Genomic DNA, 55006 nt, shown 5'->3' on the forward strand with positions numbered 1-55006 from the left:
CCCCCGTCTCCTCGATGCGCACGAGGCCGCGGACCGCGGCGTCCAGGAGCCCGGCGGCGGGCGCCTTCGCCGTCTTCCGGAGCAGTGCGGCGGGGCGGCGTCCAGTCCGGAGGTGGCTGCGGCAGAGCGGCGGGACCCGCTCCGGACGGATGCGCTCGGGCACGGGGACGAGCGCGTGGGTGATCGCGCTCGAGAGGGTGAAGGCGCTGGAGTCGAGGTGCGAGGAGTGCCCGAGGCGGGTCGCCTCGGAGGCGCGCTGCTTCGCTCCGGAGGCGGGCCGGATGTCTCCTGAGAGGCTGATCTCGCCGAACGCGGCGATCCCGGGCCGCAGCGGCGTGTAGGCGTGGGCGGAGGCGATGGCGACCGCGATCGCCAGGTCCGCCGCCGGCTCCATGAGCTTCACGCCACCGACGGTCGACACGTAGACGTCGCAGCGCCGCAGGGGGATGCCCGCCTGGCGCTCGAGGACCGCGAGGATCATCGCGACCCGGGACGCGTCGACTCCGTTCGTGACGCGGCGGGGGTGCTCGCCGTCGTTCGCGATCACGAGCGCCTGGATCTCGACGGGGAGCGCGCGGCGCCCCTCCATCGCGACGGTGACGCAGATGCCCGGGGTGGGGAAGCGCGTGCGGCTGAGGAACAGACCGCTCGGGTCGGGGATCTCGGCGATGCCCTCGGCGGTCATCTCGAAGCAGCCCACCTCGTCCGTCGGGCCGAAGCGGTTCTTGAGGGAGCGGACGAAGCGCAGCGCCGTCTGCCGGTCGCCCTCGAAGTGGCAGACCACGTCGACCAGGTGCTCGAGCAGGCGCGGCCCCGCGATGGAGCCGTCCTTCGTGACGTGTCCGACGAGCACGAGGGGGAGTGCCCGCTCCTTGCAGACGCGGATGAGGGTCGCGGCGACTTCGCGGACCTGGCTGGGACCGCCGGGCAGGCGGTCGACGGTGTCGCTCGCGACCGTCTGCACCGAGTCGACGATGAGCAGGTCCGGTCGGACCTCGTCGATCTGACCGAGGACAGTGGCGAGGTCGGTCTCGGCCGCGAGGAAGAGGCTGTCGTGCATCGCGCCGGTGCGCTCGGCCCGCATGCGGACCTGCGCGGCCGACTCCTCCGCGCTGACGTAGAGGACCCGCTGGCCCTCGGCCGCGGCCCGGCTCGCGACCTCGAGCAGGAGGGTCGACTTGCCCACGCCGGGCTCTCCCGAGAGCAGCACGACCGCGCCGGAGACGATCCCGCCGCCGAGCACGCGGTCGAGCTCGCCGACGCCGGTGGGGCGGTGCGCCGCCGACGTGGTCTCGATCTCGGTGATGGGCCGAGCGATGCGGCCGGCGGCCGGAGCCACCGCGGCGACCGCGCGGACGAGGCCCGTGCGCTCGGTGCTCTCGATCACGGAGCCCCACTGCTGGCACTCGCCGCAGCGGCCGACCCACTTCGCGGTCATCCATCCGCACTCCGAGCAGCGGTAGGGGGCGGTGCGCGTCTTCGAGGAGGCCATGAGGTCCTTTCGGGGCGGAGGAGGGAGACGAGCGCGACGCTACGGGGGACCCCCGACACCGTCGCTCGTTCGAACGTGTCTTCGACAGTACCGCCCACCACCGACGACGGGAGCGGGGCGCGCCAGGCGGGGGAGAGGTCTCGTGGAGGCCGGCTGTGGAGGAGCGTCGACGCGGAGGAGCGCAGGCGGCGGATCGCGCCACGGAAGACGGCTCCGCCCCGAGCGCCGCCCGGTCGGCGTCGGACGTCTGCGGGAGACTGGGGGCATGTCCTCGACAGTGCACGTCCTCAAGTCCGGCCGCTCGATCGGCGTCAGCTGGTCCGGCATCGAGGGCGCCGAGCGGGTCGTCGTCCTGGCGCATCCCGCTCCCGGCTCCTCGGACTTCGACCCCGACCCGGAGGCGACCACGCGCCACGGCGTGCGCCTGCTCTCGTTCGACCGCCCGGGCTACGGCGCCTCCTCCCTCCTGACCGACCTCGACCCCGCCGGAGCGGGCGTCGGAGCCAGCCCCGAGCAGGCCGCCGCCGACATCGCCGAGTACCTCGCGACCGTCGGCATCGCCTCCGTCAGCGCCGCCGGCTGGTCGGCGGGAGGTCGAGTGGCCCTCGCGCTCGCCGCGAACTACCCCGGTCTCGTGGAGCGCGTCGCCGTGATCGGCACGCCCGCTCCCGACGACGCCGTGCCGTGGGTGGGCGACGAGAACCGCACCGAGCTCGCCCGCCTCGCGACCCTCCCGCTCGACGAGGCCGTCCGCTCGCTCACCCGCACCCTCGGGGGCGCCTTCGGTCCGACGCCCGCCCCCGACGCCCTGCTCGGGATGCTCGGCTCCGGCGACGCCGACGCCGCGGTGCTCGAGACCCCCGGCGTCCGCGAGCGCCTCTCGCGCATGTTCGAGCGCGCCGTCGCCCAGGGCACGCTCGGCATGGCCGCCGATCTCATCGGCTACGGCGTGCAGGACTGGGGCTTCGCCGTCGAGTCCGCCGAGCCGCCAGCGCTCCTCCTCTACGGCGCCGAGGACGCGGTGGCCGGCCGCCGCCACGCCGAGTGGTACGCCGCTCGCCTGCCCGACTCCCGACTCGAGGTGGTGGCCGGCCGCGGACACCTGCTCGCGATCCCGGAGTGGGACCGCGTGCTCGGCTTCCTCCTCCCCGCCTGACCGCGGTCCGTCCGCTCGATTGGCGCGACTTCCGGCCGTCGCGTACACTCGACCCCGGTACCGTGTCCGAGCGGCCGAAGGAGCATGTCTCGAAAACATGTGTGGGCTTGCGTCCACCGTGGGTTCAAATCCCACCGGTACCGCCACTGTGAGGCCCTCTACTTCTGCGGAAGTAGGGGGCCTCAGTCGTTCGCGGTCGGCGGGGCTCCGACGTCCGTCGGTCCGCGGGCGCGATCCGACGGACGTCGACTCCCGCCGCTTCCTCGAGCGGGCCTGCTCAGGAACCGCCGACCGCAGGCCAGTCCGTCGTCAAGAACGCCTCGACGGCGCGATGCCGGAAGCGGTATCGGGGGCCGCGCCTGATGATCCCGCGCACGCGGTCCAGCCGCTGCGACGTGGTGCCGGCGTCGGTGGCTTTCGCGAATCCCGCGCCGTTCGCGATCGTGGACAGGGTCCTCTCCTCGACCGGCAGTCCGGCCATCGCTTCGAGGAATTCGCGCTCGCGCTGCGGAAGACGGTCGAGGATGCGCTCCACATGGGCGGTCGCCTCCTGTTCCGCCGCCGTCCACCCGTCGAGGACCTCGCTCCGGGTGATCAGCTCTCCCGTACCCGCGTACCACGCCCGCTGGCCGGCGAGCTGGAAGAGGAAGGGCTCACCCTGGCAGAGATGGATGATCGTCTCGGCCGCATCGGGGGCCATGCGGATCCGGCTGAAGCCGCCCTCGTCGTTCGTCACCTCCCACCCGTCGGTGATGAATGGACGCAGCGCACTTCGCAGGTCGTCGTCGTCGATCGGAGCCAGCACCGTGGTCTCGAAGCGGCGGGTGAAGGTCGCGCCCTTCCGCGCGGTCGAATCCTCGAACTCCGGCAGGCCCGTCAGATACACCGCGATCGGAAGCGACCGGGTGATCAGCAGGCCGCCGGGCGCCTCCACCTCGACCTCGTGGGTGATCACGTCCCCGAGCGCGATCAGCACCTGCGAGAGCTGCTTCTCGTCGGTGATGTTCTGGATCTCGTCGAGATGGATCAGAACGACCCTGTCGATCTCGATCGCCTTGCGGCCGATCTCGACGAGGAGGTCCGACAGAGCTGTGTGAGGCTCTTGGCCCTCCTGCGATTCTCGGAGAGCGAGCGAGTACCCGCTGACGGCTATCGACTGCACCCGAGCGAGCAGAGTCGCGATCCTCTTCTCCGCCCGTGCTGAGATCCCTGCCTTGTCGGCGAGGTTCAGGCACTCGCTCGCGAGTCGCTTGATCACGTCCGTGCCCAGCGCGATGCGGATCTGAGGAGTGACCAGGTCTCCGCGAGCCGCCGCGTCGGCTGCGATGCGTCGCACGAGGGTCGACTTGCCCAGACCCGGTTCGCCGAGGATCGTCCGACCGCGCTCGAAGAGCCCACTGGACAGCCGGGGACGCAGAACGTCGCGCCAGTCGCTGAGTTGCCGGACGCGACCCGCCCAGACGGCGGGCACGACATCGGAGCCGGGCTGGAAGGGATTGCTCAGAGCACCTCGCACGCTGGTAAATTTACCACGCTGCTTGTTCGGGCGGTAAACTTTACCGGCTCGATCGTCCCGCTGCTGGTCGAACGGACCACAGGAGCCGGGCCCTTCCTCCTCGGCGGTCGCGACAAGCGGGTCAGCCCGCGCGGAGCAGCCAGGAGCGGCAGGCGCGCAGGGCCCGGTACAGCCGCCCGACGGCGTGGTCGGCTTCGGCCGAGCCGACGTCCGAGAAGGAGCCCGCGCCGCCCCAGAGGCCGAGCGCCTCGGCGGCCGCTGCCCGGAGGTCCCGGTGGGTCGTCACTCCGGCGAACAGTCCGTCGAGCCAGTCGGCGGCACGGGTACGCGACGTGTCGTCCTGAGCCCGCGCGACGTCGCGCACCTCAGCGACCGCCGCCGTGATCTCGGCGAGCACGGCGGCGGTCGTGCGGTCCATGCTCCTGAGCCTAGGAGCGGGAGCGCTGCGACGCGGCGTGGGTCAGGAGCGTCGCCACGACTCCGACGAGCACGCCCAGCGCGGTCTCGAGCGCCCGGTCGCGCAGCAGCACGAGCTCGTCGACGGGGTGCGCGAGCTCGACCATGAGGATCGCGAGCGGAGTGACGAAGGCGAGGGTCAGGCCGTAGTTGCGGCCGACGACGAGCTCGGCGGTCATCTGGAGGAGCACCACCACCACGATCACCGCGAGCGGGGAGAGCGGCAGTGCCAGGAGCCCGGCCGCGATCAGGACACCGACGATCGTGCCGAGCATCCGGTGGCCGGCGCGCACGAGGCGGGCGCCGGCGTCCGCTCCCGAGACGGCGGCGACGGCGGAGACCATCGCCCAGTAGGGATGACCGAGGCCGGTCGCGGTCGGGATGACGCCCGCTACCAGGACGACGGCGCCGAAGCGGAGCAGGGCCGCTCGGGTCGCAGGGCGGGCGGCGGCAGCGCGGAAGGAGGCGCGCCACGGCGTCGGGGCGAGGCGACGGGCGCGCGGAAGGGCGAGTCCGCTCAGGCCGACGACGAGGGAGAAGGCGGCGGAGCCCGCGGCCAGGGCGAAGGCGAGCGGGATGCGCGAGGGCTCGGAGGGAACGGATGCGCAGGCGGTGACGGCGAACACGGGGAAAAGCGGCCCGGGCGGGTGCCAGTGCAGGGCGTCGCTGAGGTAGACGGCGGCGACGGTCACGGCGACCACCACAGGGATGATCAGCCAGTCGCGGTGAGGGGAGAGGGAGACGACGGTGCCGAGGGTCACGGTCGCGACGAGGAACGCGGCGGCCGACAGCTGCATCAGCAGGCGCGGCCGGTGGGTGTGCTGGCGACCGTAGAGGGCCGTGAAGGCGCCGAAGGTCGCGTAGAGGGCGAGATCGGTGCGGCCGAGCGCCCAGAGGACGAGCAGGGGGACGGCGATCGAGACGCCGGCGCGCAGGGCGACGCGGTGGGCGTCGGCGTGCGGGCCGAAGGCGAGGAGATCGCGGGGGTGGGGCAGAACGGGGGTGGTGGCCATCGGGTCCTCTGATCGGGGTCCGAGCGGCGGCGGCCGGAGAAGTGGTTCACGGGTGAAGCAGATATACTTTACGCGTGAATCACTCTGAAAGCCAGCCGGGCGACGCGGTCGACGAGATCAGGGCGGGCTGGGCGGTGCTGCGACCCGAGCTCGACACCTCCGCCGTCGATGTCCTCGGGCGGGTGATCCGCGCCTCCGCGCTGATCGTGCGGGCGACGGAGGAGCTGCTCGCCGCCCACGGGCTGACCCGCGGCGAGTTCGACGTGCTCTCCACGCTGCGTCGCGCCGGCACTCCGCAGTCGCCGACGACCCTCCGGACGATCGCCCTCGCCTCCGCGCCAGCGATCACCAAGCGCGTGCACTCGCTGGAGCGGCGGGGCCTGGTACGGCGCTCCGCCAACCCGGCGGACGGGCGCGGCTCGCTCGTCACGCTGACTCCCGAGGGGGAGGAGCTGGTCGACCGGGCCTTCCCCGAGGTGCTCGACGCCGAGCGGGCGCTGCTCTCGGGGGTGCCCGCCGATCTGCGGGCGGAGGCGTCGCGCTCGCTCCGCGCGGTGCTCGCGAGCGTCGAGGCGGCCGCGAGCCGGTGACCCGCACGGTGACCGCGAGGCGGTGGGCGCTCGCTACCGTGGTCCCATGCGCCTGACCTCGAGCTTCACCGTGCCGACGCGGCCGCCGGTGCTGCAGCTGGTCAAGACGGCGGCGGCCACGGTCGTCACGTGGCTCCTGGCTGCCGTCGTCTTCCCGGGGACGCTGCCCGTCTTCGGCGCGATCGCGGCACTCCTCGTCGTCGCGCCGAGCATCAACCAGTCGTTCTCCAAGGCCCTCGAGCGCTCGGTCGGCGTCATCATCGGCGTGATCGTCGGATCCGTGATCGGCACGGTGCTCGGCGGCGAGAGCATCATCGTGCTCCTCGCGATCGTTGCCGCGATCGCCGTCGGGTGGGCCGTGCGCCTGACCCCCGCCTCCGCGGTGCAGATCCCGATCAGCGCGATGCTCGTGCTCTCGGTGGGCGCGGTCACGCCGAACTACGCCCTCGACCGGATCCTCGAGACCCTGCTGGGCGCGGCCGTGGGAGTCGTCATCAACGTGCTCATCGTCCCTCCGGTCGTGCTGGCGCCGGCCGAGAGGGCGATCGGAGATCTCACCGCCCAGCTCGCGGCCGCACTCGACGACCTCGGCGACGCCCTCCAGGCCCCCGTCCCGCGACGCCGGCTCGACGAGCTGCTGATCAACGCCCGGCTGCTGCAGACCATGCAGAGCAAGGCGGAGGAGGCGATCGCGACCGGCGAGGAGTCCCTCCGACTCAACCCGCGCCGCTCCGCCCACCGCGACCGGCTGCTGGCCCTCGACTCCGTCGTCCCGCGGCTGGGGCGCATCGTGACCCGGGTCCGCGGCATGACGCGGACCGTGCACGACCTCTACGACGACGAGCTCGTCGGGGAGCCGACGATCGCCGACATCGCGGTCCAGCTGCACCGGGCCGCCCACGATCTACGGCTCCTCGTGCAGTCCTCGGTCGACGTTCCCGAGCCGGAGGCGATCACGGACGAGCTGCCCGCTCTCACCGCGCCGCTCGTGATCGCGACTCCGCACCCGCAGCACTGGATCCTGCTGGGGGCGCTCGCCGAGGACCTGCGGCGCATCCGCGAGGAGATCGTCGGCGCGGAGTCCTGACGGGCGGGCGCCGAGGGGCGTCGGCGAGAGGGCTGTTCTCGCGGGGGCTCGGCGTCTCGCGGCACCGGACGTGCGGGGCGTGCTGGTCCGGGGTGATCAGTCGTCCTGCTCGCCGTCCTTCCTCGATCCGCCGCCCTCGACGAGCTCGCCCTCGCCCGGATCGGGAGCGGCCTGGTGCAGCGCATCGGGGTCGCTCGCCTCGGCGTGGAGGGTCTTGCCCTCGGCGATGAGGGAGTCGTCGTCCACGAGGATCCCGGCCAGCTCGGTGATGCGGCCCCGGAGGGCGCCGATCGGATCCTCGGTGGGCGCGTCCTCCTCGGAGTGGTCGACCTCCGAGTCGGGGTAGCGGCGGAGGGCGGCTTCGTCCCGGTCGGGCTGCGGGGCGCGGGCGTGCTCGACGCAGAGGCGCGCGACCTCCTCCGCGTGCGCGTGCATCACGGAGTGGGAGGCGTCGGGGATCTCCCAGGCCCGCGCGTGCGGCATCGACCGGGCGATCTCCTCCGCCCACTCGCGCGGCACGAGCCGGTCGAACTCGCCGCGGATGACGAGGGCGGACGCGCGGATCCGGGGGACGGTCTCCTCGATCCGGTAGTGCATCATCTCGGGCAGCACGCGGGAGAACCAGCGCGGACCGCAGAGGAGGTAGGCGCCCGCCGCGAGGATCGCGACCTTGAGCGGCTCCCGGACGCTCGACTGGGCGAAGCGGAGCGCGGCGGTCGGGAGGCGGCGCTCGTGCCGGTTCATCACCGGTCCGAGCAGGACGATGGTGGTGAGCTCGGGGCGGCGCGCAGCGAGCTCGGCCACCACCTGGGTCCCCATCGAGTGGCCGAGGACGACGGGATCGTCGAGGTCCAGCTCGTCGATGACGGCGCCGACCAGCTCGGCGTAGTCGCCGATGTCCATGCGCCGCGCGTCGATCGGGTGCGGCACGCCGCCGAAGCCCGGCAGATCGAGAGCGTGCACCGGGCCGAACTCGTTGAGCGCGGGCGCGAGGCGCTCGAAGTAGGTGGCCGCGACTCCGATCCCCGGCACGAGGACGAACGTGCGCTCTCCGTCGCGCCCCACGGTGCTCACCCGCGCCCAGACGTCGCGGTGGTGCACGCGCTGGACCGAGACATCGGTGCTGCGGGTGCGGCGGTGCGGATCCCGCCCTCGGGAGCGCGTGGTCGCGAAGACGTCGCGGACCCCGCGCCTCAGGGTGGTGGCGAGGGTGGGGAGGAGGTCGCTCGGGCGGAGCACAGGGCCTCCTTCGATCGGGGGAGTCGGTCGCTGCGAGCCTAAGCGCTCGCCGCCGGGCTCAGATCAGCATGTCGTCCGCCCTGTGGAGGATCAGACGGGCCGGCCCGGTGTGGAGGACGCCGTTCGTCAGGGGAGCGGTCCGGACGCCGCCGCGCCTCCGCATCGCCCGGAACGCCCCGGGGGCGAGCACGACGTCCATCCAGGCGCAGGGGTTGGCCGGTCGTCCGCCCTGGAACTCGATCCGCTCCCCGCCCTGCTCGATCGCGAAGGTGCGGCCGGCGAGCGCGTCGACGTCGGCGCCGCGGACGATGATGTTGCGGCGGGTGTCGGCGGGGTCGAAGGGCCCTGCGCCGAGCTCGACGGCGATGTGCTCGAGGGTCTCGACCGCGAAGAGCGTGATCGCCGCGGGCCGGTGCGCGCGCTGGGCGAAGAAGCGGTCGCCGACGATGCCGAGGCCGGCGCGGATCTCGATCCGCTCGGGCTGCTCGTTGCCCTCGGACGGGACCGGGCCGTCGGCGGGGCGGCCCTCGTAGCGGTGCAGCGGAGAGACGACGAAGCCCACGAGCTCGATCGCGGCAGCCTCCATGAGCCCACGCTACGCCGTGCGGGGATGCGGCGGCGTCCGCCCGCCGGGAGGCTCCGCGGCGCGTTCCGAGGCTCCGCGGAGGAGGGGACGTCTCGGCGCTGCGGCGGCGTCCCGGGAGGGAGCCCTCGGCACCGCCGCCGCCGATTCGCGGAGGGGGCTCCCGGCATGTATAGTCGTACCTCGTTGCGTGCGCCTCTGGGTCACGCGATGGACTGCGCCCGTAGCTCAACGGATAGAGCATCTGACTACGGATCAGAAGGTTGGGGGTTCGAATCCCTCCGGGCGCACTCTGGTTGAGACAGAGCAGAACGGCCCGCTTCGGCGGGCCGTTCTCGTTTTAACGGTCGCGGAATCCACTGGCTGTCGGCGTCGGCAGGGCGACGGAACGGCCGTCCTCCGCCCCGCAGGACGCGTCCTCGTCGCGCCGTCGGCAGCGCCGACCGTCTACCGCCCGCATCCGCGATCAGTCCGCGCCCGCGTTCGAGGTCACTCCTCGCAGGTTCCACGATCACCCGTCGAGAGCGCGACCGGCTCTTCTCGCGCGCCGTTTCCTCCTCCACAGCGCTCATCTCGCGCCGTTCTCCACGGATGCACCCGTCCCGACCACGGGGACGTCGAACCGAGCAATACTCTCCTTCCGTGGGGCTGAACGGTCGCCGCCGACGCTGTGCGCTCGGTCGGCAGAAGAGAGGACATCGGATGAGTCGAACGGAACAGTCGGGGCGGGACGAGCGCGGACGACCCCGAGCGCGGACGGCGCGAGCGCTGGTCGGCACGACGGCGGGCTGCGTGCTCGTGAGCGGGCTGCTGGGTGGAGGCCTCGCGCCGCCGCCGGCCTTCGCCGCAGACGGTCCGCACACGACGATCGAGAACACCCTCCTGCAGGGGGGTGCGACGAACGCCGGAGTGACGACCGTCTCGGCCTGGGTCCAGAAGGGCGAGACGCTCCGGGTGGACCTGCACCCGCTCAAGGCGGGCTCGGGGACCGGCGAGGGCGAGACCGGTGGCGGTACCGCGCGGGTGACCGCTCCCGGCGGAGCCGTCCTCGACGAGCAGGACTTCGCGCCGGGAGCGGCGCCGTCGGTGTCCGCGGGCGGGGCGTTCACGGCGGACGAGACCGGCGTCTTCCAGATCAGGGTGTCCGACGACGACGTGACGGCTCCGGTGAACCTCGTCTGGAGCATCGGCGTCCAGGATGCGCGAGGCGCGGCGGTGGCCGGCCGGGTCTGGTCGAACTCCTATGCGATCCAGTCCTACTCCTCGCCCGAGGAGCGGCGCTCCTCCTTCACGCTCCACGCCGTCACCGAGACGGGTGCCCGCTACGAGCTCGGGCTGCGCGGTTACGACGGGGTCGCCTCGACGGTCCAGGCCACGAACAAGGGCAACGTGAAGGTCGGGTCGTCCGACCCGTCCTACCTCTCGGTCCCCATGCCGCAGTCGAGCGAGGCGGGCGGCATCGGGGCGCAGTACGTGCAGGCGTCCGGACGCTCCGGAATCGACGGCCTGCAGACCTACAAGCTCTTCCTCGACCCGCCGTCGTCCGACCTGCCGGAGTCGATCGCTCCGGCCTATCGCGCACCGACGATCGAGGGTCTCGCCTTCCGCCGGTCGTCCGCGGGCTCCGACGAGGGCACGCTGACCGGCGTCCTCGGGACCCAGCCGGGCACCGTCGTCATGGACGTCGACGTGGACGGGGACGGCTCCTACGACGGCGATCGCGACGTGCACCTCACCCGGATCGCGGGGACGACCGGTCCCTTCTCGGTCGACTGGGACGGACGGGACGCGAAGGGAGGGGCGGTCGACGTGACCGACCCCGACGTCACCTTCCGTGCCGCCGTCGGCCGCACGAACGAGTTCCACTTCACGCGCGTCGACGCCGAGACGTCCGCCGGCGGCGTGTCCGTGGTGCGGTCGACCGGCGGCGGCGGCGACCCGTCGACGGTGCACTGGGACGACTCGCTCCTCGCCGGATCGAACTCGGAGCGGTACTCCGGAACCTCCGCGGCGACGTCCGGCGACGGCGGTACCGACTCGTCGGGCGGAGTGCACCGCTGGGAGGGCGACGACTCCGGACAGGGCCGCGTCCCCAACGCCAACGACTCGGTGCACGGCTCCTACGGCGACCTGCGGGCGATCGACGACTGGGCGTTCGGCTCGGACGGCGCGGTCGCGGTCGCACGCCTCGACCCGCTCGCGCCGCACGTGACCATCGCGAAGACCTCGTCGGTCGACTCCGCCATTCCGCTGCTCCGCGGCGCCCGCGTGCCCTACCGGATGACGCTGACCTCGGACGGGACCGGGGACTACTCCGACGCCGCCGTCATCGACTACCTCGACAAGGGTGTGCTCGACGACGCCGAGCTCGACGCCGGCTCCCTCCGCGCCTCGCAGGGCACGGCCACGATCGACGCGGAGACGGGGCGCATCTCCTGGGCGGCCGGCAGCCTGCCGGTCGGAGCGACTGCCGAGCTGACCTTCGACGTGATCGTGACGGGCGAGGGGGACCGCGCGCTGACGAACACGGCCTGCCTCGCCGATGCGCCCTTCGCTCCCGCCTCGTCCGGCACGGGGACCGACGCGAACCCCTGCGCCACCGTCCCGCACGACGTCGGCGAGGGGTCGCTCCTGATCCGGAAGACCGCGTCCCAGGCGAGCGCCGAGCACGGCGGCACGGCCGGCTTCGACATCGTCGTGGCCAACACCGGGTCGGTCGACGCGACGGACGTGACGGTGACCGACGTCCCGACGCTCGACCACCTGCTCGAGGCGACCATCGAGAACGGCGCCGGAGGAACGCAGCCGGCCACGGAACCCGTCACGGGTCTCGACATCCCCGCCGGCGGCCGGATGTCGCTGCACGTCAGCGGCCGGGTCGCCGACGGGTACGACGCGGCGACCCTGCCCAACCGCGTCTCGATCACCCACCAGCCCGACGGCTTCGACCCGCCGACGGTCGAGAACGCCTGCGTGGACGATGCGACGTCGTCCTGCGCCGAGATCCCGGTGCCGCCCGTCGAGGGCCGGCTCTCGATCGAGAAGACGGCGATCGAGGACCGGGTCGACCACGGCGGGCGCGCCGGGTTCCGGATCGTGGTCGCGAACGAGGGCGCTCGGCCGGCGGACGGGGTGACCCTCACCGACGTCCCCGAGCTCGCGCACCTGAGCGACGTCACGATCTCCCAGGACGGGGGCCCGGCCTCGTCCGACCTGACTGTCGAGAACCTGTCGCTGGCACCGGGAGCGTCGACGACCTTCACCGTGACCGGCCGGGTCGCCGACGGCGTGGACGCGTGGACCATCCCCAACCGGGCGCTCCTGACCGAGGTCCCGGAGGGCTTCGATCCGACGACCGTCCTGCAGCCGTGCGCGGACGACGGCGGAGCCAGCTGCGCCCACGTGGCGGTGCCCCCGGTCGGACTCGTGCCGACGGTCCTCGCCTCGACGGGAGCGGCGGCCGGGCCTCTCGCGGCCGGAGCCGGCGCTCTGCTCCTGGCCGGCGGCGCCCTGACCGCACTGCGGCGTCGCTCGACCCGCACCTCGTGAACCGGAGCCCGGGCCGCCGCAGCGCGGCCCGGGCTCCCCGATCCCTCTTCTCGAAAGGCACTACTGCATGACCGAGCACGGCCTCCCGTACCGCATCACCGAGCGCTTCCCTCTTCCCGACGGACGCGTCGGCGTCAGCACCTGGTGGTCCGCAGACCCGGAGCAGCTGGAGCAGCAGCTCCGCACGCGCGCCGGGCATCAGCACCCGGAGAGGGAGCCGGCCCGGAGACTGCACCTCTCGACCGCGACGGTCGTGCTGATCGAGGAGCGGATCACGGGAGGCTTCCGCCCGCTCGACCCCCGCCTCCGGGCCCGCACCGATCCGCGGTGGCGCCGCGCTCTGCTCCGGTCGCGCAGGCCGGCCCTGCTCCGACGCGTCATCGGCCCGCGGGATCTCCCGCGGACGGATCCGCCGGTCGAGGTGTCACGGTACGTCGATCCGACACGTCGAGTGTGAAGGGGGCGGGTGGAGAGCTCTGCACCTGAGTCGCGATGAGGCACTCGCAGCGAGGAAGCCGTCGGGTCAGGCGGCTTCCTCGAGGTCGTCCTCGACTGCGACGGGCGCGTCGACGGGGGCGCAGGGGGGTGCTGACTCGGCCGGGGGTGCTGAGGCCGCGATGCGCGAGCGCTCGAGCCCGGCGAGGAGCACGGCGAAGGCCTCCTCGAGCTCGGCGGTGTCGCGGAGCAGGACGCGCTCACCGCTCGTCGCGTCGAGGCGGACCGTCCGGTAGGCCGGGCGGGGGAGATCGGAGACCAGGGTGATGATGCCGAGGACGACACCGCTGCGGCGGGCGCGCGCGGTCCAGCGGTTGGCGTGGGTGCGGAGAAGGATCATGACCGGGGCCGTCCTCGGTGACGTGGTGCAGGAGCGGGGGGAGGGGGTGTCGCTGGCGGTGCGGGGATCCTCTCGAAGCTTGCTGCACGAAGGGCCTCCGCTTCCTGTGCTTGACAGCAGAGCCGAGCAGCGGTCACCGGCGCCGGGCAGCCGCCGCGGCGTGCAGGGCCCGCAGGAACTCGGGGACGACCGGGTTGCCGGTGTCCCGGGCGAGCACACCGATCTCACGGCTCGCGCCCGGATCGTCGATCGGGATCTCGCGGACGTCGTCGTCGACCGAGGACGGGCTCGGCGGGAGGATCGTCAGTCCGAGGCCGGCCGCCGCGAGTCCCCGGGCAGCCCGGTAGTCGCCGACCTCGAACGCGGGAACCGGGTCGCGGCCGTCCACGGCGAGCAGGCGCCGGGCCGACTCGTGGAGGCCGTAGCCGGGCGCCAGCATGATCAGGTCGAGGCCGCGGAGGTCCTCGACCGTGACCGAGCGCCGCGAGGCGAGCGGATGACGGGGGTCCACGACCGCGAGGAGCGGCTCCGAGTAGAGGATCGTCGTGGTGGTGCCGGGAAGATCGGGCGGATCCGCGACGATCGCCAGCTCGGACTCGCCCTCCGCGACGGCCCGCAGGCAGAGGGCGCGGGAGCCGTGACGGAGCCCGAAGCCCACCTGCGGCCAGCGGCGGCGGAACCGGCGGATCACGTCCGGTACGAAGCTCTCCCCGAGGAGCGTCTGGAAGGCGAGGTCGATCCGGCCGTGCTCCACGTCGCCCGCCTGCCGCACCTCCGCGAGCCCGGCGCGGATCACCGACATGCCGTCCTGAGCGACCTCGGCGAGACGGGTCCCCGCCTCCGTCAGCACCACCCCGCGGCCCTCCCGGCGGACCAGGGGAGTGCCGACCAGGGCGGACAGCCGGGCGAGCGACCGGCTCGCGGTCGGCTGCGGGATCCCGAGCTCGGCGGCCGCCGCGGTGACGCTCCCGGTCTGAGCGACAGCGACGAGCAGGGGCAGGAGGCGGAGGGTCGCGGGCCAGTCGTCGGACACGCCACCACCCTAGATCGGGACATGACCAGAACGCATGAACCACAGGCGAAAGGACATTAGTCATGCACCCGGAGGCGGTCTACCGTCGGAACCATGAGCACCGCCGCGCGCACCCGACCGATGCGCAGAGCGGCACCCTTCTCGCAGCGGCGGCTGACCACCGCCCTGCTCGCCGCCGGAGTCGCGACCTTCGCCGAGCTCTACGCCGTGCAGAGCGTCCTCCCGCAGCTCGCGCGGGAATGGGCCCTCGCCCCGTCCGACGCCGCGCTCACCGTCTCGGCCGCGACCCTCGGACTGGCACTCTCGGTGCTGCCGTGGGCCTCGGTGGCCGAGCGCATCGGACGGCTCGAGTCCATGCGGATCGCGGTCCTGACATCCGTGGTCCTGGCGCTGCTCGCCTGCGTCGCCCCGACCTTCGAGCTCCTGCTCGTCCTGCGCTTCCTCGGGGGAGCGGCGCTCGGTGCCGTCCCGGCGCTCGCCGTCGCGGCCATCCACGACCGGGTCGGAGGCGCCGGAGCGACGGCCGCCGCGACCGCCTACGTCTCCGGGACCACGATCGGCGGTGCCGCCGGACGCCTGCTCGCCGGACCGCTCGCGGCGGCGCTCGGATGGCGCGGCGCGCTGCTCGTCGTGACGGCCGTGTGCGCGGCGGCGGCGATCGTCTTCGCCGTGCTCGCGCCCCGGGGCGGCGGCGCACGCGAGGCGGCCCCCGGCGGCTGGCGCGGGAAGACGGCGCAGGTGCTCCGCGATCCGATGCTCGTCGCGATCGCGCTGCAGGCGTTCCTCGCGGTCGGTGTGTTCGTCGCGGTCTACAACTACCTGGCGTTCCGGCTCGAGGCGCCGCCGTTCGCGCTCGCGCCCGCGCTCGTCTCCCTCCTCTTCGCCGCCTACCTCGCGGGCACCGTCTCCTCCCGGCTCGCGGGGAGATGGGGGCCGCGGATCGGTCCCCGCCTCGTCATGCGGATCGGCGTCGCCCTGATGATCGTCGGGCTGCTGGTGATGCTCGCCGAGAACGTCGCCGTGGTGATCGCGGGACTCCTCGTCTTCACGGCCGGCTTCTTCGCCCTGCACGCGACCGGCGCCGCCTGGACGGGAGCGCGCGCGGCTCCGGCACTCCGCGGGCACGCCGGCGCGGTCTACACGATCGCCTTCTACGCGGGCTCGGCCGCCGGCGGCTGGCTCCTCGGCCTGGCGGTCGGAGCGGGCGGCTGGCCGGCGCTGACGGCGGTGACGATCGGCCTGCTGCTGGTCGGCGCGGGGATCGTCAGCCTTCCGTCGCGCACCACCGCGGCCGGACGCTGAACCGCCGCCTCCGCCGATCGCTAGCCGAGCTCCGCCCGGCACCTCCCCGCACCGGGCGAGGTGCGACATGATGGCCCGACTGCACGAAGCGGAGGGACGGCATGGCGCGGAGCACCGGAGCGGACGGCTCCCCACGCGAGAGCGGCGGGACGGACGAGTGCGGCACAGACCCGCGCTACCACGCGGGCTTCCAGCGCGGCTACGACGGACGCGAGGCCGAGCGGCGCGGCAGCGGCGAGGAGCGCCTCCGCTCCCCGTTCCTGACGGGCGGGGCCGCGACCGCTGAGCGATCGGCTGTCCGGAGAGCGGGCGGGTCCGCTCCCGAGCAGGAGGATGTGCGCTCGGTCGGCGGCCCGACCGGCTCCCGAGCCCCCGGCCGACGCACCGCTCCCGAGCGCGCGAGAGCAGCAGTCCGGGCCGTCCCGGCACCGGCGGAGCCGACCGCGCCCCGACCCTCGGAGCCATCCGTCCCACTCCCGACCGAGCCGACAGTCCCGCTCCCCGCCGAACCCGACTCCGCTCCCCGCGACGCGGCACCCGACTCCGGCGACCGTCGCGACGCGACCGACGCCGACCTCGACTCCGGCATCAGCACCGCGTTCCCCACGCGCCGCATCGCCGGAGCCCTGGCGGTCGTCGGCGCCGTCAGCGTCCTCATCGGACTGCTCGCCCTCTGGCACAGCTCCCACAGCTGGTACGACTACTCGCCGTCGCAGGACGAGTTCGGGCCCGAGCAGTACCTCCGCGTGCTCAGCGACAACGCGATCGGACCCTGCCTCACCGTCGGCCTGGTCGCGCTCGGCCTCTCGGTCGTCGTGCCGCTGCTGAGGGCGCCGCGCCGATGATCCGCGTCCGACTTCTCTGGGCCGCCGCCGTCGCGGTCACCGTCGTCCTCTGGGCCGCGGTGCTCGCGCTCCCGGTCGTGGTCCTCCTGCTGCCGAACCAGTACCAGGGCGACTCGGTCACGGTGCCGCCGGAGCTCTACGTGCGGCAGGCGCTCTTCACGGTCGCGTCGCCCCTCCTGACCGCCGCCCTCGTGATGCTGGGAGCGCTGATCGTCGTCGCGGTCGCCCGGCGCCCGCCCGCGCTGGTCCGTCCTCCCGAGGCGGGGAGCGACTGGAACGATGCGGTGCTCCTGGAGTCGGACGGGCAGCGTCGGACGCACCGCGGGAGCCGCTGAGAGGACGGCCGCGCTCCGGCATCGCGGCTCCCTCCGCGGAAGCCGAAGCTCAGGACCCGGTGGGCCCCTCCGGCAGCACCCGGCCCGCCGACCGCACGCAGCAGCCGCCCTACGCAGGCAGCAGCTGGAACCGCTCCCGCGCCGCTCCGCCGGCGACGAGGTCCGCGAGCAGCTCGCCCAGGACCGGTCCGAACTTGAAGCCGTGCCCCGAGAACCCGGTCGCCAGGGTCACGCGGCCCACGCGGTCGAGCACGAAGTCCTCGTCGGGCGTGCTGTCGTAGAGGCAGCTGATCGGAGCGGCGCTCGCCGCGTCCACGCCCGGGATCCACTCCGCGACGTAGCCGACGAGGCGGGCGAGTGCTCCGGGCTCGGGCTCGAAGGTGCGCTCGTCCGGATCGACGACGACTCCGGTGCTGTGCTCGCCCACCTTCACTCCGACCCCGGGAGTCGAGAGTCCGTAGACCACCGGCAGGCCCGCGCGGTGGTGGGCGAAGCTCGGCCACGAGTCGAAGGGCAGGTCCGTCGTGAAGTGCGCCGGCTGCTCCTGCGTGACGCGCAGCGGAGGGAGGCGTCGGCCGGCAGCGCGGACGAGGTCGTCCACGAGCGGGGGCGTCCAGGACCCGCCGGCCACGACGACCGCGTCGGCGTCGAGAGCGCCGTCGGTGGTCAGCACGCGCACGTCGTCGGCGCGCTCCTCGATCCCCAGCACGCGCGTCCGCGTCCGGAGGACGGCGCCGCGTCCGAGGGCGGAGTCGAGCATCGCGTCGATCGCGGCCGCCGCGTCCAGGCGTCCGCCCTCGGGATGCAGCAGGACGTCCGTCTCGAAGCGGAGTCCCGGCCAGCGCCGCTCCGCTTCGCCTGCCTCGATCCGCACCACGGGGATCCCGTCGCGCAGGAGTGCCGCCTCGATCCCGGCGAGGACGGAGGAGTCGCCGTGGTCGAGCGCACCGACCGGGTGCAGCAGGCGGCGCCCGGTCTCCGCCTCGAGCCGTGCCCAGGCGCGCCCCGCCCGTCCGGTGAGGGCGCGGTAGTCGTCCTCGAGGTAGCCGCGTCGGAAGATGCGCGTCTCGCCGTGGGAGGACCCGCGGTCGTGGCCCCGGTCGAACTGCTCGACGAGCACCACGCGATCGCCGCGCTCGGTGAGGGCGCGGGCGGTCGCCGCTCCGACCAGGCCGGCTCCGACGACGACGACCTCACGGGTCACGGGGTCTCCCGGGAGGCGCGGCGCACGCCGAGCAGGACCACCAGGCGGAGGAACCCGACGAGCCCCATCCCGATCAGCGCGGCGATCAGCATCAGCACGGCGACACCGGCTACCCAGGTCGTGTCGCCCGTCACCGACTGCGCTGCGAACTCGGTGCAGAACAGCGCCAGCCCCGCGTAGCTCAGGATCAGGACGGTGATCGTCCCGGGCCGGCGGAGGCGCTGCGCCGGCGTCCGCCAGAGGGCCGGCGGCTCGAGCCAGCGGCGCAGCAGCCGGACCCCGAGGGTGCCGACCAGGCCGAGGAAGCCGGCCGCGATCAGGATGATGCCCGCGCCGCCCAGCCCTGACGCCTCGACGCCGGCGAGCTCGAGCGCGATGCCGATCGCGACCCCGACGGCTCCGGCGCCGCCCGCGATCATGGCCGCCCACACCCCGAAGCCGCCGCGGAGGACGCTCTCGCGCTCGGGACGTGACGGGTCGGCGTCCATCGGACGCTGCTGACGCGGCCGGATCGGCGCCGGGGGAGCGGACGCCGGCGCTGCTGCCGGAGCGGACACGGCCTCGGACACGCCCCAGACCGGAGCGGCGTCCGGCGTCTGCGACTCGATCACGTTCTCGCGCACCGGCACGTAGCGCAGCGGCGCGTCGATCCGCACCTGCGGGCGCCCGCGCACGACGATCGTCGCCCCCAGGTCGGCCCCGCGCTCCAGCGCGACGGGCCCGAGGAGGAGCCCGACCGCCGGATCGATCCGCCACGCGTCCGACCGGGGAGCCGACCCGTACCACTCCGCCGACACGGCCCCGCCGAGGTCGACCGCGATCGGCCGCCCGTCGCTGAAGCTCGTCACCGGCACGAGCGAGCGGCCGGAGTTGCGCACGCGCGCGCCCACCCGCCACCAGTCGTCCCCAGCGTGCGTCAGCCGCACCTCCACGTCGACCAGCGACGCCGGCACCGCCCGCCGCCGCCCGATGACCACCGCGACGACCGCGAGCCCGGCGATGACCAGCCCGCCGAGCAGGCCGACCACTCCGATGAAGATCTCCATGGGAGCAGTCAAGCAGGCGCGGGTCGCCGGCGCGGGCGCGACGAGGCCGCCTCCGGGAGGCTCGATCCCGGCCGGCGACGCCGTCGCTCCGCGCGGCCGTGTCCTCCCCGACGCTCCGCCGAACCACCGGGCCCGGGGCCGGTCGCTCCGCATACTGAGGAGGCGCGTCGCCTCGACCGCATCGCGGGTCTCGTCGCAGGAGGGGTCGATCATGCGCTACAGGTTGGCCGCCCCCGTGCGCCGGCGCCCTCGTCGACGGGCCGGCGCGATCGTCGCTCTGCTGGGGGCCGCGGCGCTCGCCGTCGCAGCCGTCGCGCTGTCGGAGACGGCGGGAGGAGGCGGACCGGAGGCGGTGTCCTCCTCGGCCGGGGCGTCTGCGGGGTCGAGCGGTCCTGTTGCTCCCGCGCCGAGCAGCTCGCCCGCGGCCGTCGAGCCGTCCGCTCCGGTAGTGGCCCCGTCCACTCCGTCCCTCGCGACGTTGGCCGCTCTCCCCGCCGTCGAGGGCCCCGCCGCCGTCCCCTACGACCGCGACCTCTTCGGGCAGGCGTGGTCGGACGTCGACCGCAACGGCTGCGACACCCGCAACGACGTCCTCGGCCGCGACCTGCTCGGCCCCGTGTTCAAGCCCGGCACCCGCGACTGCAAGGTCCTTACCGGCACCCTGATCGACCCCTACGACGGCGCCTCGGTCGCCTTCGTCTCCGGGACCGACACCTCCCGCCTGGTGCAGATCGACCACGTCGTCGCCCTCGGCTGGGCCTGGCACCACGGCGCCTGGTCGTGGACGGACGGCCAGCGCCTCGCCTTCGCGAACGACCCCGCGAACCTCGTCGCCGCCTCCGAGCAGACCAACCGCGCGAAGAGCGACGCCGGTCCGGGGCAGTGGCTGCCGCCGGCCGCGGAGCTGCGCTGCGGATACGTGAAGCAGTTCGTGGCGGTGCTGGGCGAGTACGGGCTCGGGATCGACGCCCGGGACCGGGCGGCGTCGGAGGCGGTGCTGGCGGGGTGCGGGGAGTGAGGGGGAGAACTTTTTCTCTGGTGGAAGGTCGTCCCGGCGCTTTAAAACGGCAGATGTGACCGCATCAGCGTTCCTGTCTCCCTCACAATAGTGAGAAATGGTCTTGTCCGTGACCTCATTACTGGGACCGATACGGTAGAACGTCCGGCAATTACGCAAGCTGAGCAACTCTGTCGCTAACACGAGTGCATCTCGACAGAAGGTACGTCGAGCATTCTTAGTCTCACGAGATGCCTCCCGTTACTCCCGCCACGCTCTCGCTTGAACTGGGCGTTTCCCAGCGTCGGATTCGAAGCCTCCTCCGCTCCTCCTTCGGAACTCTTCCCCCTGAGGAATCCCGGTGGGATCTGACCGAGGAGCAGGCGGAGACTGTCCGTTCCCGTCTGCTTCGACGAGACACCACGGAGCGTCGGTTCACCTTGGAAGTGGGCGACCAAGTCCTTCGGCGTGATATCCACCGCGCCTACGGCGGGCAGCAGCAGCAGGGGATCGTGACGCCGCGAGCGCTCCGCGAAATTTTCATTTTCACCGATCCGGCGAAGGGAGCTCGGTATGGCTACGACCGATTTGAGGGACTTCGCGAGGACGGGTCCTACTCCTACACGGGAGAAGGGCAGGTCGGTGACCAGGTCTTTCTTCGCGGCAACAAGGCCCTTCGGGACGCGGCGCAGGATGGGCGGGTTCTTCGGCTCTTCACGGTGCAGGGAACAAGCGTGACCTACATCGGTGCCTTCACGACAGGGACTCCCACCTACCGGTGGGAGATCATCCCGGACACCGTAGGGACGCAGCGACGCGGCATCATCTTCACTCTCCTGCCGCTCGCGGCGGACATCACTCGGCTGCCGACGTACGGCGGCACGCAGGAGTCCACTGCAACGCTCGGCGACTGGACGCCTCCCGAGCACTCCGACATCGTCATCGCGGGTGCGGATGTCAGCCCTCTCGATGACCGGGTTGTCTCCCGAATCGAGTTCGAGCTGCAGTCAGACTTTGGGCTCTGGCTGACCGAGAACGGTACGCCGCCCAGTCGTCTGACGCTCCCGGTCGGCAGCTCACGGGTCGAGCCAGACCTCTACGTCCGATCAAGCGGCTGGATTGTCGAAGCCAAGAAGTCGACCGCCCGGTCCTTCGTCCGCATGGCCATCGGCCAGGTGCTCGACTATGCCCATCTTGCGCAGCGCCAGGGTTACGCGGCAGTCCCCGTCATCCTGCTTCCCGGTCGGCCGGAAGAGGACATGCTGGATCTCATCCGCAGCCTCTCGATCATCACAGCGTTCAGGTCTGACGAGGGCTTCGACCTCATCGATCCGTAGAGGAAAGAAGCCGAACGGCCGGCAAATCGGGGTGGGCCCACTCAAGTCCGGGAAGTTCGCTCGGAAGCAGCCAGAGGAGTTGGTCGTGGTCGGTGCTCTCCGTGGGATGTGGGCCGCGAACCACGGCTCGGAAGCAGTGCAACCGAATGGTGAGAGCGCCGACCTCCGTTTCGTCTGACGTCAGCTTGGGGCCGACCTCGATCGCCACGCTCAGTTCCTCGCGGATCTCCCGCGCGAGGGCGACCTCAGCCGTTTCTCCAGCTTCAATCTTGCCACCCGGAAATTCCCAGAGCCCACCGGACGCCTTGTCCGCCCGCCGACGGCAGGCAAGAATTCGACCGCGATCGCTGATGACCGCCGCAACGACGTCGAGAGTGTCCACGCGTCCATCATGCCGACACCGGTGCACCATTCGCCTCGTACGCGATGGCCGTCCCACGACCACGCTCTTTGACGCCCCACCCACCCCCGTGTTACGTTCCCTCACGGACATGTGACTGGTCGTGCAGGCAGGATCCGACGAAACGCGCAAGCAGCATCGTCGGGTCCTTTTTTTGTGCCCGGACGCCTCCTGACGCTCCTCCGGGGCACCGATGACGGTGCCGGAGGGAGCGGGGACGGCGACGGACGGCCGGGCAGCAGAGCGCAGGGAAGCGCGCGTCCCCACACACCCGGAGGAGTACCCATGAGTACCCAGGAGAGCGCGAAGGCGATCCTCGAGCACGTCGGCGGCGCCGCCAACGTCGCGAAGCTGCAGCACTGCTCGACCCGTCTGCGGTTCGCGCTGGCGGACGACGCGAAGGCCGACGTCGAGGCGTTGAAGGCGGTGCCCGGCGTGATCGGCGTCGTCACAGGCCCGCAGACGCAGGTCATCGTCGGCAGCGGCGTCAGCGAGATGTACGCGGCGGTCGAGAAGCTGCGCGGCGGCACCACCGCCTCCACGGTGCAGGCGAAGCAGCCGCGGTCCCTCAAGCGCCTCGGCGCCACGATCATGGACTTCGTGGTCAGCGTCTTCACGCCGATCATCCCGGCCATCGCGGGCGCCGGCATCTTCAAGTCGTTCCTCGTCCTCGCCTCGGCGCTGGGCTGGCTCGACCCCGCGAGCGACAACTTCAAGCTGCTGTCCGCCATCCCGGACGCGGTGTTCGGCTTCCTGCCGCTGCTCGTCGCGTACACGAGCGCGAAGAAGCTCGACGTGAACCGGCCCCTGGCGCTCGGGCTCGTCGGCGTCCTGGTCTTCCCGGCGTTCACGACGCTGCTCAACCAGGAGGGCGGAGTCGCGCTCTTCGGTGTCCCGGTGCCGGTCATCGCCTACAACGCGCAGGTGTTCCCGGCGATCCTGGCCGTGCTGCTGCTCTCGGTCGTCGAGCGCTTCTTCACGAAGCACTCGTGGGGCCCGATCCGCACCTTCTACGTCCCGCTGATGTGCCTGGTGATCGTCGCTCCCGCCACGATCTTCCTGCTCGGCCCCCTCGGCTACTGGCTCGGCTCGATGCTCACCGGCGCGATGATCGGCCTCTACGGCGCACTCGGCTGGGTGGCCGTCGCGCTGCTGGCCGGAGTGCTCCCGCTGATCATCTCGGTGGGCATGCACAAGGCGTTCATCCCGCCGACCATCGCGACGATGGCCAGCGCGGGCAAGGACACCTTCTACCTCGCCTCCTCGCTCGCCCACAACGCGGCGGAGGCGGGCTCCAGCCTCGCGATCGCCCTGCGCACCAAGAGCGCGACCCTCCGCGCCACGGCCTTCTCGGGCGGCCTCTCGGCTCTCTTCGGGATCACCGAGCCGGCGCTCTACGGAGTGACGCTGCAGAACAAGCGCGCCCTGGTCTCCGTCATCACGGGCAGCGTCGTCGGAGGCGCCTACATCGGCGCCACGCAGGTCGCCGCGTTCGCGCTGGTCAGCCCGGGCGTCGCGAGCATCTCGATGTTCATCGACGGGCTGAACCCCTGGAACCTGCTCAACGCCGTGATCGGCCTGCTGATCTCGGTCGCCGTCTCGTTCGTCGTCTCCTTCGTCATCTGGCGTGACGACGCCTCCGCCAGCGTCCAGGCGCTCGGCGACGTGGCGGCCGACGCCGGGAGCCCGCTCGCGCTGCAGGCGCCGCTCACCGGCTCCGTCATCCCTCTCTCGGAGGTGCCGGACCCCGTGTTCTCGGCCGGCGTGCTCGGCGAGGGGCTGGCGATCCGCCCCACCGACGGAGCCGTCCGGGCGCCGTTCGCGGGCGAGGTCATCGCGCTGCTCTCCTCGCGCCACGCGGTCGGCCTCCGCCGCACGGACGGCGTCGAGGTGCTCATCCACGTCGGCATCGACACGGTGCAGCTCGACGGCGCGCCGTTCGAGGCGCACGTCGCGGTCGGCGACCGGGTCGAGGCCGGACAGCTGCTCCTCACCGCCGACCTGGCCGCGATCACCACGGCCGGCTACGACACCACGACCCCGGTGCTCGTGACCAACTCCGCCGAGTACACCGTGCTCGTCGAGGCCGCCGAGCGGATCACCGCCGGCGACCGGATCATGACCGTGACGCAGAAAGAGAAGGAGCTCGCCGATGGCGCTTCCTGACGGATTCCGATGGGGCGGCGCCCTCGCCGCCAACCAGGTCGAGGGCGCGTGGCGCGAGGGCGGGCGCGGCCCGGCGGTCAGCGACGTCGCCTCCTACAAGCCGAAGGCGGACCCGAAGGAGTACGCGATCCACCACCAGAACACGGTGGAGAGCATCACGGCGGCGATGGCCGACGACGACACCGAGTACTACCCCAAGCGCCGCGGCATCGACTTCTACCACCGCTACCCCGGCGACCTCGCGCTCTTCGCCGAGATGGGCTTCACCACCCTCCGCGTCTCGATCGCCTGGACCCGCCTCTACCCGACGGGGGAGGAGGCGGAGCCGCTGGAGGAGGGCATCGCCTACTACCTCGCCCTCTTCACCGAGATGCGGCGCCTCGGGATCGAGCCGCTGGTCACGCTCGCGCACTACGACCCGCCCCTCGCGCTCGCGCTGAAGCACAACGGCTGGGTCGACCGCCGCACGATCGGGCTGTTCGAGCGTTTCGCCCGCACCTGCTTCGAGCGCTTCGGCCACCTCGTCGACATGTGGCTGACCTTCAACGAGATCGACGGCATCATCCGCCACCCGTTCACCTCGGGCGGGATCATCGAGGAGACCGTCGAGGGCAGCGTGGAGCAGGCCTGCTACACGGCGCTGCACCACCAGTTCGTCGCCTCCGCCTCGGTCACGAAGATCCTGAAGGAGCTGTGGCCGGAGTCGCGGATGGGCTGCATGCTCACGATGCTGACCACCTACCCCAACACCTGCCACCCCGACGACGTCGCGGCCACGCAGGCGAAGGAGCGGATGCTCTACCTCTGCACCGACGTGCAGGCCGGCGGCGCCTACCCGCGCCTGGCGCTGCGGGCGCTCGAGAGCCGCGGGGTCGCGATCCCGTTCGAGGCGGGCGACGTCGAGCTGCTGCGTGAGCACCCGGTCGACTTCATCTCGTTCAGCTACTACATGTCGATGACGGAGTCGGTCCGCCCCGACGCCGAGCGCACCCCCGGCAACACGGTCCTCGGCGTCAAGAACCCGTTCCTGGAGTCGAGCGAGTGGGGCTGGCAGATCGACCCCGTCGGCCTGCGGATCTCGCTGATCGACCTCTACGACCGCTACGGCAAGCCGCTGTTCATCGTCGAGAACGGGCTCGGGATGCGCGACGAGCTCACCGAGGACGGCCGCATCCACGACCCGTACCGGATCGACTACTTCCGCGCGCACTTCGAGCAGATGATCCAGGCGGTGGACGAGGGCGTGGAGCTGCTCGGCTACGTCAGCTGGGCGCCGATCGACCTGATCAGCGCCTCCAGCTCGCAGATCTCGAAGCGCTACGGGTTCGTCTACGTCGACATGGACGACCTCGGCCACGGCAGCACCGAGCGCTACCGGAAGGACTCCTTCTTCTGGTACCAGAAGGTCATCGCCTCGAACGGCGCGGATCTAGGATGATCCTCCTCTGCCCGGAGGCCCCGTCCGGCTCTCCGGGCAGAGGCCCCGCCACCCCCACCCCAGCCCTGACGCGGCCGTCGACGGAGACACGCATGCAGACCATCAAGAAGGTGCTCAACTCGAGCGTCGTCCTCGTCGTCGACGAGCGCGGCGTCGAGCGCGTGCTCCTGGGGCGGGGGATCGGCTTCGGAGCGAAGGCCGGCGAGGCGATCGAGGCCTCGAGCGTCGACCAGGTGTTCGTGGCCCTGGACGACTCCGATCAGCGCAACCTCGTCGAGCTCCTGGCGCAGATCCCGCCGGAGTTCGTCGAGCTCACCCGCGCGGTCGTCGCCGACGCGGAGGAGCAGGGGCTGCGGCTGGACCCGCACGTCTACCTCGCGCTGACCGACCACCTGCACTTCGCGGTGGAGCGGCAGCGGCGCGGGCTCTCGGTCGCCAACCGGCTGGCCTGGGAGATGCGGACGGTCTACCCCGTGCAGTACGCGGTGGGGGAGCGGGCGGTCGACCGGATGCGCGAGCGCCTCGGCGTGGAGCTGCCCGCCGACGAGGCCGCGAACGTCGCGTTCCACCTCGCCAACGCGGAGCTCGGCAAGGTCGGGATCGACTCGCTCCGGATCGTGCAGCTCATCCGCTCGGTGACCGCGATCATCCAGCACTCCAGCGGAGCCGCGCTCGACCGCGACGACCTCCGCTCCGCCCGCTTCGTGGCGCACCTGCAGTACTTCGCCGAGCGCTTCTTCTCGGGCGGCCTGCTCGAGAGCGAGGACGACTTCCTCTTCACCAGCCTCAGCGCCCGCTACCCGCGCGCGGTCGCGTCCGCCGAGCGGGTCCGCTCCTTCGTGGCGGCCGAGTACCAGGCCGCCCTGCCCAACGAGGAGGTCGCCTTCCTGGCCCTCCACATCGCGCGCGCCGCTCCGGAGTAGCGCGCTGACCCCGGAGAACCGCATGCACCGCACGACCCCTGCCCGTCCGACGACGCCCGCGAGCGCGCGCCCGTGAGCGGCACGATCCACCTCGTCCGCCACGCCGAGACCCTCTTCAACGTCGCCGGCCAGCTGCAGGGCTGGTGCGACTCGCCGCTGACCGAGCGCGGCGAGCGCCAGGCGGCGGCCCTCGGCGAGCGGATGTGCGGCGTGCCGCTCGTCGCGGCGTTCACGAGCGACCTCACCCGCACCCGCACCACGGCGGCGGCGGCGCTCGCCGGGCACCCGTCGCTGGAGGCCGAGCCGATGGTCGAGCTCCGCGAGTGGCACTTCGGCGCCTTCGAGGGGCAGCCCAACGCCTCGCTCTGGGAGCCGGTGTTCGCCGACCACGGCTACTCCTACGTGCCCTCCTCCGCCGACTGGCCGCGGATGACCGACGCCGGGCTCGACTCGGTGCTCGACGCCATCCACCGGCACGACCCCTCGGGCCGGGCCGACAGCGGTCCCACCGTACGCGCCCGGGTGGAGGCCGCGATCGCGCGGTTCGTGCCGGCGGCGGAGCACGGCGACGTGCTGGTCGTGACGCACGGGGCGGTGCTGGGGAGCATCCTCCGCACGCTCGACCCCGCGCACCGGCCGCAGCGGGGCTACCCGAACTGCGCGATCGTGACGGTGACGGACGGCGTCATCGGCGAGGTCGACGGGAGCGCCGCGACGGCCTGACGCGGCCGGACAGTCACGTCGGCGGATCCGTCACTTCAGCGGGTCGTTGCCCCAGTTCATCAGGGAGTAGCGCCACTTCGTCTCGGTGACGTCGCCCGAGGGACGCTGCTTCGCGTGCCGGTGCACGTAGCCGACGACCTTCGTCATGTGGGCGTAGTCGTCGTCGCTCAGGTCGGCCTGCTTCGTGCCGAGCAGCTCGACGATCCGCCGGCCGCTCTCGTGGCCGACGGACTCGCCGCCGCCCTCCGGCTTCTGGCCGACCTCCTTCGACTCGTCGGTGCCGAGCCAGTCCTCGAGCTCCTTCGCCGTCATGTTCACGGCGTCGTGGAACTCGTCGCGGGTCGTCCGCTTCTCGTCATCGGTGGGCATCGCGGGGCTCCTCGGGTCGGTCGGTGACCTCCAGCGGAGCGTGTCGGAGGGGGAGAGGTCAAGCCCCGTGCGCGGTTCCGGGGCGCGCGTAGCGTCGGAGGGGTCCGCACCAGCCGACCGCCGCCGGCGTCCGCCGCCGGCAGAGAAGAGGCCCACATGCCCTCCCGCAACACTCTCGTCCGCAGTCTCCACGACCTCGGAGCCGCCGCCTGGTTCGGCGGCTCGCTCATGGGCGCCGTCGGCCTGAACGGCGCCGCGTCCACCTCGTCCGACCCGGCGGAGCGCCTCCGCCTCTCCTCCAACGGCTGGGCCCGCTGGACCCCCGTGCAGCTCGCCGCGATCGCCGCCCACGGCGTCGGCGGCATCGGCCTCGTCCTCGCCAACAAGACCCGCCTGGCCAACCAGCAGGAGAGCCGCACGAACACGGTCGTCAAGACCGTCGTGACCGGCCTCGCCGGCGCCGCTTCGGTGATCGCCGCGGTCGCCGGAGCGACGCAGGCCAAGCACGCCGACGAGGGCGCCCCCGGCGTGACCGAGGCGTCGGAGCAGAACTCGCAGGAGCTGACCACGGCCCTCCGCGTGCAGAAGGTCACCCAGTGGGCGATCCCCGTGCTGACCGCGGTCATCATCGTCCTCGGCGCCCAGCAGGGCGAGCAGCAGCGCCCCGTGAAGGGCCTCTTCGAGACCACGGCGCGGATGTTCCGCAAGTAGTCCCCGCGCTCGCGCGCAGAACGTCGGCTGAGAGTGCCCGCCGTCCCCCGAGGGCGGAGGGCGGCTGCTCTCAGCCGACGTTCTGCGTGCGGGCTCCGGCTAGCGGCGCGAGGGCCGGCGCCGCACGGTCAGCGCGAGGGCTCCCGCTTGCGAACACGTCGCCTGGTCGCCGTCGGAGCCTTCGGTCCCCTTTTCGACCGTCCCCGGGAACACGGGCCCACCGATCGCCGCCTCTCGATCAGGCGCTACGCTCCGGCATCCCGCTGCTTATTCTCGGACGTCAGAGCGTCGATCCCGTTCCCGTGCCCGACACAGCTGGCGACCGTGTCCGGATCGATGCCCAGCGCAGAGCGGACCTCTTGTCCGGCGCTCTGCTGTTCAGTCGTGGCCTCAGGGAACGTCGAGTAATAGGCGTGACTGAAATCGGCCGAGTCGGCCATCGTGTTGAGAGTGGACATCTCGGCGAGGTAGGAGCCGCGGATCGTCGCGATCTGCTCGGAGACATCGATCGGCCAGTGGTAGGACGAGTCGTCCCGGAGCGTGAGTGTCCGTCTTGTCAGATCGAGCCGAGCGGATGCCGCGGCGTCCACGCCGGAAGGGTCCGGGTCGCCACCGTTCAGAAGCTCGTCCTCGCCGGAGGAGAGGGCGTCGCTCAGGTTCTTGATCGCGATGTCGTTGGGGCAGACGAGATCGAGACAACGGGACGCCGCTTGTGCGGTGTCGAGCTCGACGAACGCAGGTGTCGCGGGCGCCGCAGGTTCAGGGGTCGTCGACTCGGCCGGAGCTCCTGCGGGCGCGGAAGCCGTGCAGGCAGTCAGGAGGAGCGTTGCCGCACTAGGAGTGCAGGAAAAAGGGCTTCACGCACGGCGGCTACTCCGGGGTCGCCGAGCAGAGCGCCGACGCGAAGGCCCCGGTGCTGGTCTGCTCGGCGATGACTTCGCCGTCGAGGGTGATCCGGCAGCTGATCTCGCCTTCGTCGTCGATGCCGTTCGAGGCGGTCAGTGTGAAGCTCTGGAAGGTGAAGTCGCCTCCGGTCTGGACCTGCAGCTCCTTCGTGAAGGGGAGCGCCTGGCCAGTGGCCTGCTCGGAGCCGGAGGTTCCTCCGTCGTAGGTCGACCAAGTGATGGAGGCCGCGGTAGCCGCGCCGGTGACCTCATAGACGAGAGTGCGCGGCACGGCGGCGGCCTCGGAGCTCTCGGCCTGCGCGGTGGCGATCGCGTTCGAGACGCCGCTCGCGAATCCGGCCGTGTAGACGACGGCGAGGATGATCGAGAGGACCAGCGCGATCACGTTGAGGACGGTGCCGGCGATGGCTGTGCCGCGAGAGCGGCCCTTGAGGAAGAGGCCGATGATGCCGAGGACGAGTCCGATGAAGGCGAGGAAGCCCGAGGCGTAGTTGACGATCGGGATGAGGGCGCCGATGAGCGCGAGGATTCCGATGATGAGGGAGGCGAGGCCCAGCCCGTTGCCGGTCTTCTTCGGAGCGGAGGGGGCGGAGCCGGAGAATACGGCGGGGTTGAACTCGGTCATCTGCGGAGTATGTCAGAGGCTGACAGGCAGCTGAGAATCCAGAGAGCGCTATTACCTAGAGATGTCGTCCCGCCTGTGTTGACCCCGCTATCTCTATATAGGTAGCGTCGCTCCCGTGCAGCCACTCCCTCGCCTCACCCCGGCCACCGCCGACGTCCTCCGGACCCTCCTCGACTCCGACGGCCCCACCTGGGGCATGGTCGTGATCAAGGCCACCGGGCGACCGGCGGGCAGCGTCTACCCGATCCTGGAGCGGCTCGAGGGAGCGGGCTGGGTGGTCTCGGAGTGGGAGGCGGCGAGTGAGCGGAGCGGCCCGCGTCGCCGGCTCTACGAGCTGACCGCGGAGGGCGCCCCGGCAGCCCGGGCCGCGGTCGAGCGGATCCGATCGACCGCGCGGACGGCGCCGCGAGCGGCGGGGGCGACCGCATGAGCGCCCTCCTGCGGCTCCTGTCGCTGCTCCTGCCCCCGCTCGCCCGGGAGCGCTATCTCGAGGAGTGGCGTGCCGACCTGGCCGGGGCCGCCGAGCTGGGCCTGCCCCGTCGCGGCGTCGTCCTCGGAGCGCTCGCCCTGCTCGTGAGCGTCGACCGCGACCTGCCCGCGCACACCGGCGAAGCACGGGGCACCCTCCCGCGCCGCCTCGCCCGCCGCGGACTCGCGCTCTTCGCCGCGGCCGCCCTGATGCTCAGCGGCATCGCGCTGACCGGCGGCGGGATCGTCCCCGAGCCGGGTGCCGCCTCCGCCTCCGCCCTGGCCGCCGTCGGAGCCGTGCAGATCGCGGTGCTCGTCGCCGCCGTCGCGGTCGCGGTCCTCGGCGCGCTCCTCCTTCTGGGCGCCGCCGCCTCTGCTCGCACGCTGCTCGCGCGGATCTCCCTGGTCGCCGCCGTCGTCGGCCCGGTGCTCACCGCGGCCGGCCTCCTCCTCCCCGGACCCCTCGCCCTCGTCGGCCTGCCCGTCTCGCTCGCCGGCCTCGTCTGCGGTGTGATCGTCCTCGGCGGCTCGCGGACCATCGCCCTCGCGCCGCGGACCGCGACCCGCGCCCAGCGCCTCCCCGTCGCCCTCGCCGGCCTCGCGCTCGTGGCGGGCATCACGGTGGTGGGCGCCGTCGACCTGCTGGTCTGGAATCCGCAGGCGAAGGTCCCGGGCGTGGCACTGACGGAGATCTACGCGACCATGGCCGAGCGCGACGGCTTCGAACTCGGCTCCCACGCGATCTGGGTCACCGGGTGGGCCGCGTTCTGGACGGCCGCCGCGATCGTCGTGACGGTCGGCGCCCTGGTCGGCCGGAGGTCGCCGCTCACGCCGCGGCGGATCGCGGTGCTCATGCTCGCCCTGGTCGCCGGTGCCGTCGTCTTCCGCTTCTTCGCCGGGTTCGGCTTCGGGATGTCGGTCGCCGACACCTTCGTCACCTCCGGCGGCGACGGATCCCTGGTCTCGGCGGTCCTGCCGCCGCTCGGACAGCTCGCGCTCGCCGGCGCCGCGATCGCAGTGGGCTGGGCGCCCCGGTCCGCACGGCCGACGGCGGCCTCCGCGGCCTGACCGTGCTCGTGCCGGAGGAGGGGATCCGTCCGGCCGGCTCGGGATCCGCGAGTACGGGGCGGCCCGCCGACGGTCGTCCCTTCGGCGACGTACCGGGTCCGGTTCTGTCCACAATGTAGGAAGGATTCGTCCGACCGGCTCCGGATCCGCGAGAACAGGCTGCTCGGACGACATCCTTCCTCCGTTATGAACCGCATCGACCGAGGCGCCCCTCGGAACAGCCCCTCGCCTGCGGTCCGAGCGGGCGCCCGCGGCAGGATCGTGTCCACAACTCAGGAAGGATTCGTCCGGGTGGCTCCGGATCCGCGAGAACGGGTCGCCGGATCGACGTTCCTCCTGAGTTGTGAACAGGGTCGGTCGCGGAAGGCTCCCCGAAGCGGCCGACTATCGGAGGGCCTCGGCGAAGCCCGGCGCAGCACCAGGTCCGGTTCTGTCCACAACGTAGGAAGGATTCGTCCGGGCGGCTCCGGATCCGCGAGAACAGGCTGCTCCGCCGACATCCTTCCTCCGTTGTGAACCGGATCGGCCGAGAGGCCCCTTGAAACTGCCCCCTGCCCACTATCCGAGCGGCTTCCGCGGCGTGACCGTGTTCACGACGGAGGACGGATCCGTCCGGGCGGCTCCGGATGCGCGGGAACAGGCCGCAGCATCGACGTTCTCACTCCGCTGTGGCCAGGACCGGCTCATTCCCCAGCGACGGAGCGCCGGTCTACTCCAGCCGCCGCAGGAAGCGGGCAGGCTGGTCGAGGAAGCCGCGCCAGGTCCGCACCAGGTCGAGGTCGTCGTAGCGGCAGGGGCGCAGGCCCGTCTCGTCGAGCTCGTAGAGGTCGGCTCCGGGGAGGGCGGCGAGGATCGGCGAGTGGGTGGAGAGGACGACCTGGGAGCCGTCGGCGACCAGGTCGCGCAGCTGCCCGATCAGGGCGAGGCAGCCCGACACCGAGAGGGCGGACTCCGGCTCGTCGAGGAGCCACAGCCCGCTGATCCGGGAGCGGTTCGCCACGATGTCGAGGAACGACTCGCCGTGGCTCCGCTCGTGGTACCCGCCGTCGATCCCCACCTCCTCCAGGTAGCTGAAGAAGCCGTGCATCGTCTCGGCTCGGAGGAAGAAGCCGCGCTTGGACGCGCCGGCCCCGCGGACCAGCTGGAGGTGCTCGGCCAGGTCCGACTCCGAGACGCGGGAGGAGTGCATCGCACCCGTGGATCCGCCCTCCGCGTTCAGCCCATAGGCGAGGGCGACCGCCTCGAGCAGTGTCGACTTGCCCGAGCCGTTCTCGCCGGTGATCACTGTCACCGGGCCGAGGTCCCAGCCCTCGGCCAGCACCTGCCGCACCGGCGCGAGCGTCGCGGGCCAGCGTGCGAGGTCGGCGGGATGCTCGGGGCGGGCCTGCACGCGTCGCACCGGCAGGGTCGAGAACACCCGGTCAGTCAAGCAGGTCGACGCTCCAGCCGGCTTCGGCCAGCGCGCGGGCCGTGTCGGCGCGGGGGGAGTAGGGGAGGTCGTCGGCGCCGACCACGCGGTAGTCGGTGTCGCCGGGGCCGACCCAGAGGACGGAGTCGGACGGGCCGGCCCGGCGCAGAGCGGCGCGGACGGCGTCGGCCGGCTCCGCGATCTCGAGCACCTCGCAGCGCTCGACGCGGCGGGCGCCGTCGACCAGGGCGCGGCGGATGCGCGCCGGGTCCTCGAAGCGCGCGTGGTGGTCGGTGACGATCACCAGGTCGGCGCGCTCGGCAGCGGCCCGGCCCATCGGCGCGCGCTTGCTCGGGTCGCGGTCGCCGTCGGCGCCGAGGAGGACGAGCACGCGGCCGGGCGTCACCTCGCGGAGAGCGTCGACGGTGCGCGCGACCGAGTCGGGGGTGTGCGAGAAGTCGAGGAACACCCGCGGCCCGTCGGCCCCGGACACGAGCAGCGTCCGCCCGGGCACGGTGACGTCGATCCCGGAGCCGACCGCCGCGGCGACGAGGTCGCGCGAGTGCCCCGCCTCGATCAGCATCACCAGCGCGAGGGCGGCGTTCGAGGCCATGTGGCGTCCGAGGAGCGGGACGGAGGTGGTCGTCGACCAGCCGTCGCGGGCGGTGAGCCGGAAGCGGGTGCGGTCCACCGCGGTCTCGAGCACGTCGATCCGCCAGTCGGCTCCGTCCCCGGCTGAGAGCGTGACGACCGGGACCGAGGCCTCGCGGGCGACCCGGCGCCCCGCCTCGGTGTCGACGACCACCACGCCGCGGCGGCTCCGCTCGGGCGTGAAGAGGCGCTGCTTGGCGCGGAGGTACTCGTCCAGGTCGCCGAAGTCGTGGAGGTGGTCGTGGCTGAGGTTGGTGAAGCCGGCGACGTCGAGCACGATCCCCTCCACCCGCGAGCGCACGAGCGCCTGAGCGCTGACCTCGATCGCCGCCGCCTCGACGCCGTCCTCCGCCATCCGGGCGAGGAGCGCGTGCAGCTCGGAGGCCTCGGGCGTGGTGAGGCGGCTGGCGACCACGTGGTCGGCGCTGCGGCGCTCGGCGGTGGAGCTCAGCCCCGAGACGACGCCCAGCTGCCGGAGCACCGCGTCGAGGAGGTGCACGGTGCTGGTCTTGCCGTTGGTGCCCGTCACGCCGAGGAGCACCGGTCCGCTCCTCGTGCCGTACACCTGCGCGGCCACCGGGCCGAGGGCGGTGCGGGGGTCGTCGCTGAGCAGGACAGGCAGTCCGGAGGCGCGGGCCTCGTCGAGCCCGCCCGCGTCGGTGAGCACGGCGACCGCGCCCGCTGCCGCCGCGGCGGCAGCGAATCGGGCCCCGTGGCTCCTCCTGCCGGGGAGCGCGGCGAAGAGGGCGCCGGGGCAGGCCTCGGTGTGCGCGACGGTCACGGCGGTGATGCGGACGTCGGAGCCGTCGCCGTGGAGGCGGAGCCGATCGCTCGCGAGGTCGGCGAGCGCGACACCGGCGGCGTGGAGCGGTTCGAGGAGCCGGAACACCGGCATGCGGGCCTCCTGCGGGGCGGGCGGGGCGGCGTCGCCGGGAGCCCGCGGGCGCCGCCGGGCGACCGGAGGGGGGAGGGCCGAGCGGCCCTGCCTCAGCCTGCGCGACGCTCCCCCCGATCGGGGAGGCCCTTGCCACCGCCCGCCCGGGGCGCTAGCCGCCTCCGCCTACTGGCGCGAGAACGCCTCCTGGTACAGCGCCGCGAGCTCGGGGGAGCTCTCGCCGCTGAGCCCGCAGGTCAGGATCGTGTCGCCGTCGGCCGCGACCAGGTAGTCGACCCCGGTCTCGAAGACGATCGGCGCCCCGTCCACCGCGGTCTCCCTGCCCTGCGTGACCGTGACGCCGTCGCCGACCTCGCCCGCGTAGCGCTCGAGCACGTGCAGGGTCACGGTGCTCCCGTCGATCGAGCGGACCTCCGCCCGGAACGCGAGCTGAGCGGGGGCCAGCGCGGCGGCCGTCACCGGCGAGCACGCCGCCATCGGCCCGCCCGTGCTCGGCAGGATCAGCGTCGAGGTGCTGCCCCCGCCCACCCCGAGCGCGAAGGGCAGCAGGAGGGAGGCGGCGGCCCCGGCGCTCAGCGCGCCGACTCCCACGATCAGCCAGGGGGACCGGCGGCGGGAGTGCACCGTCCGCGCGCCCTCGCCGGTGGCGGCGGCGATCTGCTCGGCGAGCTCGTCGCGGTCGAGCGCGGGGAGGCTCCGCGCGGGGTCGACCGTGCGGAGGAGGCGGCGGACGTCCTCGTCGTCGGTTCCGGTCATCGGAGTCCCCCTTCGGGCGCGTGCGGGTCGATGGAGTCGTAGAGCTCGGCGAAGCGGCGCCGCGCGCGGTGCAGGCGGATCGAGACGGCGTTCGCCGTGACTCCGAGGACCGCGGCGATCCCGCGGACGTCGAGCTCCTCCCACGCCCAGAGGCGCAGCAGCTCGGCGTCCTGCTCGCGCATCCGGGCGAGCACGAGGCGCACGGTCTCCTCGGCGCCCGAGGCCTCGCCCTCGTCGATCTGCACCTGGGGCGGATCGACGACCGCGATCCGCTGGGCGAGCATCACCTGGCGGCGCTGCATCCGCCGGGCGTTCTGCAGCTGGAGCCGGGCGACGCCGATCGCCCACGGCACAGGATCGTCCTCGGGGACGTCGGCGCTGCGGCGCCAGAGCACCGAGAGCGTCGCGGCGAGCACGTCGTCGGCGGTGGCGGAGTCGGTGCGCCGCCAGAGGTAGCGGCGGACGGGATCGGCGACCGCGGCGGCGACCGCGGCGAACCGGTCGGGACCCGCGAGGGGAGCTGGCATGTGCCTCATGCTCCCTCCTGTCCAGGATCGGCGCACATCTTTCACCGGCGCGCCGGGCGGGACTCCGCGCTCTCCCAGCAGCGCGGGCGCGCGGGTCGGCACTCAGGGCCTCGCGGCGCTCACGAACTCCAGCCACCCGGCCACGAACGGCTCGATGTCGTCCACCTCATCCAGCGCGAGAGCGTCCAGATCGACTCCGCGGCACTCCAGCGTGAGGACGTGCCCCCGCACCCACGCGGCGGCGCGCACGGCCCCGGCTCCCTCCCAGACCTCGAAGGGCTCCGGAGCCCCGTCGACCGGGATCTCCGTGATCCGCGTGGGCGCGGGCAGCGCCTCCGGCTGCACGAACGAGACGGGCGCCTCCTCCCGGCAGCAGAGCAGCGCGACGTCGTGCCGCGGATCGCCGAGGGTCGTGCGGATCTCGACGGAGGGGCCCGCCCCGCCCGGCACCGCGTCGTCGGCGAGGAACGAGAGCCCCCGCGGGCCGCCGGTCAGCGCCCATTCCGCCAGCAGTCGCGGACCCCTCCAGCCCGAGACCGCCCAGAGCGGGAGATCGCCGAACGACCCGCGGATCCGCGCGACCCGCTCGGCGAGGTGCGCGGAGAACTCGTCCTCGCCGAGACGCCGCGCACCGTCCATGGCCCGATCGTAGGTCGGGTGCCGCGGCACGGCCAGACCCCTCGCTACTGTGAACCTCGACCCCCGCCTCCCTTCCCCGCCGAGGAGCCCCATGCCCATCTGGACCCTGCACGGAGACGGCCGCACCGTCGAGCCCGGCGCCGTCGTCGCCCCGGGCGAGCGGCTCGCCTGGCCGGCCACGATCGCCATCGGCATCCAGCACGTCGTCGCCATGTTCGGGGCGACGTTCCTCGTGCCCGTGCTCACCGGGTTCCCGGTCGCCACGACCCTGCTCTTCTCCGGAGTCGGGACGCTGCTGTTCCTCCTGATCACGCGCAACCGGCTCCCCAGCTACCTCGGCTCGAGCTTCGCGTTCATCGCGCCCGTCACGGCCGCGACCGCTGTCGGAGGGACGGGGTCGGCGCTCGCCGGAGTCGTCGCCGTGGGCCTGCTCCTGGCCGCCGTCGGCGTCCTCGTGCAGGTCGTCGGCCTCGGCTGGATCGACAGGCTGATGCCCCCGGTCGTCGCCGGCGCGATCGTGGCCCTGATCGGGTTCAACCTGGCTCCGACCGCGTACCTCAGCTTCAAGCAGGCGCCGATCACCGGGACGATCACGCTCGCCGCGATCATCCTGTCGAGCGTGTTCCTCCGCGGCTTCCTCGGCCGCGTCTCGATCTTCCTCGGCGTGGTCATCGGCTACGTCGTCGCCCTGCTGCGGAACGAGATCGACTACTCCGCGGTCGGTGCGGCCGACTGGTTCGGCCTGCCGCCGTTCACCTTCCCCGACTTCGCCTCCGGATCCACGTGGTCGGGCATCGCGATGTTCCTGCCGGTCGTGCTCGTCCTCATCGCCGAGAACGTCGGACACGTCCGCGGCGTCGCGACGATGACCGACGCCTCCGCCAACGCCAGCACTGGCCGGGCGCTGATCGCGGACGGCGTGGCGACCACCCTCTCCGGCGCCTTCGGCGGCTCCGGCACCACGACCTACGGCGAGAACATCGGAGTGATGGCCGCCACCCGCGTGTACTCGACGGCCGCCTACTGGGTCGCCGGCGTCACCGCGATCCTGCTCAGCCTCTCGCCCAAGGTCGGCGCCGTCTTCAACTCGATCCCGGCCGGAGTCCTCGGCGGCGCGACCACGGCGCTCTACGGCCTCATCGGCGTGATCGGCATCAAGATCTGGATCGACAACCGCGTCGACTTCTCGCGCCCGGTCAACCAGTACACGGCCGCGGTCTCCCTCGTGATCGCGATCGCCGGCTTCTCGTTCTCCTCCGGCGGCTTCGAGCTCGGCGGCATCGTCCTCGGCGCCGGCGCCGCCCTCGTGATCTACCACCTCGGCAACGCCATCGCCCGCTGGCGCCGCACCGGCGCCGACGACGGCGGCCCCCTCCCCGCCATCGGCCAGCTCGGCGGCGACCCGCAGGACCGCTGACCGCGACCTGCACGCTCCCCGCGGCGTCCCGGCGTCCGCCGGAGCGGTCCCGGCACGCGCATCGGAGCGGTCTCGACGTCCGCACCGGAGTGGTCCGGCACGCACAACGGAGCGGTCGCGGCACGCACACGTTTACCACGTTCGGGGCAGTCCGCAACCCGGTGCGCTCCCAGGCGGCTCCCGCCTAACGTCGAGCGTGACGACCGCAGCAGCGGAACGCCGCACACCGAGTGAGACAGCAAGGAGCACCACCGTGCCGCAGATCATCGAGACCGTCGACGTCAACGTCCCCGTGTCCGTCGCCTACAACCAGTGGACCCAGTTCGAGGAGTTCCCGCGCTTCCTCGACGAGGTCGAGTCGATCCAGCAGGTCACCGACACCCTCACCGTCTGGAAGGTGAAGGTCGGCCCCGTCGAGCGCGAGTTCGAGGCGAACATCACCGAGCAGCACCCCGACGAGCGCGTCGCGTGGAACAGCACCGGCGGCGAGACCGACCACGCGGGCGTCGTCACCTTCCACAAGCTCTCCGACACCGAGACCCGCGTCACCGTGCAGCTCGACTGGGAGCCCAAGGGCTTCCTCGAGACGCTCGGCTCGCTCGTCGGCGCCGGCAGCCACGCCGTGAAGAAGGACCTGAACAACTTCAAGGAGTACATCGAGAAGCAGGGCACCCCCGACGGTGCCTGGCGCGGCGACGTCGAGGCCTGAGCCGTGACCGACGCAGCCGCCTCGTCCGAGGGCGAGAAGAAGGCGAACGGTCTCGGCGACGACGAGACCATCCCGCACTCCGAGGACGGGCTGGCGGTGGGGGTCTCCGGAGACTCGCACTTCAACCCCGAGGAGGACGCTCCTGCGGAGGAGCCCTCCGAGAGCTGACGCTCTCCTCCCGGGAGCCCGACCGCTCCCCTCCGCGAGATGCCACTTGTGCACGCGACACGCCGCGAGGCGTGCGCACAAGTGGCATCTCGCCGTTGGGCCCCTAGCGCCAGGCGCGCGTGTACTGCGGCGGCACCGGCAGGTCCGCGCCGAGCTCGTGCGCCATCCGCACCGGGGCGTTCGGGTCGCGCAGCAGCTCGCGGGCGAGCAGCACGACGTCGGCGTCGCCGTTCGCGACCACGCCCTCCGCCTGCTCGGCCGTGGTGATGAGTCCCACGGCGCCGACCAGCGCACCGGTCGCCTTCCGCAGGTCGCGCGCGAACGGCACCTGGTAGAGCGGCGCCACCGGGATGCTCGCGTGCACGAGTCCGCCGGTCGACACGTCGAAGAGGTCCACACCCTCGGCGCGCGCCCACTCCGAGACGGTGATCGTCTCCTCCAGCGTCCACCCGCCCTCGGCCCAGTCGGTCGCGGAGAAGCGGACGAGCAGCACGAGCTGCCCGATCTCGGCGCGGACCGCGCGGACCACCTCGAGCAGCAGGCGCGCCCGGTTCTCGAGCGAGCCGCCGTAGGAGTCCTCTCGGGTGTTCGAGAGCGGTGACAGGAACTGGTGCAGCAGGTACCCGTGGGCCGCGTGGAGCTCGATCACGTCGAAGCCGGCGTCCGCGGCGCGACGGGCGGAGTCGCGGAACGCCTCCACGAGGCCGGGCAGCTCCTCCGCGGCGAGCTCGCGCGGCTCCGCGTAGCCCTCGAACGCGACGGCCGAGGGAGCGACGGTCGGCCAGCCGCCGTCCCCCAGCGGCACGGATCCGCGTCCGCTCCACTCGCGGTAGGTCGACGCCTTCCGGCCGGCGTGGGCGAGCTGCACGCCCGCGAGCGCGCCCTGCCCGTGCACGAAGTCGACGATCGGGGCCCAGGCGTCGCGCTGCTCGTCGGTCCACAGCCCGGTGTCCCACGGGCTGATCCGCCCCTCGGGGACGACGGCGGTGGCCTCCGCGATGACGACGCCCGATCCTCCGCGCGCGAGCCCGCCGAGGTGCACGAGGTGCCAGGGGGTGGGCACGCCGTCCTGCGCCTCCACCGAGTACTGGCACATCGGCGCCGCCCAGAGGCGGTTGCGGGCCGTCCTCGAGCGGAGGGTCAGCGGCTGGAACAAGGCGGTGTCGGTCATGTCTCTCCTGTCGTGCTTCCCCGCGAGATGCCACTTCGGTACGCGACACGCCGCGGAAGGCGTACGCAAGTGGCATCTCGCGGAGGGGGTCACGACGTCCAACCGGGAGGAGAGCCCGGCTATGCCCGGATCAGCGCGGCCAGGTCGACCCGGGCGCGTCCTGCCAGACGGTGCTCGGCGGAGCCAGCGACTCCAGCTCCTCGAACAGCGCGTCGGGGATCTCGAGCGCGTCGTCGGCCACGAAGGAGTCGTAGTGCTCGGCGGAGGTGGCGCCGACGACCGTCGTCGTCACGCGGGGGTCGCGGGTCGAGAACTGCAGCGCGGCGGCGGCGAGCGGCACGCCCGCCCGGTCGCAGGCCGCTCCCATCGCCGCGACGGCGTCGACGATCTCCCGCGGCGCCGGCTGGTACGCGTAGGAGGCGACGGGCTCCGGCCAGCGCGCGAGCGCGCCTCCGCCGTAGACCGCCGCGTTGACCACGATCACGCCGCGGTCGACGGAGGCGTCGATCAGCTCCTCGGAGGAGCGGTCGACCAGCGTGAAGCGGTTGTGGGTGATCACCGCATCGAACAGGCCGGTGTCGACGTAGTGGCGCAGCATCGGTGCGGGTCCGCCCGAGATCCCGATCGAGAGGGCGACGCCCGCCTCCTTCATCGCGATGAGCGCACGGACCGGGCCGTCCTCGGCGAAGGCCTCGTCGTACGAGATGCGCTCCGGATCGTGCAGGTAGAGCAGCGGGAGGACGTCCATCCCGAGGCGCTCGCGGCTCTCGTCGAGGCTGCGGCGCATCCGCTCGGCCGAGTAGCTGCCGGTGCTCGGGTCGCGGTCGAGCTTGGTGACCACGGTGATCCCCTCGGGGACGCCGCCGCGGGCCTGCAGGGCCTCGCCGATCAGGCGCTCGCTGTGGCCGCCGGCGTACTCGTTGGAGGTGTCGACAACGGACACGGCGCGGGAGGAGGCGTCGGAGTCGAGGACGCGCTCGAGGGCCGGCACCCGGTCGAGGTCGGCGACGCGCTCGGGGCGCCAGGAGGTGCCGAGGGTCAGCCGGGTGACGGTGGCGCCGGACGGGCCGAAGGGCCGGAGGCGGGAGGACTGCGGAGTCATCCGCTCAGCCTGGCAGCGCAGGTGCCCTCTCCGCATCCGGCGGAGGATGAACGATCAGTGGACGAGAGTGCTCAGCCGGACCACGCCGAAGCCCAGGAGCGTCGGGGCGAGCGTCCCGGAGCAGCGGTGGGCGATCCAGAAGACGGTGACCGAGCGGAGCGGCGCGGCCGCCTCCGAGGTCGACGACGTGACCTGCTCGACGGGATCCGTCCGCGGGGCCTTCCGCTGGGCTCGACGACCGGCGGCGGACCGGCCCGAGGCCACCCTGACGGCCGGGGCGCGGGCCGGTGGTGCCGCCTAGGCTCGGCGCGTGACCGTCGAAACCGCCGCCGCCGACTCCTCCGCCCGCTCCGCCGTCCTCGACGCTCTCGCCACTCCGGCGCTGGTGCTCGACGAGGCGGTGCTCGACCGCGACATCGCCGCCGTCGCCGCGGCGGCCCGTGAGCGGGGCCTGGCGCTCCGCCCTCACGCCAAGACGCACAAGTCGCTCGAGATCGCCCGGCGCCAGCTCGCCGCGGGGGCCGTCGGGCTCACCGTCGCGACCGTGTCGGAGGCGGAGGTGTTCGCGGCGGGAGGCGTGCGCGACCTCTTCATCGCCTACCCACTCTGGCTCGACGCCGAGCGCGCCGGCCGCCTCCGTCGCGTCCTCGCGAGCGCCCGCGTGCGGGTCGGCGTCGACTCGGCGGAGTCGGCCGAGCGCCTGGCCGCGGCCCTGCCCGAGCGCGAGGGGCTCGAGGTCGTCGTCGAGATCGACTCCGGCCACCACCGCAGCGGCGTGCTCCCCGCCGAGGCCGGCCTGATCGCCGCGGCCGCCGTCTCGGCCGGACTCGACGTCGCCGGCGTCTTCACCTTCCCCGGCCACAGCTACGCGGCGGGCAACGGAGCGGCGGCCGCCCGCGACGAAGCCCGCGCGCTCGCCGAGGCGGTCGCGTCGCTCGCGGCGTCCGGAGTCGACGCCCGCGTCGTCAGCGGAGGGTCGACCCCCTCGGCCGCGTTCGCCGACTCCTCGGTGCTCACGGAGCTGCGCCCCGGAGTCTCGGCCCTCGGCGACGCCCAGCAGTGGGAGATCGGCACGATGGCGGCCGAGGACATCGCCGTCACCGTCCTCGCCACGATCGTGTCCCGCCGCGGCGACCACCTGATCGCCGACGCCGGCAGCAAGGTGCTCTCCTCCGATCGCGGCGCGGCCTCGAGCGGTTTCGGCCGCCTGCCGGAGCACCCGGAGGCGCGCATCCCGGTGCTCTCGGAGCACCACGCGACGATCACCGGGGTCGACCTTCCGCTCGGGACGCGCGTCCGGATCGCGCCGAATCACGTCTGCGTCGCGGTGAACCTGGCCGACGAGTACCACGTCCTCCTGCGCGACGGCGGCGGCGCCGTCTGGCCCGTCGACGCCCGCGGTCGGAACAGCTAGGCGATCCGCGAGCGCGGGATCCGCAGGCCGAGCAGCGCGCTCGCCGCGAGCAGCACGAAGGCGGAGGCGAAGGCGGCGGTCGGCGACGCGGCGTCGGCGAGAGCGCCCGCGAGCAGCGGCCCGATCACGCCGCCCAGGTCGGACGCGGCCTGGAACACCGAGACCGGCTTGCCGCCTCGCTCGCCCGCCGCGTCGCCGACCAGCGCGCCCGGGGCCGTGCCCATGAAGGCGGCCGCCGCTCCGTAGACGCAGAGCAGCACGACGAGCAGCCACAGCTCCGAGACGAACGGCATCGCCAGCATCGCCACCGCCGCGACGGAGAAACCGCCGATCAGCGCCGGGCGCCGGCCGACCGTGTCGACGAAGCGGCCGGCCGGCGCGAGCGCGATCGTCTGCACCACCGCGGCGATCGCGAAGGCGATGCCCGTCCAGGCGGGCTGCCCGCCCAGGCCCTCCACGACCAGCACGGGGACGAGCGTCGCGCGGACGCCCATCGCCGACCAGCCGAGGGCGAAGTTCGCCAGCACCGCGCTCTGGTAGCGGCGATCGCGGGCCACGTCGCGCAGCGGCTTCGTCCTCACCGCGGCGGACGGCGCCGCGTCGCGCTCCGGCCGCTGCAGCAGGATCAGCCCGACGAGCCCCGCGATCGCGAGCGTGCCGGCGTAGAAGAAGAAGGGGGCCGTGAGCGAGATCGCCGTGAGCACGCCGCCCACCGCGGGCCCCGCCATGCCGCCGAGCAGGAAGCCGCCCTGGTAGAAGCCGATCGAGCGCCCGCGCCGCTCCGGGCTCGCGGTGCGCAGGAGGAGCGTCATCGCGGCGACGGAGAACATCGCGGAGCCGATACCGCCGACTCCGCGCAGCAGCAGGAGGTGCGGGTAGTCGGAGGCGAAGCCGACGAGCGCCGAGGAGAGCGCGACGATCCCGATGCCGACGGCGAGCACGACCCGCTCGCCGAACCTGTCGACCAGCGGCCCCACGAACGGATTCGCGACCAGCCGCATCAGCGCGAACGCCGAGACGACCGCGCCGACGGCGGTGTAGTCGACGCCGAAGCTGCGCACGTAGGTCGGCAGCACCGGCACGACCACGCCGAACCCGAGCATCACGAAGAAGGCGACGACCCCCAGTACGAGCACGTCCCGCGGCAGCCGCTCGCTGTCTCGGGAACGCCAGGGGAATCGCACCTGTCGACGCTACCCCCTGCCGCAGGCCCCATCCGACCCCGGACGGGAACCCGCCGGGCAGCACGCCGGACGCGCCTGTCGGAGCCGTACCGCGCCGCGGCGCCGGTCGGCGAGCTCGGACCGGATACGGTCCTTCGATCCGTTCCGGAGGAACCGGTGCACCGGGAGCGGACCGGGACGGGCCCTCGACCGACAGGAGACCCGGGAGACGCACCACAGCCGTGCCGGCCCTGCTGGCGGCCACGCTCCTCCTGACCGGGTGCGGGGAGCCGGGAGGCGTGCAGGAGGCCGCTCCCTGCGTCCCGCTCGAGCGCACGTGGAACGACGACGCGCCGGAACTCGATCCCGTTCTGCGTCCACCGTTCCGCGAAGCCCTCGAGGGCTTCGACGAGAGCTCCTCGAACTCGATCGCGTCCGACGCTGCTCGTCTCGCCACCACGAATCTGTTCTCCGCGATCTCCGGGGATCGACGAGCGAGCGAGTACTTCTGGAACGCCATGGACCTGATCGGCCGCGAGTGCGCCGAGGCGGGAGTCCCGCTGTCGTTCGACCACCACGGCGAGCAGCTGACCACGGGGAGCGGCGCCGACCACGGGCGCCCGCCCTGGGTGGTCGATGCGCCGTCTCAGCCGGCGAGCGGCACGATCGAGCCGATGATCCCGGAGTAGCTCGCGTAGTAGAGGACGCCGTCGCGGTGGAGGACGCCGCGGCCGGGGTAGCTCTCGTCCGGCCCGTCGGGTCCGTCGAGATAGCCGGGAACCGCGGCGTCGTCGGCGGTGAACCCGTCGGCGAGGAGCGCGTCGCTCCGCTCCGGCCACTCCGCGTCGGGGACCGCCAGCTGCCCGACCACGACCGAGACGTCGCCCTGGCCGGTCCACCGGCAGAGCACCCCGTCCTCGGCGATCTCCTGCACGACGGGGTAGTCGACGTCGTACGCCGTCGCCTCGGGCGCGAGGGCGAGACCGTCCTCGGCGAGCGACGACTCCTCCTCAGCGGTGAGCAGGTCCTCGCAGGGGAGCAGGGCGGTGGCCGGGGTCGCGGTGGGCAGCGGAGTCGCGCTGCCGGCGCTCGCGGTCGGCACGGCACTGCTCGTCGTCGGCGCGCTCGAGACCAGCGGTGGAGCGGTCGTCGGGGCCGTCCCCTCGCCGCCGCTCCCCGTGCAGCCGCTCAGCGCGAGCAGGCCCGCCGTGCAGGCGAGGAGCGCGCCCGCGCCTCTCGTGGTCGTCGTCCGGATCATCGCGAGCCCCCTCGTCCCGGCGGCCGCGTCGCCGCCCCTCGATCCTCTCCTCCGCTCTCGCCGGCTGTCCACCGCCCCCGGGCCGGCGCCGAGGACTACCGCTTCGGCCCCGCGCCGATCGCCCAGACCCGCGGCGGCACAGTGCCGTTGACCGCGTGGTCGCCGACGATCCGCGCCTTGAACACCCACGGGTTGTGGCTCGCAGCGGTACGGGCGTTGCGCCAGTGCCGGTCGAGGTTCTTGCGGGTGCTCACCCCGGAGGCGCCGAGCGCGTCGAAGAGGTCGGAGGTCGCCCGGGTGGCCAGCTGCGTCAGCACGATCTGGGCCTGCGCCGTCTCGAGCTCGGCGAGGTCGTTCTGCCTCTCGTCCTCGAGCGGGTCGCCGTCGAGGGCCGCGTCGTGAGCCCGCTGCAGCGCGACCGCCGCGCGCTCCACGATCGCCGCTCCCGCGTAGGCGGCGGCCGAGACCTGCCCCACCACCTGCAGGATCTGCGGATCCGCCGCGAACGACTCGGCGTTCCCGTGTGAGAAGATCCGGGTCCGCGCCCGCACCTCGGCCGCGATCTCGCGCTCGGCCCCCGCGATCGAGCCCGCCAGCACGGCCAGCAGCACCGCCTGGTAGAACGCGGTCTGATAGCGGAACCGGGTCTCGAAGTCGATCACGTCCTCGGCTGCGACCACCGCCTCCGTGAAGGTGCTCGTCCCCGAGCCGGTGGTGCGCTGGCCGAAGCCGTCCCAGTCGTCGGCGTGCTCGACGCCCGCCTGGCGCGCGTCGACGATCGCGATCACCTTCTGGCCGGTGTCGGTGCGCTGGGCGAAGGTGTCGATCCAGTCGGCGAACACGCTGCCGGTGGAGTAGTACTTCGTGCCGGTCACGGTGAACCGCGTCGGGTCGCCCTCGACCGGAGCGACCTTCGTCAGCACGTCGCCGATCGCGACCGTGCCGATCTCGGTCCAGGCGTTGCCGCCGAGCTCGCCGTCGGCGAAGCGGCGGAGCCAGCGCTCGCGGGTCCCGTCTGTCGCGAGCAGCCGGTCCTCGACCAGGGCGAAGTGGCCGCGGAGCGCCTGCGGGAGGTTGGAGTCGGCGGCGGCCAGCTCCGTCAGCAGGCGGAACAGCTGGGGGAGGCTCGCGCCGGCCCCGCCGGACTCCAGCGGCACGCGCACCGCACCGAACCCTGCCTCCGCCAGCGCTCGGATCTGCGCGACCGGCAGCTCGCGCGCGCTCTCCCGCGCCGCCGCTCCCGCCGCGATCTCGGCGAACAGCGGCCGGAACCGCCCCGCCAGCTCCTCGTAGTCCACCTCGGGCACGGCCCGCACGTCGGTCGCGGTCATCATCGGCTCCTGTTCCGCTGCGCCCACCCCGGGCGGCTCGTGCTCGACGCTAGGGGAGGAGCCCGGTCCGCGGTCCGTCGGTGACCGGCCGTGACGCCCGGTGTCCCTCCGTGACCTCCGGTGTCCCTCCGTGACCTCCGGTGTCCCTCCGTGACGCCCGGATCGGGGAATGCCCCGCGCCCTGATCTGTTGGACCAGGGGATGTCCTCCACCACTCCCGTCCCCCCGTCCGCCTCCCGCAGCGCCCTCGTCGTCGGCGCGACCGGCATCGGCGGCTCCGCCCTCGTCGACCTGCTCACCGAGCAGGGGTGGCCGGTGACCGCCCTCTCGCGCCGCCCGATCGACGCGCGCCCCGGCGTCACTCCGCTCGCCGCCGACCTGCGCTCCTCCGAGGACCTGGCCCGCGTGCTCGCCGACCAGCGCCCCACGCACGTCTTCTTCACCGCCTGGTCGCGCCAGGCGACGGAGGAGGACAACATCGCGGTCAACGGCGGCATGGTCCGCGACCTCCTCGCCGCGCTCGCGCACGCTCCCGTCGAGCACGTCGCGCTGGTCACCGGCCTCAAGCACTACCTCGGCCCGTTCGAGGCGTACGGACAGGGCGCGATGCCCGACACCCCGTTCCACGAGGAGGAGGAGCGCCTGGACGCCCCGAACTTCTACTACGCGCAGGAGGACGAGCTCTTCGCCGCAGCCGAGCGCGCCGGGTTCACCTGGTCGGTGCACCGCTCGCACACGGTCATCGGGCACGCCGTCGGCAACGCGATGAACATGGGTCTGACCCTCGCGGTCGCGGCGTCGATCCACCGTGCCGAGGGCACCCCGTTCGTCTTCCCCGGCTCGCTCACGCAGTGGAACGGACTCACCGACATGACCGACGCGACGATCCTCGCCGAGCAGATGCTCTGGGCGTCGACGTCGGAGGCGGGCCGCGACCAGGCCTTCAACGTGGTCAACGGCGACGTCTTCCGCTGGCGCTGGATGTGGACCCGGATCGCGGAGCACTTCGGCGTCGAGCCGGTCGGCCCGGGGGAGGAGCCGCAGCCGCTCGAGCAGCAGATGGCCGGTGCCGAGCCCGTCTGGCGGCGCCTCGTCGACGAGCACGGGCTGATCGAGCCGGACCTCTCCCGGGTCGCCTCCTGGTGGCACACCGACGCCGACCTCGGCCGGAACCTCGAGGTCGTCACCGACATCGGCAAGTCGCGCCTGGCCGGCTTCACGGCGTTCCACCGCACCGTCGACTCGTTCACGGCGCTCTTCGACCGCTACCGCGCAGAGCGCCTGATCCCCTAGCCCGTCGGCGCTCATCCGTCGCCGCTCCGTCGTCCGCCGGACACCCGGCCGACACCCCTCGTCTCCCCGCCGTGCCTAGCGTCACGGCATGGCGGCGAGCGGATGATCGAGCGGGTGGACCCGTTCCTGGGGACGGAGGCGACCGCGCTCCCGGAGCCGACCGGGCTCGCGGCGACGTGGTGGTCGCCGAAGCCGCAGATCGGCAATACGCACCCCGGTGCCACGTACCCCCTCGGCATGGTGTCCGCGTGCTCGTACTCGGGCGCCTACCCGACCGGGTACGGCCGCTACGACCTGGCGCTCGAGGGCGTCCCGCCGACGCTCCACGACGGTCTCGAGGCGAGCGGCTTCACCCACTTCCAGCAGTCCGGCACCGGCGCGATCCGCAAGTACTACAACTACCTGCGGGTCACGCCGATGCTCGAGCCGCTCGACGAGCTCGGCCGCAGCTGGGCTCTCGAGGACGAGGTGGCGGAGCCCGGCTACTACGCCGCGACCCTCTCCTCCGGCGTGCGGGCCGAGCTCACCGTCGGGCCCGCCTCCGTCGTGCACCGCTACACCTTCCCGGAGCATCGCAGCGCCCGCGTGGTGGTCGACCTCTCTCTCGGGGGTCTGGCGATCCCGAGCGGAGCGACGGTGCCGCTGCGCGCGCAGCTGCACTCGATCTCGCCCGGAGTCGCGGCCGGCGAGGTCGTGATGGAGGGGGCGCCGCTCGCGGTGCACCTGGAGTGCGACGCCCTGCAGTGGCGGCAGATGCTCTGGTACGACCGCCGGCTGATGCCGGGCGGGACCAGGCTCGACTTCGACCACATCCGTCCCACCACGCTGCGCCCCTTCGGGCTGATGTGGGCGGGACCCAGCACGGCAGGGCAGACCGTCGAGCTCCGGATGGGCTTCTCGCTGCGCGGCACCGATCGCGCCCGCGAGAACCTGCACCGCGACGTGCCTCCCGCGGGCTCCGGATTCGACCAGCGCCGCGATCGCACCCGCAAGACGTGGCGGAAGCGCCTGCGGACGATCGCGGTCGACACGCCGTCCGCGGAGCGCGAGACGGTCTTCTCGACCGCGCTCTACCACTCGCTCATCAAGCCGTGCCTCGCGCCCTCCGAGAGCCCCTTCTGGCCGACGGACGGGCCCTTCGTCTTCGACATCAGCACGATGTGGGACATCTACCGCACCCAGCTCCCTCTGCTCACGCTGCTCCTTCCCGACCGCGCGATCGAGATCGCGGCGGCGCTCCTGACCATCTGCGAGGAGGAGGGCAACTTCCCGATCGGCTACCGGATGGCCAAGGGCAGCGACCGCTTCTCGCGCCAGGGCAGCGCCCTCGCGCACACCTTCCTCGCCGACCTCTGCCGGCTGGGGCTGCCCGGGATCGACTGGGACGCCGCTCTCGTGCACATGAGCGAGGACCTCAAGCGGATGTACGGGGAGGAGTTCCTCGCCGCGGGGGAGGCGCATCCGATCAGCCACACGCTCGACCTGGCTCACGGCTACTGGTGCACCGCCGTCGTGGCCCGCCATGTCGGCGACCTGGAGCTCGCGGAGCAGCTGGAGGAGCGCGCCGCGCAGTGGGTGAACGCGTTCGACCTGCGCTCCGGCCTGCTCAAGGACTCGACGTACTACGAGGGAACCCGGCACAACTACTCCTTCCGCCTGCTGCACGACATGGCCGGGCGCATCGCCCTGAGCGGAGGAGACGAGGGCTTCGTCGCCCAGCTGGACGAGTTCTTCGGCTTCGGCGCCGAGCCGGTCGTCCAGCCCGGGCTGCGCCCCGGGCGGAGCGAGATGCTCGCGGGAGCCGAGCTCGGACGCTTCGAGGGGCTCAACAACGAGCCCGACATGGACTCGCCGTGGGCGTACCACTACGCGGGCCGGCCCGACCGGACCGCCGAGATCGTGCACGGCGTGCTGCACCAGCGGTTCGGACCGGGCCGGGGCGGCCTGCCCGGGAACGACGACTCCGGGGGCCTCAGCTCCTGGTACGTGTGGGCGAGCCTCGGGCTGTTCCCCGTCGCCGGGCAGGGCCTGGTGCTGATCAATGCGCCGAGCTTCGCGCGCGCCTCGGTGGCGATCGGAGGGGCGGACCTCGAGATCCGGACCACCGGCTTCGTCGAACCCGGGCCGGGCGGGCCGGTCCAGTACGTGCAGTCGGCCGAGTTCGACGGGGCGCCCCTGACGGCGAGCGTCCTGACCGCGGCCGCCCTCCACCGCGGCGGCGAGCTGCTCCTGCACCTCGGCCCGGAGCCTTCCGACTGGGGGACCCTGCCCGAGCACCGCCCGCCCTCGTGGCCGGCCCGCCGGCCCTGACGGCCCGCGACCACCTCCTCCGCGACCACCTCCGCGTCCGGCCTCCGCCGCCGCACCCGACCGACGACCCCTGAAGGAGACCCATGGACCAGAGCACGCACGCGAGCACCGTGCAGAACAGACTCGTCATCGTCGTCCGCGCCGATCCGGTGATCTGCGGGCACTCCGTCGAGGCGCGCAACCTCGCCGAGACCGCCCGGGAGCGCGGGTTCGACGAGGTCCGCATCGTCACCTGGCCCATCGACCGGCTCGAGGCCGCCGGCCTCCCGCTCAAGCCGCTCGACGCCGTGCTGCCCTACAGCGACGGCATCGTGGTGGAGCGTCCGGAGCCCGTGGGCGACTACAAGGTCCCGGACGGCCGCTGGCTGGCCGGGATGACCGGGCGCCTGATCGAGCTCTTCACGGACGGCGTCCCGACCGTGTGCCTCTCGCTCTACCTGAGCCCGCACACGCTCGTCGTGGCCGACGCCCTCCGTGCCGCGTGGAGCACAGGCCTCCCGGTTGACGTCACGACGATCGCGGAGGCCGTCGGCTCCGACGTCACCAACGTGGTCCGTCGAGCGGTGGAGGAGGGCCGCCTGGGCGCCGCCGCGCACATCCTCTCCTCCTACCTCTCGCAGGACCACTGCGTCGCCGTCTCGGAGTACACGCGCGACCTGATCATCGAGGAGGCGGAGCGCGTCGACGCGGCCCACGGAACCCGCTTCGCCCCGCAGTGCCGGGAGCGCATCGCCGTCTCCTACCCGGCGATCGACGCGGACGCCTACCTCGATCTCGATCCCGGCGTCGTCGAGGAGGTCGTGCGGGCGCGCGGACTCCGGACCGACGGGTACGTCCTCTTCCTCTCCCGGCTGACCGAGGCGAAGGGCGTGGAGGACCTCATCACCGGCTACGAGCGCAGTGCCGTCCACGAGCGCCACGAGCTCGTCATCGCGGGTCGTGGTCCGCAGGAGGCGGAGCTGCGCCGCATCGCGGCCGCCTCGCCGCTGGCGCACCGCATCCGCTTCCTCGACGACGTCGGCGACGCGGAGAAGCCCTACCTGATGGCGGGGTGCGCGGCGTTCGTGCTGCCCAGCAAGCCGCGGCCCGAGTTCGTCGAGACCTTCGGCATCGCGCTGGCCGAGAAGATGCTCGCCGGTGGCGGGCCGATCATCACCACGCTGACCGGCGGCATCGGCGAGGCGATCGGCGAGCACGCCTTCGTGACCCCGGTCGACAGCCCGGACACGATCGCCGCGCTCCTCGACCACGCCGTCCTCGAGCTCAGCGCCGACGACCGCGCACGCCGCGCGGCGGCCGCTCGGGAGTACGCCCTGCAGTTCGATCGACGGGTCGTGTTCGACCGCCTCTTCGCCCGGCTGGTGCGGCCCGCTGTGGCGACGGCGGCGCTCTAGCGGCGGGAGTCCGGAGAGGCCGTCGCTGCGGCGCCCCTCGCGATGAGCACGTCCGGCGACAGCTGATGGCGCACGAAGTGGAGGGTGAAGCTGCGGCGGTCTCCTCCGGAGACCCGCTCGGCGAGGACGCGGATGCCGAGGACGGCGACGACGCGCCACTGCTCGGTCTCGTGGGAGACGACGGCGCAGAAGAGGTCGCCCGGGCGCACCTCGTCGACGGTGGTGGTGAGGCTGTTCGTGCCGTGGGTCATCTGGCCGCTCCTGGTTCCGGCGGACCTCGCGGACGGCGCTTCGGGTGCGCCGCGCAGCCGTCCGCCGGTCGCTCGAGAGGGGGGCCCGAGCGGCCGGCGGACGGTCATGCGTGCGACAGCAGGGACGAGCCCGCCGGAACGACCCCGTGCCGCACGAGCAGTGTAGGACTGCGACCCTGACCGTGGCGCGGAATGTCAACCACTTGCACGCGCGCTCCCGGAGTTTTCAGGCCCGGAGACGACGGAACCCGCCCCCCAGCGGGGAGGCGGGTCGTGTCGGCGGTGCAGCGGCGGAGCCTGATCGGGGGCGGCTCCGGCGCGGCGGATCAGGCGGCGGGCTCGGCGCGGCGCAGCGGAACGGCGGCGTTGCTCGTCGGCTCGGGCACGATGCGGAGGCCGGCGCCGCTGTTGGCGCGCTCCATGAGGGCCTCGACCCACTCCGGGTTGATCGTGGGCTGGCGGCTGCCCTTGAACTCGAACTGGATCGGGATGGTCGGGTGCATCCACACGCCGCGGCGGCCGGTGCCGGCCTGGGGGCTCGCGTCGAGGGTGAGCAGGAAGCGCTCGTCGCGACGGAACTTGTTGATGATGACGATCTGGAGGTGGGCGAGGGCGCGGTCCTCGACCTCGATGGCTGCGGGGGGAGTGCCGTACAGGATGTTGCCCATGGTGTGCTCCGATCTGACGTGCGAGTGGCTGACGTCCGTCACTCTATATCGCTAGAAAGACTTCCTACTAGTTGAGCTAGCTACTTACGTCGCGGACTGCGTTTTCTGTCCATCGACGCTGGACGCCTCGATTCTCCGTCGGATCCGGGGCGCGGCAGAAGACCCTCGGAGTGAACTCCCGGGGACGCACGGCCGACGCCGGTCAGGCGCGGCGCTGCTCCAGCACGCCGTCGGCGTACTCGCCGATCGGCTCGCCCGCGAGCTCCTGAGCGGCGTCGGCCGTCTCGGAGTCGGCCGGGCGCTCGACGATGTCGCGCATCGTCTGCAGGAAGCGGACGACGGTCCCGGCCTCGGAGGGGCTGAGCGTCTCGGCGGCCTCGAGCATGCGGCGGTGCATCTCGTCGAGCGTCTCGCGCACCTCGCGGTGGGAGGTGGGGGTGGCGACGATGCGGATGGCGCGGCGGTCGCTCGGGTGCGGCTCGCGGAGGACGTGCCCGCTCTTGACCAGGCGGTCGATGAGCACGGTCGTCGAGGCGGAGGAGATGCCGAGGTAGGAGGCCAGGTCCTTCGGGCTGACGTGCACGCCCTTCTGCTGCCGGCGCATGAGGAACTGCACGGCCAGCAGGTCGTTCTCGCCCATGCCCATGGATCCGCGGGTCCGGCGGCGCATCGCGGCCTCCGCCGTGCGGAAGGCGCGCATCGCGGCGAGGACCTCCACCGCTCCGGGCTCGGTCGCCTCACCCGAGAACCAGAAGGCCCCGGGTCGCTTCAGCGTGACCTCGTCCATGCCGAACAGTCTAGACAGTCTCGTAGCAAGAACATCTAGTCAAGCCAACCTCCCCCGGGGTGCTTGCTCGGAAGGGCGCCCGACCACTACGAAGGGACTACTAGTTAGACGAGCTAGAGACTCATTCGCGAAGGGAGCTGAACGTGCTGGACGAACTCGACCGCCTGCAGCCGCTCCCCGCCGACGCCGTGGACCCGCTGGTCGGCTCCACTCTGGCCGCTCGCTACCTCGTGCTCGAGCGCGTGGGGGAGGGCGGCAGCGCCGTGGTCTACCGCGCCCGCGACCTCCGCCTCGCCCGCCAGGTCGCCGTCAAGGTCCACCGCGACGTGCCGGACACCCCCAACGAGCGGGCGCGCCGCGAGCGCGAGGTCCGCTTCCTGATCGACTCGCGCCACGCCTCAGTGGTGGACGTCCTCGACCAGGGCGAGATCCCCGGCGAGGAAGGCGACCTCGCGTTCCTCGTCCTCGAGTACTTCGACCGCAGCGACCCGGCGGCCGACTGGTTCGGCTCCGGCGACCAGCAGCTCATCGCGGAGGTCGGCGCCCAGGTGGCTGATGCTCTCGCGCACCTGCACGCGCAGGGCGTCCTGCACCGCGACGTGAAGCCCGAGAACGTCCTCGTCCGCTCGCGCGCCACCGCATCCGGCTTCTCCGCGCACGAGGCCAAGCTCAGCGACTTCGGGATCGCCCGCTCGGTCGACGACGCCCGGCTGACCCGCTCCGACGTGCTGGTCGGCACTGCCGCGTACCTCAGTCCCGAGAGCCTCGGCTCCGGCCCGGTCGGACCGGCCTCCGACGTCTACTCGCTCGGGCTGGTCCTGCTCGAGGCCGTCTCGGGCCGCAGGGCCTACACCGGCACGACGCTCGAGATCTCGATCCAGCGCCTCCACCACGCGCCCGTCGTCCCCGAGTCGGTCCCGGCGGAGTGGCGCGAGCTCCTCACCGCGATGACCGCTCTCGACCCCGCCGACCGCCCCTCCGCCGAGGACGTGGCGCGCCGTCTCTGGGTGCGCCTGGCCGTCGGACCCGCGGCGTCCGCCCCCCGCAGCGGAGTGACCGGCACGCTCGCGCTCGTCGTCGCAGGCCTGGTCGGAGCGGTGTCGGCCCTCTCGCTCATCGGCGCGCTGGGCTGAGGCCCGCCGGCTCACGCGCCGCTCAGCTTCTTCGCGACCGCGCTCCCGTAGGCTCCCGGCGACCCTCGACCGACCCCGAGCCGCGTCGCCGCGGACCGAACGGAGCCGTTCCATGAGCCCGCGCCGCCTCTTCCGCCTGTTGTCGATCGTCGAGGCGGTGACCTGGACGCTCCTGATCGTCGGGATGCTGCTGAAGTACGCGGCTGGAGCCGGCGACTGGCCGGTGAGCGTCGCCGGGCCGATCCACGGGTTCGCGTTCCTCGCCTACGGAGCCGCGGCCCTGGTGCTCGCGGTCAACCAGCGGTGGTCGGCGGGCGCGACGGCGCTCGCCGTCGTCAGTGCGGTCGTGCCCTACGCGACGGTCCCGCTGGAGCGCGGCTTCGAGCGCCGCGGTCTGCTGGAGGGGCCCTGGCGGACGCACGCCACCGACGACCCGCGCGACCGGCGCGTGACGAGCCGGCTCCTCCGCTGGGCGCTCGCGCGGCCCGTGCTCGCCGGAGCGCTGGTGCTGGCCCTGGTCGCCGTGGTCTTCGCGGCGCTGCTGGTGATCGGCCCGCCCGGGGGCGGCGAGGCCTAGCCCCCTTCGCGAGGCGCCTCAGACGGGGCGCGTCTCCGCGTCGATGAGGATCTCGGCGGCGCGGCGCGCGTGCAGGGCGGCTTCGGGGGTTCCGGCGATGGCCGCGGTGGTCTGAGCGCCCTCGGCGAGGATCGCGAGCTGCGCGGCGAGCTCGGCGCCGCCTCCCGCCTCCTCCGCGAGGGTCGCGAGGAAGCGCTGGAACGACTCCTTGTGGTCGCGCGCCATCTCGGCGACCATCGGGTTCGACGAGCCGAGCTCTCCGAAGGCGTTGATGAAGCCGCAGCCGCGGAACGAGTCCTCGGAGAACCAGTCGAACAGGAAGTCGTAGATCGCGAGCAGCTTGCCGCGGGGTCCGTCCGCCGCGGCGACCCGGGTGGTCACGCCGAGGGTCCACTGCTCGTGCCGGCCGTGCAGCACGGCGACGACCACCGACTCCTTGCTCGGGAACTCCGAGTAGAGGCGCTTCAGCGAGACGCCCGCGGCCGTGCGGAGCTCGTCCATCCCGACGGACTGGATGCCGCGCTCGTAGTAGAGCCGGTCGGCGGCCGCGAGGATCGCCTCGCGGGGAGGGCG

General features: G+C 72.9%; 56 protein-coding genes and 2 tRNA genes (1 of these 58 cut by a window edge). 29 read left to right on the plus strand and 29 right to left on the minus strand.

Features of this window, described 5'->3' with window-relative positions; genetic code table 11:
* Positions 1-1492: DNA repair protein RadA (gene radA / locus C5D44_RS04130; RefSeq protein ID WP_104280923.1), on the minus strand; the 1492-nt coding region annotated here is incomplete at its 3' end.
* A 265-nt stretch (positions 1493-1757) separates the two neighbouring features.
* Here radA and C5D44_RS04135 point away from each other — a divergent pair.
* Entirely contained in the window at positions 1758-2648 is an 891-nt protein-coding gene (locus C5D44_RS04135) for an alpha/beta fold hydrolase (RefSeq protein WP_181118442.1), read from the plus strand.
* Between the two features lie 56 nt (positions 2649-2704).
* A tRNA-Ser gene (locus tag C5D44_RS04140) sits at positions 2705-2794 on the plus strand.
* 131 nt (positions 2795-2925) lie between these two features.
* Here C5D44_RS04140 and C5D44_RS04145 read toward each other — a convergent pair.
* The 3 genes from C5D44_RS04145 to C5D44_RS04155 form a co-directional block, all read right to left on the minus strand.
* Positions 2926-4164, minus strand: a complete 1239-nt coding sequence (locus C5D44_RS04145) for an AAA family ATPase (RefSeq protein ID WP_104280925.1) — start codon at positions 4162-4164, stop codon at positions 2926-2928.
* A 121-nt stretch (positions 4165-4285) separates the two neighbouring features.
* The gene (locus C5D44_RS04150; RefSeq protein ID WP_104280926.1) at positions 4286-4582 is read right to left on the minus strand and encodes a hypothetical protein; all 297 of its coding nucleotides are present in this window, start codon (positions 4580-4582) and stop codon (positions 4286-4288) included.
* Between the two features lie 10 nt (positions 4583-4592).
* Positions 4593-5633: an FUSC family protein gene (locus C5D44_RS04155; protein WP_104280927.1), complete on the minus strand. Its 1041-nt coding sequence runs from the start codon at positions 5631-5633 to the stop codon at positions 4593-4595.
* Between the two features lie 74 nt (positions 5634-5707).
* On the opposite strand from C5D44_RS04155, the gene C5D44_RS04160 reads away from it, so the two are divergent.
* Both C5D44_RS04160 and C5D44_RS04165 read left to right on the plus strand, forming a co-directional pair.
* Positions 5708-6223 carry a MarR family winged helix-turn-helix transcriptional regulator gene (locus tag C5D44_RS04160; RefSeq protein WP_104280928.1) on the plus strand — a complete coding sequence of 172 codons (516 nt, stop codon included), beginning with the start codon at positions 5708-5710 and terminating at the stop codon, positions 6221-6223.
* Between the two features lie 46 nt (positions 6224-6269).
* Positions 6270-7310 (plus strand): aromatic acid exporter family protein, encoded by a 1041-nt coding sequence (locus C5D44_RS04165; RefSeq protein WP_104280929.1) that lies wholly within the window; start codon positions 6270-6272, stop codon positions 7308-7310.
* 96 nt (positions 7311-7406) lie between these two features.
* Here C5D44_RS04165 and C5D44_RS04170 read toward each other — a convergent pair whose 3' ends face one another.
* Both C5D44_RS04170 and C5D44_RS04175 read right to left on the minus strand, forming a co-directional pair.
* Complete coding sequence (locus C5D44_RS04170; RefSeq protein ID WP_104280930.1) at positions 7407-8549, minus strand: alpha/beta fold hydrolase; 1143 nt, start codon at positions 8547-8549, stop codon at positions 7407-7409.
* A 58-nt stretch (positions 8550-8607) separates the two neighbouring features.
* The gene (locus C5D44_RS04175) at positions 8608-9135 is read right to left on the minus strand and encodes an MOSC domain-containing protein (protein WP_104277276.1); all 528 of its coding nucleotides are present in this window, start codon (positions 9133-9135) and stop codon (positions 8608-8610) included.
* 214 nt (positions 9136-9349) lie between these two features.
* Here C5D44_RS04175 and C5D44_RS04180 point away from each other — a divergent pair.
* The 3 genes from C5D44_RS04180 to C5D44_RS04190 all read left to right on the plus strand — a co-directional run bounded on the left by C5D44_RS04180 (position 9350) and on the right by C5D44_RS04190 (position 13138).
* A tRNA-Arg gene (locus C5D44_RS04180) sits at positions 9350-9422 on the plus strand.
* A gap of 412 nt (positions 9423-9834) precedes the next feature.
* Positions 9835-12681 carry a DUF11 domain-containing protein gene (locus C5D44_RS04185; RefSeq protein WP_146087971.1) on the plus strand — a complete coding sequence of 949 codons (2847 nt, stop codon included), beginning with the start codon at positions 9835-9837 and terminating at the stop codon, positions 12679-12681.
* Positions 12682-12748: 67 nt separating this feature from the next.
* A complete protein-coding gene (locus C5D44_RS04190) occupies positions 12749-13138 on the plus strand; it encodes a hypothetical protein (RefSeq protein WP_104280932.1) in 390 nt (129 codons plus the stop codon).
* A gap of 66 nt (positions 13139-13204) precedes the next feature.
* Here C5D44_RS04190 and C5D44_RS04195 read toward each other — a convergent pair whose 3' ends face one another.
* Positions 13205-13516 (minus strand): hypothetical protein, encoded by a 312-nt coding sequence (locus tag C5D44_RS04195; protein WP_104280933.1) that lies wholly within the window; start codon positions 13514-13516, stop codon positions 13205-13207.
* A 133-nt stretch (positions 13517-13649) separates the two neighbouring features.
* Positions 13650-14549, minus strand: coding sequence for a LysR family transcriptional regulator (locus C5D44_RS04200; protein WP_104280934.1), 900 nt, complete (start codon positions 14547-14549; stop codon positions 13650-13652).
* A gap of 93 nt (positions 14550-14642) precedes the next feature.
* Here C5D44_RS04200 and C5D44_RS04205 point away from each other — a divergent pair, with 93 nt between their 5' ends.
* The 3 genes from C5D44_RS04205 (at position 14643) to C5D44_RS04215 (ending at position 17031) form a co-directional block, all read left to right on the plus strand.
* Positions 14643-15851, plus strand: coding sequence for an MFS transporter (locus C5D44_RS04205; protein ID WP_104280935.1), 1209 nt, complete (start codon positions 14643-14645; stop codon positions 15849-15851).
* A gap of 101 nt (positions 15852-15952) precedes the next feature.
* Positions 15953-16696, plus strand: a complete 744-nt coding sequence (locus C5D44_RS04210; protein ID WP_104280936.1) for a hypothetical protein — start codon at positions 15953-15955, stop codon at positions 16694-16696.
* A complete protein-coding gene (locus C5D44_RS04215; protein WP_104280937.1) occupies positions 16693-17031 on the plus strand; it encodes a hypothetical protein in 339 nt (112 codons plus the stop codon). Before C5D44_RS04210 ends, C5D44_RS04215 begins: the two co-directional genes overlap by 4 nt.
* 109 nt (positions 17032-17140) lie before the next feature.
* Here the strand turns inward: C5D44_RS04215 and C5D44_RS04220 are convergent, their stop codons facing one another.
* Positions 17141-18235, minus strand: a complete 1095-nt coding sequence (locus tag C5D44_RS04220; RefSeq protein ID WP_104280938.1) for an FAD-dependent oxidoreductase — start codon at positions 18233-18235, stop codon at positions 17141-17143.
* Positions 18232-19281 (minus strand): hypothetical protein, encoded by a 1050-nt coding sequence (locus C5D44_RS04225; RefSeq protein ID WP_146087972.1) that lies wholly within the window; start codon positions 19279-19281, stop codon positions 18232-18234. Before C5D44_RS04225 ends, C5D44_RS04220 begins: the two co-directional genes overlap by 4 nt.
* A 448-nt stretch (positions 19282-19729) precedes the next feature.
* Here C5D44_RS04225 and C5D44_RS04230 point away from each other — a divergent pair, with 448 nt between their 5' ends.
* Together C5D44_RS04230 and C5D44_RS04235 are read left to right on the plus strand one after the other, a co-directional pair.
* Positions 19730-20299: an HNH endonuclease family protein gene (locus tag C5D44_RS04230; RefSeq protein WP_104280940.1), complete on the plus strand. Its 570-nt coding sequence runs from the start codon at positions 19730-19732 to the stop codon at positions 20297-20299.
* 425 nt (positions 20300-20724) lie between these two features.
* Positions 20725-21615, plus strand: coding sequence for a hypothetical protein (locus C5D44_RS04235; protein WP_258065268.1), 891 nt, complete (start codon positions 20725-20727; stop codon positions 21613-21615).
* Here C5D44_RS04235 and C5D44_RS04240 read toward each other — a convergent pair.
* Positions 21602-21997 (minus strand): (deoxy)nucleoside triphosphate pyrophosphohydrolase, encoded by a 396-nt coding sequence (locus C5D44_RS04240; RefSeq protein WP_258065269.1) that lies wholly within the window; start codon positions 21995-21997, stop codon positions 21602-21604. The genes C5D44_RS04235 and C5D44_RS04240 overlap by 14 nt on opposite strands.
* A 303-nt stretch (positions 21998-22300) precedes the next feature.
* Here C5D44_RS04240 and C5D44_RS04245 point away from each other — a divergent pair, with 303 nt between their 5' ends.
* The 4 genes from C5D44_RS04245 to C5D44_RS04260 all read left to right on the plus strand — a co-directional run bounded on the left by C5D44_RS04245 (position 22301) and on the right by C5D44_RS04260 (position 27265).
* Positions 22301-24181 carry a beta-glucoside-specific PTS transporter subunit IIABC gene (locus C5D44_RS04245; RefSeq protein WP_104280943.1) on the plus strand — a complete coding sequence of 627 codons (1881 nt, stop codon included), beginning with the start codon at positions 22301-22303 and terminating at the stop codon, positions 24179-24181.
* On the plus strand, positions 24168-25619 hold the full coding sequence (locus tag C5D44_RS04250; RefSeq protein ID WP_104280944.1) for a glycoside hydrolase family 1 protein: 1452 nt from the start codon (positions 24168-24170) through the stop codon (positions 25617-25619). The genes C5D44_RS04245 and C5D44_RS04250 overlap by 14 nt, the downstream gene beginning before the upstream one ends.
* A 92-nt stretch (positions 25620-25711) precedes the next feature.
* Complete coding sequence (locus C5D44_RS04255; RefSeq protein WP_104280945.1) at positions 25712-26542, plus strand: PRD domain-containing protein; 831 nt, start codon at positions 25712-25714, stop codon at positions 26540-26542.
* A 72-nt stretch (positions 26543-26614) separates the two neighbouring features.
* The gene (locus C5D44_RS04260) at positions 26615-27265 is read left to right on the plus strand and encodes a histidine phosphatase family protein (RefSeq protein ID WP_104280946.1); all 651 of its coding nucleotides are present in this window, start codon (positions 26615-26617) and stop codon (positions 27263-27265) included.
* 30 nt (positions 27266-27295) lie between these two features.
* Here the strand turns inward: C5D44_RS04260 and C5D44_RS04265 are convergent, their stop codons facing one another.
* On the minus strand, positions 27296-27634 hold the full coding sequence (locus tag C5D44_RS04265; protein WP_104277293.1) for a DUF3140 domain-containing protein: 339 nt from the start codon (positions 27632-27634) through the stop codon (positions 27296-27298).
* A gap of 156 nt (positions 27635-27790) precedes the next feature.
* Between C5D44_RS04265 and C5D44_RS04270 the strand changes: the two genes are divergently transcribed.
* The gene (locus C5D44_RS04270; RefSeq protein ID WP_104225093.1) at positions 27791-28345 is read left to right on the plus strand and encodes a hypothetical protein; all 555 of its coding nucleotides are present in this window, start codon (positions 27791-27793) and stop codon (positions 28343-28345) included.
* Positions 28346-28590: 245 nt separating this feature from the next.
* Here the strand turns inward: C5D44_RS04270 and C5D44_RS04275 are convergent, their stop codons facing one another.
* Both C5D44_RS04275 and C5D44_RS04280 read right to left on the minus strand, forming a co-directional pair.
* Positions 28591-28935, minus strand: a complete 345-nt coding sequence (locus C5D44_RS04275) for a hypothetical protein (protein ID WP_104280947.1) — start codon at positions 28933-28935, stop codon at positions 28591-28593.
* A 280-nt stretch (positions 28936-29215) separates the two neighbouring features.
* On the minus strand, positions 29216-29875 hold the full coding sequence (locus C5D44_RS04280; RefSeq protein WP_104280948.1) for an MmpS family transport accessory protein: 660 nt from the start codon (positions 29873-29875) through the stop codon (positions 29216-29218).
* A 115-nt stretch (positions 29876-29990) separates the two neighbouring features.
* Between C5D44_RS04280 and C5D44_RS04285 the strand changes: the two genes are divergently transcribed.
* Positions 29991-30305, plus strand: coding sequence for a PadR family transcriptional regulator (locus C5D44_RS04285; protein ID WP_104277296.1), 315 nt, complete (start codon positions 29991-29993; stop codon positions 30303-30305).
* On the plus strand, positions 30302-31411 hold the full coding sequence (locus C5D44_RS04290) for a hypothetical protein (RefSeq protein WP_104280949.1): 1110 nt from the start codon (positions 30302-30304) through the stop codon (positions 31409-31411). Before C5D44_RS04285 ends, C5D44_RS04290 begins: the two co-directional genes overlap by 4 nt.
* Positions 31412-32120: 709 nt before the next feature.
* Here the strand turns inward: C5D44_RS04290 and C5D44_RS04295 are convergent.
* The 5 genes from C5D44_RS04295 to C5D44_RS17880 all read right to left on the minus strand — a co-directional run bounded on the left by C5D44_RS04295 (position 32121) and on the right by C5D44_RS17880 (position 36287).
* Entirely contained in the window at positions 32121-32828 is a 708-nt protein-coding gene (locus C5D44_RS04295) for an AAA family ATPase (RefSeq protein WP_258065247.1), read from the minus strand.
* A 4-nt stretch (positions 32829-32832) separates the two neighbouring features.
* Positions 32833-34365, minus strand: coding sequence for a Mur ligase family protein (locus C5D44_RS04300; RefSeq protein ID WP_104280950.1), 1533 nt, complete (start codon positions 34363-34365; stop codon positions 32833-32835).
* Between the two features lie 165 nt (positions 34366-34530).
* Positions 34531-35121 (minus strand): hypothetical protein, encoded by a 591-nt coding sequence (locus C5D44_RS04305; protein ID WP_104280951.1) that lies wholly within the window; start codon positions 35119-35121, stop codon positions 34531-34533.
* Complete coding sequence (locus tag C5D44_RS04310) at positions 35118-35648, minus strand: RNA polymerase sigma factor (protein WP_104280952.1); 531 nt, start codon at positions 35646-35648, stop codon at positions 35118-35120. Before C5D44_RS04310 ends, C5D44_RS04305 begins: the two co-directional genes overlap by 4 nt.
* 102 nt (positions 35649-35750) lie before the next feature.
* Complete coding sequence (locus C5D44_RS17880) at positions 35751-36287, minus strand: hypothetical protein (RefSeq protein ID WP_181118443.1); 537 nt, start codon at positions 36285-36287, stop codon at positions 35751-35753.
* 91 nt (positions 36288-36378) lie between these two features.
* On the opposite strand from C5D44_RS17880, the gene C5D44_RS04320 reads away from it, so the two are divergent.
* From C5D44_RS04320 to C5D44_RS17885, 3 genes are all read left to right on the plus strand, one after another.
* Positions 36379-37704 (plus strand): uracil-xanthine permease family protein, encoded by a 1326-nt coding sequence (locus C5D44_RS04320; RefSeq protein WP_104225956.1) that lies wholly within the window; start codon positions 36379-36381, stop codon positions 37702-37704.
* A 253-nt stretch (positions 37705-37957) separates the two neighbouring features.
* Positions 37958-38413, plus strand: coding sequence for an SRPBCC family protein (locus C5D44_RS04325; protein ID WP_104224157.1), 456 nt, complete (start codon positions 37958-37960; stop codon positions 38411-38413).
* 3 nt (positions 38414-38416) lie between these two features.
* Positions 38417-38581, plus strand: coding sequence for a hypothetical protein (locus tag C5D44_RS17885; protein WP_181110014.1), 165 nt, complete (start codon positions 38417-38419; stop codon positions 38579-38581).
* 103 nt (positions 38582-38684) lie between these two features.
* Here C5D44_RS17885 and C5D44_RS04330 read toward each other — a convergent pair whose 3' ends face one another.
* The 3 genes from C5D44_RS04330 to C5D44_RS04340 all read right to left on the minus strand — a co-directional run bounded on the left by C5D44_RS04330 (position 38685) and on the right by C5D44_RS04340 (position 41118).
* Positions 38685-39752, minus strand: coding sequence for an NADH:flavin oxidoreductase/NADH oxidase (locus C5D44_RS04330; RefSeq protein WP_104280953.1), 1068 nt, complete (start codon positions 39750-39752; stop codon positions 38685-38687).
* A 130-nt stretch (positions 39753-39882) separates the two neighbouring features.
* A complete protein-coding gene (locus C5D44_RS04335; protein ID WP_181110016.1) occupies positions 39883-40854 on the minus strand; it encodes an aldo/keto reductase in 972 nt (323 codons plus the stop codon).
* Between the two features lie 54 nt (positions 40855-40908).
* Complete coding sequence (locus tag C5D44_RS04340; RefSeq protein WP_104280954.1) at positions 40909-41118, minus strand: hypothetical protein; 210 nt, start codon at positions 41116-41118, stop codon at positions 40909-40911.
* 46 nt (positions 41119-41164) lie between these two features.
* Between C5D44_RS04340 and C5D44_RS04345 the strand changes: the two genes are divergently transcribed.
* The gene (locus C5D44_RS04345; RefSeq protein ID WP_104280955.1) at positions 41165-42268 is read left to right on the plus strand and encodes an alanine racemase; all 1104 of its coding nucleotides are present in this window, start codon (positions 41165-41167) and stop codon (positions 42266-42268) included.
* Here C5D44_RS04345 and C5D44_RS04350 read toward each other — a convergent pair.
* A complete protein-coding gene (locus C5D44_RS04350; protein WP_258067357.1) occupies positions 42265-43452 on the minus strand; it encodes an MFS transporter in 1188 nt (395 codons plus the stop codon). The two genes, C5D44_RS04345 and C5D44_RS04350, sit on opposite strands and share 4 nt — an antisense overlap.
* A gap of 221 nt (positions 43453-43673) precedes the next feature.
* Here C5D44_RS04350 and C5D44_RS04355 point away from each other — a divergent pair, with 221 nt between their 5' ends.
* Positions 43674-44120 (plus strand): hypothetical protein, encoded by a 447-nt coding sequence (locus C5D44_RS04355; RefSeq protein WP_104280956.1) that lies wholly within the window; start codon positions 43674-43676, stop codon positions 44118-44120.
* Here C5D44_RS04355 and C5D44_RS04360 read toward each other — a convergent pair.
* Both C5D44_RS04360 and C5D44_RS04365 read right to left on the minus strand, forming a co-directional pair.
* The gene (locus C5D44_RS04360; protein ID WP_104280957.1) at positions 44078-44689 is read right to left on the minus strand and encodes a hypothetical protein; all 612 of its coding nucleotides are present in this window, start codon (positions 44687-44689) and stop codon (positions 44078-44080) included. The two genes, C5D44_RS04355 and C5D44_RS04360, sit on opposite strands and share 43 nt — an antisense overlap.
* 95 nt (positions 44690-44784) lie before the next feature.
* Positions 44785-46020 carry an acyl-CoA dehydrogenase family protein gene (locus C5D44_RS04365; RefSeq protein ID WP_104280958.1) on the minus strand — a complete coding sequence of 412 codons (1236 nt, stop codon included), beginning with the start codon at positions 46018-46020 and terminating at the stop codon, positions 44785-44787.
* Positions 46021-46221: 201 nt separating this feature from the next.
* On the opposite strand from C5D44_RS04365, the gene C5D44_RS04370 reads away from it, so the two are divergent.
* The 3 genes from C5D44_RS04370 to C5D44_RS04380 all read left to right on the plus strand — a co-directional run bounded on the left by C5D44_RS04370 (position 46222) and on the right by C5D44_RS04380 (position 51017).
* Positions 46222-47313 (plus strand): SDR family oxidoreductase, encoded by a 1092-nt coding sequence (locus C5D44_RS04370; RefSeq protein ID WP_104280959.1) that lies wholly within the window; start codon positions 46222-46224, stop codon positions 47311-47313.
* Positions 47314-47427: 114 nt separating this feature from the next.
* A complete protein-coding gene (locus C5D44_RS04375) occupies positions 47428-49623 on the plus strand; it encodes a glycoside hydrolase domain-containing protein (protein WP_258067874.1) in 2196 nt (731 codons plus the stop codon).
* An 83-nt stretch (positions 49624-49706) separates the two neighbouring features.
* Positions 49707-51017, plus strand: a complete 1311-nt coding sequence (locus tag C5D44_RS04380) for a glycosyltransferase (RefSeq protein WP_104280961.1) — start codon at positions 49707-49709, stop codon at positions 51015-51017.
* Here the strand turns inward: C5D44_RS04380 and C5D44_RS04385 are convergent.
* The 3 genes from C5D44_RS04385 to C5D44_RS04395 all read right to left on the minus strand — a co-directional run bounded on the left by C5D44_RS04385 (position 51014) and on the right by C5D44_RS04395 (position 52723).
* Positions 51014-51268: a hypothetical protein gene (locus C5D44_RS04385; RefSeq protein ID WP_104276602.1), complete on the minus strand. Its 255-nt coding sequence runs from the start codon at positions 51266-51268 to the stop codon at positions 51014-51016. The two genes, C5D44_RS04380 and C5D44_RS04385, sit on opposite strands and share 4 nt — an antisense overlap.
* 326 nt (positions 51269-51594) lie before the next feature.
* The gene (locus tag C5D44_RS04390) at positions 51595-51936 is read right to left on the minus strand and encodes an ATP-dependent DNA ligase (RefSeq protein ID WP_104224199.1); all 342 of its coding nucleotides are present in this window, start codon (positions 51934-51936) and stop codon (positions 51595-51597) included.
* A 202-nt stretch (positions 51937-52138) separates the two neighbouring features.
* Positions 52139-52723: a MarR family winged helix-turn-helix transcriptional regulator gene (locus C5D44_RS04395; protein ID WP_104276603.1), complete on the minus strand. Its 585-nt coding sequence runs from the start codon at positions 52721-52723 to the stop codon at positions 52139-52141.
* A 143-nt stretch (positions 52724-52866) separates the two neighbouring features.
* On the opposite strand from C5D44_RS04395, the gene C5D44_RS04400 reads away from it, so the two are divergent.
* Together C5D44_RS04400 and C5D44_RS04405 are read left to right on the plus strand one after the other, a co-directional pair.
* A complete protein-coding gene (locus tag C5D44_RS04400; RefSeq protein WP_181118444.1) occupies positions 52867-53856 on the plus strand; it encodes a serine/threonine-protein kinase in 990 nt (329 codons plus the stop codon).
* Positions 53857-53968: 112 nt separating this feature from the next.
* Positions 53969-54433, plus strand: a complete 465-nt coding sequence (locus C5D44_RS04405; protein WP_104276605.1) for a DUF3817 domain-containing protein — start codon at positions 53969-53971, stop codon at positions 54431-54433.
* Between the two features lie 18 nt (positions 54434-54451).
* On the opposite strand, the gene C5D44_RS04410 is transcribed toward C5D44_RS04405, so the two are convergent.
* A protein-coding gene (locus C5D44_RS04410; protein WP_104280963.1) for a TetR/AcrR family transcriptional regulator crosses the window boundary here: on the minus strand, positions 54452-55006 show its 3' portion. It continues 21 nt past the right edge of the window; the window shows 555 of its 576 coding nt (coding positions 22-576); the start codon falls outside the window, past its right edge — the gene reads right to left on this strand; the stop codon is at positions 54452-54454.

The sequence above is a fragment of the Rathayibacter sp. AY1B5 genome (assembly GCF_002932795.1).
Lineage (GTDB): Bacteria > Actinomycetota > Actinomycetes > Actinomycetales > Microbacteriaceae > Rathayibacter.

Coding starts and splice junctions, on each gene's coding strand:
- C5D44_RS04135 (WP_181118442.1), top strand. CDS start 1,758: ATGTCCTCGACAGTGCACGTCCTCAAGTCCGGCCGCTCGATCGGCGTC.
- C5D44_RS04150 (WP_104280926.1), bottom strand. CDS start 4,582: ATGGACCGCACGACCGCCGCCGTGCTCGCCGAGATCACGGCGGCGGTC.
- C5D44_RS04155 (WP_104280927.1), bottom strand. CDS start 5,633: ATGGCCACCACCCCCGTTCTGCCCCACCCCCGCGATCTCCTCGCCTTC.
- C5D44_RS04165 (WP_104280929.1), top strand. CDS start 6,270: ATGCGCCTGACCTCGAGCTTCACCGTGCCGACGCGGCCGCCGGTGCTG.
- C5D44_RS04175 (WP_104277276.1), bottom strand. CDS start 9,135: ATGGAGGCTGCCGCGATCGAGCTCGTGGGCTTCGTCGTCTCTCCGCTG.
- C5D44_RS04185 (WP_146087971.1), top strand. CDS start 9,835: ATGAGTCGAACGGAACAGTCGGGGCGGGACGAGCGCGGACGACCCCGA.
- C5D44_RS04190 (WP_104280932.1), top strand. CDS start 12,749: ATGACCGAGCACGGCCTCCCGTACCGCATCACCGAGCGCTTCCCTCTT.
- C5D44_RS04195 (WP_104280933.1), bottom strand. CDS start 13,516: ATGATCCTTCTCCGCACCCACGCCAACCGCTGGACCGCGCGCGCCCGC.
- C5D44_RS04205 (WP_104280935.1), top strand. CDS start 14,643: ATGAGCACCGCCGCGCGCACCCGACCGATGCGCAGAGCGGCACCCTTC.
- C5D44_RS04210 (WP_104280936.1), top strand. CDS start 15,953: ATGGCGCGGAGCACCGGAGCGGACGGCTCCCCACGCGAGAGCGGCGGG.
- C5D44_RS04215 (WP_104280937.1), top strand. CDS start 16,693: ATGATCCGCGTCCGACTTCTCTGGGCCGCCGCCGTCGCGGTCACCGTC.
- C5D44_RS04225 (WP_146087972.1), bottom strand. CDS start 19,281: ATGGAGATCTTCATCGGAGTGGTCGGCCTGCTCGGCGGGCTGGTCATC.
- C5D44_RS04245 (WP_104280943.1), top strand. CDS start 22,301: ATGAGTACCCAGGAGAGCGCGAAGGCGATCCTCGAGCACGTCGGCGGC.
- C5D44_RS04250 (WP_104280944.1), top strand. CDS start 24,168: ATGGCGCTTCCTGACGGATTCCGATGGGGCGGCGCCCTCGCCGCCAAC.
- C5D44_RS04255 (WP_104280945.1), top strand. CDS start 25,712: ATGCAGACCATCAAGAAGGTGCTCAACTCGAGCGTCGTCCTCGTCGTC.
- C5D44_RS04265 (WP_104277293.1), bottom strand. CDS start 27,634: ATGCCCACCGATGACGAGAAGCGGACGACCCGCGACGAGTTCCACGAC.
- C5D44_RS04270 (WP_104225093.1), top strand. CDS start 27,791: ATGCCCTCCCGCAACACTCTCGTCCGCAGTCTCCACGACCTCGGAGCC.
- C5D44_RS04280 (WP_104280948.1), bottom strand. CDS start 29,875: ATGACCGAGTTCAACCCCGCCGTATTCTCCGGCTCCGCCCCCTCCGCT.
- C5D44_RS04290 (WP_104280949.1), top strand. CDS start 30,302: ATGAGCGCCCTCCTGCGGCTCCTGTCGCTGCTCCTGCCCCCGCTCGCC.
- C5D44_RS04300 (WP_104280950.1), bottom strand. CDS start 34,365: ATGCCGGTGTTCCGGCTCCTCGAACCGCTCCACGCCGCCGGTGTCGCG.
- C5D44_RS04305 (WP_104280951.1), bottom strand. CDS start 35,121: ATGACCGGAACCGACGACGAGGACGTCCGCCGCCTCCTCCGCACGGTC.
- C5D44_RS04310 (WP_104280952.1), bottom strand. CDS start 35,648: ATGCCAGCTCCCCTCGCGGGTCCCGACCGGTTCGCCGCGGTCGCCGCC.
- C5D44_RS17880 (WP_181118443.1), bottom strand. CDS start 36,287: ATGGACGGTGCGCGGCGTCTCGGCGAGGACGAGTTCTCCGCGCACCTC.
- C5D44_RS04320 (WP_104225956.1), top strand. CDS start 36,379: ATGCCCATCTGGACCCTGCACGGAGACGGCCGCACCGTCGAGCCCGGC.
- C5D44_RS04330 (WP_104280953.1), bottom strand. CDS start 39,752: ATGACCGACACCGCCTTGTTCCAGCCGCTGACCCTCCGCTCGAGGACG.
- C5D44_RS04335 (WP_181110016.1), bottom strand. CDS start 40,854: ATGACTCCGCAGTCCTCCCGCCTCCGGCCCTTCGGCCCGTCCGGCGCC.
- C5D44_RS04360 (WP_104280957.1), bottom strand. CDS start 44,689: ATGATCCGGACGACGACCACGAGAGGCGCGGGCGCGCTCCTCGCCTGC.
- C5D44_RS04365 (WP_104280958.1), bottom strand. CDS start 46,020: ATGACCGCGACCGACGTGCGGGCCGTGCCCGAGGTGGACTACGAGGAG.
- C5D44_RS04370 (WP_104280959.1), top strand. CDS start 46,222: ATGTCCTCCACCACTCCCGTCCCCCCGTCCGCCTCCCGCAGCGCCCTC.
- C5D44_RS04380 (WP_104280961.1), top strand. CDS start 49,707: ATGGACCAGAGCACGCACGCGAGCACCGTGCAGAACAGACTCGTCATC.
- C5D44_RS04385 (WP_104276602.1), bottom strand. CDS start 51,268: ATGACCCACGGCACGAACAGCCTCACCACCACCGTCGACGAGGTGCGC.
- C5D44_RS04390 (WP_104224199.1), bottom strand. CDS start 51,936: ATGGGCAACATCCTGTACGGCACTCCCCCCGCAGCCATCGAGGTCGAG.
- C5D44_RS04395 (WP_104276603.1), bottom strand. CDS start 52,723: ATGGACGAGGTCACGCTGAAGCGACCCGGGGCCTTCTGGTTCTCGGGT.
- C5D44_RS04405 (WP_104276605.1), top strand. CDS start 53,969: ATGAGCCCGCGCCGCCTCTTCCGCCTGTTGTCGATCGTCGAGGCGGTG.